The organism is Peribacillus acanthi (genome assembly GCF_003073175.1).
GTDB classification, from domain to species: domain Bacteria; phylum Bacillota; class Bacilli; order Bacillales; family DSM-1321; genus Bacillus_BN; species Bacillus_BN acanthi.
Genome location: NZ_QBBX01000001.1, coordinates 24,797 through 69,816, shown reverse-complemented (window position 1 = coordinate 69,816; position 45,020 = coordinate 24,797). Strand labels below are relative to the sequence as shown.

Below are 45,020 nucleotides of genomic sequence, written 5' to 3'. Positions count from 1 at the left end.
CAATGCTTATAGCATCATTGCCAATAACGGAAAAAAGGTAGAACCCGTTTTTATTAAACGCGTGGAAAACTACCATGGAGAAATCCTATACGAAGCTGAAGAGGCAAAACATCAGGTTTTAGACCCAGATCAAGCATTCGTCATGACCTCTATGCTTACTGGAGTCTTTGATAAACGTCTTGATGGGTATGCCACTGTTACTGGTACGACCATTATCCCGAAGCTAACAAGACAATATGCAGGAAAGTCTGGAACCACTAAGTCTGATAGCTGGATGATTGGCTATACACCTCAATTAGTAACGGGTGTATGGACAGGCTATGATCATTCACAATATATTGAAAAGCCCGCAGAGAAAATGTATGCCAAACAAATATGGGCTGACTTTATGGAAAAAAGCCTAAAAGGAACAGCTCTTAAAACGTTTAAGCCAACCAAAAATGTTGTAGGCACTTATGTAAATCCAATAAACGGAAAGCTTGCTACCTCAGATTGTCCCGTGTCACGGTTAACTTACTATGTAAAGGGCTCTGAGCCAACGGAGTTTTGTATGGAGCATAATAACCATGTGGAACCTATCAAACACGAACCTACTCCAAAAGAAAAGAAGAAAAAACCATGGTATAAGCTTTTTTGGAATTAAAGATCAAAGAAATGAAAAACCTCGAGACAGTTTCCGCTGTCTCGAGGTTTTTCGTGTCTTAGTTTCGTAGCGTGTGCACGCTGTAAATAAGTTTACTTATTTTATTGGTATTCGACAAGTACTATGTTTTTTTTTCAAAAATTGTCACAGTTTCGACAAATTTTTATTGCATTGCGAATGGGAATTAACCTTCTACATGCAACTGTTGTTTTAGCTCATCGGAAGACCGTTCCCACATGGCTGCATCATGTTTTTTTAAGAAGTCCACTAAGATGTTTTTAGATCGGTCATCGATATGATCGACCATAATTTTTCTTTTCATGGCTTTATCCATTTTATTTACATGTTCAGGAAGTGACTTATAGCCTCTTCTAATTTCGCGGTCTACTGTCATTTCACAAGCGGTTACCCCTGCATAATACGGTCCTAGTGGATTGCGTTCAATTGCCACCCAAACTAGCCAATACAGCTTGCCATTTGGAACATCTTCTTTGTTAGGCAAAAATTTGATTCCCTTTTCTACAGCGCTTCTTGCGTGCATGGCTCCGACATCCACGGTCGCGTCACCTTCATCTACATCGATGATTACAGGTGATATATTATCTAGGCTCAAAGCCCCTACTCCATAGCCCCCATGACCGGAAGTGGGATCATTTTTTATTATATTAAATTCTAGCTTTTTCTTTGATTTATCTTCCATATTGGTTGACCTTCCTTCCTTCCTTATCTTTTTATTAAACTGTTTTCGTAAACTATGTTGCACTTTTACAATGGAGTCGTTGATTTGCGTTCCAGACGCTTACCTTTTCGGTGGGCGTTCGCCGAGCCTGTAACGCTAATCCCCCAGGAGTCAAGCGCCTGTAACGAAGATCAACAAACTGCTAAAAATCAACATTGGCCTTTAAAACAGTCTATTAAAAGCATTTTTATAAAAACAATCCTGAGAAAAATTGATTTAATGTTTGGCTCAGTGTAGGAATTACAACATTAAAAATAGGTTGGATCGTGTACTGATCTAACGGTGTAAGGACTAAAATCAAGAAAATAAGTGCTCCGTATTGCTCAAATTGCGTCATTTTAGCTCGCAAATGGTTCGGAGCCAAGTCCTCAAGGATACGATAACCATCCAGAGGAGGAAACGGTAATAGATTAAAAACAAACAACAATAGATTTAAGCTAATCATCATATTTAAGAGATTTTGTAGGAATTCGGATTCCCCGCCGATACCCAACGCCTGCAAGCCATACCAGATGATGAAGGAAAGCATTACAATGAATAAATTACTTAATGGACCAGCTACAGATACCAACACTCCTGCAAGTCGTGGATTTTTAAAGTAAGAACGATTGACTGGTACAGGGCGTGCCCATCCAAATCCAAAGATTAAGATTAAAATCGTTCCTAATGGATCAAGATGCTCTTTAGGATTTAGGGTCAGACGTCCTTGATCTTTAGCGGTCGGATCCCCAAATTTATAAGCTACATAGGCGTGGGCAAATTCATGTATCGTAAAAGCCACCAGTAGAGCAATGATTACATAAGGTAATTCTTCTAATGAATATACAAAAAAACCATTTATCATACTTTCTATTGTATCCAAAGTCATTCCTCCAAATGTTAACTATCCCCATTATACCGTAATTTCTATCCTTATTTTATCAACAAAACAGTCATTATGTCATTTCCCCTGTCCGACATTCTTGATTTCTCTCTTCAATTATGAAACACTTTAAGCATTATTGATAGAGGAGGAAAAATATTTGCCTTATGTAACGGTAAAAATGCTAGAAGGTCGTACAGAAGAACAAAAGAAAGCACTCGTTCAAAAAGTAACGGAGGCTGTTTCTGAAACTTCTGGAGCTCCAATGGATAAAATCGTAGTATTTATTGAAGAAATGTCGAAAAACCACTATGCTGTTGGCGGTCAACGACTAAGCGATCAAGAATAGAGATATAAAGCTCCATTTTGCCTCAGAACAACTTGTGTTCATTACCACGAAGGCTAGACTACGTTAGTGTAGTCTAGCCTTCTCTTTCAAACTCTCAATGTATCGATATGCTTCTTCTATTTCATCGTGTGTATACTTCTGTTTACTTTTCAATGTAAAGATTTTCTCTTCAACCTCTTCACGTTCTAATTCATCAAAATATAAAACGGTAGAAACTAATTCAAGGAATCTAGCATTTTGTTCATTCATATCTAGTAAACATTCTTGTATATTAGTGTTGTCTAATGAATGTAGATTTAAAAATTCTTGCCCAGAATCGGTAATGGAATAGCAGTATTGATGATAGCCATTCTTCTTTTCATGGGATTCATTTAGATAGCCCATATTACATAGCTCTTCTATTCTTAATGTCAATTCTTCTGAATAGGGACCAAAAAAGTGAAATTGGAACTTTTCTTGAAAAGGGAAAGCAATTTTTTTAGAAATATAGATCATCTTTTGCAGCTTCTTACGTCCTGAAATTTCACCAACAGACGCTATGGCATGAATTATTTTGGCATGGTCCTTAAACAAAGCATCTTCACTCCTACAAACAAAGATATATTAATAAATATTACAAAGACAGCTATGACGACTTGCATTAGATCCCGAGCAATTCTCGAATTTGCCTCTTCACGTTCTTCTTCGATGATTCATCTAGTAGTAAATCCAATGGATAATATAGCTTATGGTCCGTCCTTCTCTTACCTGAAATGGCGTCCACAATTTCAGACTCTCGTGATAACTCTCTGATTTCTCCGTTAGCCTTCAGTAAATGAATAGGCAACCTTTCTTCTTCTTCTCCAGGACGATAAAAATCGTACGGAAGATCGGAAGAAGAATCCACCACTAAATAATAATCAGGATCAATCCCTGCTTTCTTAAATAATTTGGTCAACTCAATTAGCTTCGTCATCCCTTCATTGGAAGGTTGATACTCCGCATACTTAAATAAGTTCCGATTCACAAAACGACTGCATAAATCGCTTAATATAGGGTCGCTTTCCTCTTCCCATTGTTGGAAATAATACTGCATGATTCCTTCGTCCAGTTTTAAATAATCCTTGAGATTAACCTCCCCTTTAAACAAGGAAAAGAAATGGCTAGGTTCGCGCTTAAAGGAATACCCCGTATTATAGAGATGCTTTGCACGGTGCAGGATTTTTTTCAAGATGACTTCCGCACTTCTGGATACTGGGTGGAAATAAACTTGCCAATACATTTGATAACGACTCATAATATAATCCTCTATCGCATGCATCCCACTACTCTTAATCACCACTAGGTCTTCTCTAGGTCTCATTACGCGTAAAATACGTTCCATATCGAATTGTCCATAGCTTACCCCAGTAAAATACGCATCACGTTGTAAATAATCCATTCGATCGGCATCGATCTGACTCGAAATTAAACTTACAACTAATTTATCTTGATACGTTTTTGCTATTACTTCAGCTACTTTTTTAGGAAAATTAGGTTCTACTTTTCTAAGGATCTGATTAACCTCTGTATCTCCTAAAATGATTTCTCTTGTAAAATCCTCATGATCCAGATCGAAAACTTTCTCGAACGAATGAGAAAAAGGGCCATGCCCTAAATCATGTAATAATGCAGCACAAAGCACGAGAAGTCGTTGCTCTCCGTTCCAATCTTCCCGTCCAGCGAACACATCATCAATGATTCTTCTAACAATTTCATAGACACCAAGAGAATGGTTCAACCTACTATGCTCGGCACCATGGAAGGTTAAATATGTTGTCCCCAGCTGGCGAATCCTTCTTAATCGCTGGAATTCTTTAGTACCTATTAAATCCCAAATTACTTTGTCCCTAACATGGACATATCGGTGCACAGGATCTTTAAATACTTTTTCTTCGTCCAATTTTTCATTTGAATACCCCATAGGCCACCTACTTATCCGTAATCTTTGTCTTTTTATTATAGCTGTTTGTTCTTCAAAAATTAAGGTGAAGGATGGTTAAAATTTGAAAATTGCAAAATTTAAAAAGAAAAATCATCTTCACGTACTGTGCAAGATGATTTTTCTTTTGTATATATAGTGAATTACTTAATTTTATTACGGACTTTTTCCATTAGCTCGTCCTCATTTGGTGCTGATACGGGACGATTATTGACAAATGCGAATGACTTTTTTCTACCTGGACCACAGTAGGATTGGCAGCCAATATCAATAGTGGCATCAGGATCCAGTTTTTTCAGACGTGGTACAAGCGTTTTGATGTTAGTCGCTTGGCAATCATCGCAAATACGAAACTCATTTGCCATTATGTGACCACTCATCCTTTCTAGTGAGTTAAAAAAGTATAACTTTTTGATGTTAGAACAGTGTCTAGCTCCAGCGCCCAGCGACTAGTGTGCTTCCTCCCCCTACTTACGATAAGTCAACATCGAATCACTACCGTTCTTCGTGTTTCCTTTATCTCATGCGGGGGGCGTCCAGCCCATACGTCGCTAAGCAGGGCGCTTACGCTTTCAAAATATACTTTACGAACTTTTTGGCGCTAAAGGGTATTGTACATTTTCTGTAAATGAATTTCAAGGAGCAAACTTTTAACAGTTTCTTTATCTTGCTATGAATCTTTGTATAAAATTCTAGGTTTTTGTTCAGAATGATGACTAGAGAAGGAGAAACGCATTTTTCCATATCGAAAAAATGATTTCTCCCATAATTATAGATTCAGTGAGGCAGGAGAAGAAAGGATGAATGACATGAAGATTCGTCAAGATGCATGGAATGAAGAAGATGATTTATTATTGGCAGAAACCGTTTTAAGACACGTAAGGGAAGGAAGCACACAGTTAAATGCTTTTGAAGAGGTAGGCGACAAACTCAATCGCACATCTGCTGCTTGTGGTTTCAGATGGAATGCAGTTGTACGTCATAACTATGAAAAAGCGCTCCAATTAGCTAAAAAGCAAAGAAAGCAACGTCAAAGAATGCTAGGTAAGGAGCAAGGTGGAAAGAAAAAACTATTATATAATCCTTCCACTCCAACGACAGCTATGGAAGTTGGCTTAATGACAGAGCCTACAGAACTAATAAACCTTAATTTCATCGAAGAAGATACGACTGAAGTGGATAGCAGACAAGAATTCTCAGTTCCCACTTCTTATACTCTTAAAAAACCAACTCATACGTATTCTAGCAATTCATTGAACCTCGATACTGTCATTACTTATTTACAAAGCCTTCAATCCAATCAATTAGTGACAGAAGTACTAAAATCAGAGAACGAGAGATTAAAGCTAGAAATAAAAGATTTGAAGCAACGCAATCAAGAAATGGAAAACAAACTTGCGAGCCTTGAACAAAATTCAGAGACCATCCAAGAAGATTACGAAACACTAATGAAGATCATGAATCGCGCTAGAAAACTTGTTCTTCTTGAAGAGGACGAGCGTCCTGCGACAAAGTTTAAAATGGATCGTAACGGCAATTTAGAGAAACTTGCAGAGTAACAAAAAAATTAAGATTAAATAGAAATAAAGATTTTTTGGAGAAAAGGTTGGCAGCAACTCGATTCAAATAAACAAAGAGGGTAACTCAGTTGAGAGTCACCCTCTTTGCATTTTTTCATTTCTCTCTTCTATTCTTTGTAGATATCCTTCGTAAAGGTCAGCCTCAAATTCAAATAACTGTGTAGATTTCAGTTCCTGGCTATGCTGTTGCAATAGAGTTAACAAAGAAAACATACACGATTGTACAGTAAGCTCCTTGTCTACTAATTCTTGCAAAGATGCCATTACTTCAGGAAGTATAATAGGATACTGAAATTTCGTTTCCACAGCTTGTTTTGCTTTTTGATAGAACGTCTCGATATAACTCGCCCTTTGTGAACCGCTGCCTGTTATACAAAGATAGATTTGAACTGCAACGCCATTTCGTATGCGACGTTGGGAGATGCCTGCGAATTTCTTACCATCTATACTTAAATCGTAGCTTCCTGGACAATACGACCCTACGATTTCCCTTGCCTCCACATTCACATCATAAGCTTCAAGCATTTTTTGGACTAGATGCCACATCGTATCATAGCCTCTATTGATATCTATCTTATTTTCCTTCTCTGGAAAAATAAGAGAAAGATTTAATACGCCTTCATCTAAGACTACTGCCAATCCACCTGAGTTGCGGACAATCGTTCTGAAACCTTGTTCTTGTAGGTATTGTATTCCCTCTTGCAAATAAGGGAGTTTTGTATCCTGAATCCCAAGTACGATAGTATTATGATGAACCCACGCTCTTGCAACTGCTGGAGACTGTCCAGTTCCCACAGAATGACAAAGGGTATCATCCATCGCAAAAGATTGAAGGGCTGAGAAATAAGGACCCATCGAAGACTGATCTATAACACGCCAGGTAGGCTGCACCAATAATGACATGCTTTCATGCATAATATATATCTCCTTAATACAGTAAACATCTAAGTATGATTTCCACTTTCAATCAATTAATAGTATATCAAAAAAATCCATATAAAAAGCACTTCAATCCATATAGAAAGAAGTGCTTACCGTTTTCCCTTATTGCTGTAATGCCTGTGCAGCTGTAATTAAGGACAATTTGTATACATCTTCCTCGTTACATCCACGGGATAAATCATTCACTGGTCGATTCAAGCCTTGTAAGATTGGACCAACCGCCTCAAAGTTTCCTAATCGCTGAGCAATTTTATAGCCTATATTCCCCGCTTCCAAGCTAGGGAAAATAAATACGTTAGCATTTCCTTGTAACGGAGAATCTGGAGCTTTCTTGGCTGCTACGGATGGTACAAATGCTGCATCAAATTGAAACTCTCCATCTAGAGTCAATAGAGGTTCACGCAGCTTAGCAGTCGCTACTGCTTCCACTACTTTATCTGTTTCAGGTGATTTAGCAGATCCTTTTGTTGAAAAACTTAGCATTGCTACTCTCGGTTCAATACCGAACATCTTGGCAGTTCTTGCACTTTCAATCGCAATTTCCGCTAAGTCTTGGCTATCTGGTGATATATTGATTGCGCAATCGGCAAACACATATTTTTCATCCCCGCGAACCATGATGAAAACACCTGACGTTTTTCTCACGCCTTCTTTTGTTTTGATAATCTGAAGTGCTGGACGTACCGTATCTGCCGTAGAATGGGCAGCACCGCTCACTAGTCCATCTGCCTTGTTTGCATACACTAACATCGTCCCGAAATAATTCTCGTCCAATAGAATTTTGCGAGCATCCTCTTCAGATACTTTTCCTTTTCTACGCTCAATAAAAGCAGCCACTAATTCATCCATCATAATAAAATTAGTTGGGTCGTATATTTCAGCATTTTCTAAAGATACATTATAGTCTTTAGCTAATTGCTGAATTTTTTCAATATCCCCAATAAGAATCGGTGTTAATAATTTCTCTTGCGATAACCTTCCAGCAGCCTTCAAAATCCTTTCATCTGTTCCTTCTGGAAAAACAATTTTTAAAGAATGTCCCGATACTTTTTCCTTTAATACAGCAAATAAATCACTCACACTAATAGCCTCCCTACACTCATTCGTATTAAGTCTACTCTTTGTTTGAAAAAAATTCTATTTAGGAAGAAAGTGATATCGCTTTCATCGTAAATGTTCTTTTTTTCTGAAAAATTCATGACTATCCTTTTCAATTTTCTCCTATTAACGTTGGAATAAACCTTCGATTCAAATTAGCACCTTGGAAATGAAAGAATAATTCCCGGAAATTTGTCCATTCTGTAAATAATAGTGCCTTTTTACTTAAAAACTGTTTGAATAAAGGTGTTTCTCTTCCTTCATTTAAGACCAACTGTGTTATAGTAAAAATTGTACATAGTAGAAATATAGGAGTGATAGCAATGAGTGAAGCAGCACAAACTCTTGATGGCTGGTATTGCCTTCATGACTTCCGTACAATCGATTGGACAACTTGGAAAATGCTTTCTAGCGATGATCGCCAAGGAATCATTTCCGAATTTCTTGGTCTAGTCGAGAAATGGAACAAAACACAATCTAATAAAGAAGGCAGTCATGCTCTTTATACAATTGTCGGACAAAAAGCTGATTTTATGATGATGTTTGTACGTCCAACAATGGAAGAGTTGAATGAGATTGAAACCGAGTTCAACAAATCCAAGTTAGCTGAATATACAGTTCCTGCACATTCATACGTTTCTGTAGTAGAGCTGAGCAACTATTTACCAGCTGGTGAAAATCCTTACGAAAACCCAGAGATTCGTGCACGTTTATATCCGATTCTACCTAAGGCAAAGCATGTTTGCTTCTATCCAATGGACAAGCGTCGTCAAGGAAACGATAACTGGTATATGCTTCCGATGGATGAGCGCCGTAAAATGATGCGTTCCCACGGGATGATTGGGCGTCAATATGCTGGCAAAGTTAAGCAAATCATTACAGGTTCTGTAGGGTTTGACGATTACGAATGGGGTGTAACTCTATTCTCAGACGATGTTCTCCAATTCAAAAAGCTTGTATATGAAATGCGTTTTGATGAAGTGAGTGCTCGTTACGGAGAATTCGGTACATTCTTCGTAGGAAACCTATTAAATGAAGATAAATTATTCTCATTTTTACATGTTCAATAATATTAAAAAATCCTTTTAAAGCCTCCTAATTTCTGGAGGCTTTTTCATTTGGCTCCTGGAATAAAATGAAAAGACCATCATACATATTAAATAGTGAAATTTTTGTTCAAGCTTCACATTACTCCTTATCCAAGACATTCATGGTACATACTACAGAATCGATTGGATGGATCGAGCAAAAGTGGAAAAGAGGAAATCTCGTTAAAAAATGTGAATATGGAGGTTTGAAAATGAGCCAAAACAATAATAATCCATACATTAATTATGGATACAATCCCGGGCAACCTATATACGGAGCCATGCAGGATACTCGTCAACAGAACCCGATGTATTACCAACAACAGCCTACGCAACCCCAATACACGCCTCCTCAGGGTGGTATGCCTCCAGTACCTCAGCCACAAAGTGCACCTACAACAGGTCCACAAGTACCGGGAATGCTGCCTGTAGAGGAATCATACATTGAAAACATTCTCCGCTTGAATAAAGGCAAGCTAGCTACTATTTATATGACATTCGAGAACAATAAGGAATGGAATGCTAAAATTTTCAAGGGAATTATTGAAGCTGCAGGACGTGACCACATCATCATTAGTGATCCACAAACAGGAATGCGTTTCTTGCTGCCAATGGTGTACCTGGATTACATTACATTTGATGAAGAAATTGAGTATGATTACCCTTACAATGGCATGCAGCCATTAGCCAGTTACTCTCCAAGGTAATGGAAGAAGCGAACCTAAATCCCTTTAATAAAGTAAAAAAATCCTTGCCGACAACAAACCGGCAAGGATTTTTTAGAGATATTTATAAACTGCTATCATCATTACAACCCATGCAGCCAAGAAAGATAAGCCGCCTAGAGGTGTAATAGCACCAAGCACTTTAATTTGTGTCACACTCAAAACATACAGACTTCCTGAGAATAGGATAATTCCTATAAACATTAGCCATCCAGCCCAGTTCACTAAGGAGACGTCAGGTAACTTTCCTGATAGCAATCCTACGACTAATAAACCTGTCGCATGGAACATTTGATAGGTCACAGCCTTTTCCCAAATCTTCATATATTTTTCTGTTAGCTTACCTTCTAATCCATGTGCTCCAAAAGCCCCTAGCGCAACCGCTAAAAACGCATTGATCGCTCCGATTATTAGAAATACTTTCACGCTCATTCTCCACCTTTTTAAAATTTATCTATTTATTAGAAATCGAATAAAGAATCTCCATTCGCATCTTCCATCTTAACTGCCTTTTCTTGTAAACCTACCGATTTGGTTGAGAAGGATGGGTTTATGACGGTTGGTGCAGTAAAATTCACTGTCGTTTTTGCTGTAGGTACTTCAGATGTTTGATTCGTTAACAACTCACACATCGATTGAATGGCCACTACATACCCTTTACTTTCATCGACAGATTGGGCAGACTTTGCTCTCCCTAATAGTTCCTCTATTTTATGTAAGACTTGTTTATACGAAACGTCCATACTCTCTTCACTCCTCAATCACCCTTTGAGGGTATTACCCCATAATAGACCGTATTGTAACACAATCCGGTTAATCAATACTAATGGCTACGTTCTCGAACACCTTCATTTGCTCAGCAGAACCGAATACAAGCAAGACATCATGTTCTTGTAATCTTTCCTTCGGATCTGGGTTATTGATTAACTCTTCTTTACGAATAATCGCTACTATAGTAACCTCGTATTTTTTACGGATTTGGTTTTCTTCAATCGTCCGATTTATCAACGGCCCGCCTTTACCTAATACGATTTCTTCAATACCAAACTCTTTTTCGCCCGTATTTAACATCATATCTACATATTCAACACTTTGAGGTTTTAATAATGAAAAAACCATCTGCTTTCCTCCAATTGAGGAAGGATTAATGACCTTAGTTGCACCTGCTTTTTTCATTTTTTCCTCCGAAGCTGCTTTTTCAGCTCTAGCAACGATTTTAATGGATGGGTTCAACCCTTTAGCAGATAATGTTACAAAAACATTGTGTGCATCATCAGGCAAAGAGGCTACCAAGCTACCTGCTCTTTCAATACCAGCTTCTCGTAAAACCTCATCATCCGTGGCATCTCCAGTGATCCAATAAATATTTCCTCCTAGCACATTAGGTCTTCTATTAATATCTTGGTCTATGATAACCGTTGTAATGTTTTTATTTTTAAGTTGATCACAAACTTGTTCCCCTACTCGTCCGTACCCACATAAAATTACGTGTCCACTTAACTTGGATATCAATCTCTTCAATCTCCTTTGACCCACGGTTCTTGATAGTTCTCCTTCAAGCATTAGGGTGGTCATCGCTCCAATTGCATATGTCACAATCCCTATTCCTATCGGGATAATAATCAAAGCAAACATTTTGCCAGCTGCTGTCTGGGGAACAGCATCCCCATACCCAACGGTTAAAACCGTAATCATCGTTAGCCATAGGGCATCAAAAAAGGCTAATCCTTCAAAAAGAATGAACCCAATTGTTCCTATACAAATTACGAATAACATTGCATAAATAGCATTTATTAAGTGCTTATATTTCCCAAATCCAAATACGCCCATAGTCCAACAAGCCCTTCCCTTTTTACTTCGCGTCAAACTTCATGCAAGGCTGCCCTGATGACTGGTAGACCGTTAAGGAAGGAAGGATGGCTGTCTTGAATTGAAATGCCTTGCACCCTTTGGGAAATTTCGAGTCCCACGTGACATAATAGTGTTTGCATTTTAAACAGTTGATTCTCTTTTGTTCCACCTATTTCCCCTCCTCCTTCTATATTTTACATGAATTACATAGGAAGAATGGAGTAGAAGTTGACTAATCGATGTCGAATCGTAATGTTTCATGTGAAACATTGTCGAAATATTATAGATTCGGAATGTACCAATCAATTTCTTCTTCACCCATTTCTCGTAGAATCCGGTTGGTTTCTGAAAATGGTTTACTGCCAAAAAAACCTCTATAAGCGGATAAAGGACTAGGATGTGGAGAGGAAACAATAAAGTGTTTGTTTCGGTCAATGAGCTTAGATTTCGAATAGGCAGGGCTGCCCCATAGTATGAATACCATCGGCTTATCTCGGTCATTCAAGACTGAAATGATTCGGTCGGTAAAAATTTCCCATCCCAATCCCTTATGAGAATTAGCTTGTCCCTCTCTAACCGTTAAAACAGTATTTAATAGAAGAACTCCTTGTTCGGCCCATTTCTTTAAATAACCATGATTTGGAATAGGAAACCCCAAATCACCCTGCAACTCTTTGTATATATTTTTCAAAGATGGCGGAATCGCAACCTGTGGTTGTACCGAAAAGCTCATCCCATGTGCTTGCCCTTTCCCATGATATGGGTCTTGCCCTAGTATAACGGCTTTCACATCATGATAAGAAGTGGAATGTAGGGCATTAAAAATATCGTCTGAGGCTGGAAACACTGTAGTAGTAGAATATTCGTGTTTCAAAAACTCTCTTAATTTCACATAATAATCCTTTAAAAATTCTTCTTCTAATAGGAGATTCCAATCATTTTTAAATATTTGTTTCAATATGCACTTCCACTCCATTCATATGAATTTCCTTCCATTCTCCATGGGTAAATCTCTTACTAAGCGAGCAACCTAGGTTTATCCCTTCCGCTATATGGGATAAAGAAGCTTAAGAGCGTAATTTTAATAAAAGGATGGACAAACCATGGAAAAAGAGAAAAAGACTTGGTACAAGAAAAAAAGATATATTCTGCCATTATTTATATTTTTAATCGTTTTAAGTGTCATGCTTTATCACAACAATAAACCCCTTCCTGAAGGTATATCTACAGAAGGAGACATTCACACGCTAGAAGACGTTACATTCTTATATGATTTAACGTACCAAACCCATGATGGAGAGGTCAAACATGAGCGAAGAATCTTTGATGCCATTTATAAAGCCATTGAGGAAGCAGAACAGTTTGTAATCGTCGATATGTTTCTATTCAATGGATATTACGACAAAGAAGCCGATTTTCCTCGGATCAGTGAAGTGATGACAGAAAAAATCATTCAACAGAAAGAAAAGCATCCTGAGTTGGAAGTCATCTTCATTACGGATGAAATCAATACTACGTACGGCTCTCACCCCGCTAAGGAATTGGAAAAAATGAAGGATCATGGAGTGAAAGTCGTGATTACTAACCTTGACCGTTTAAGAGATCCCAATCCTTTATATTCAGGGGTTTGGCGTTCCTTTTTTCAATGGTTTGGGGAAGCTGGACCCGGATGGGTGAAAAATCCGTTGGCAGAGAATGCGCCTGATGTGACGGTACGGTCATACCTTAAATTGTTAAATGTTAAAGCAAATCATCGCAAGATTTTGGCAACAGAAAAGACAGCCATTGTTTCCTCAGCCAATCCACATGACGCTAGTGGAAACCATTCGAATATCGCCTTTCAGATGGAAGGAAACATTATTCAGGACATCGTTAAAGCGGAAGAAGCCGTAGGGAAATTTTCAAATGGACCCAGCCAATTCCCTAAATTAGAACAACCATTTGAAGAAGGAGGAAGTATTAAAGCTCAGTTCCTTACGGAGGGGAAAATAACAAAGCATGTCGTAAAGGAGCTCAAGGCAACGAAAGAGGGAGACGAGATTTGGATTGGAATGTTTTATCTTGCAGATAGAAAAGTCATTAATGCCATAACTGGAGCAGCAAGACGCGGAGTACATGTAAAGATGGTCTTAGATCCAAACCAAAATGCTTTTGGGAGTGAAAAAATTGGATTACCCAACCTTCCTGTAGCTGCAGAACTAAAAGAACTGGGTGAGGAAAACATGAAAATCCGCTGGTATAAAACAGATAAAGAACAGTTCCATTCCAAGCTGCTTTACATTAAAAAGCAAACCTCTAGCGTGATTATTGGTGGATCTGCGAACTATACAAGCAGAAACTTAGATGACTTCAACCTTGAAGCAGACGTTAAATTAGTTGCCCCATCTACTTCTGAAATATCCCAAGAGGTCGATCAGTACTACCATAGAATTTGGGAAAACAAGGATGGCGTTTACACAGTAGACTATGAAGAATACCAGGATAAACTCCCATTCCTAAAGTATATCGTGTACATTATTCAAAAAACCTTCAGATTTGAAACGTATTAATAGGCAAGCATGATTTAAGCGTAGGAGGATTACTTCTGCGTTTTTTTTTTTGCAGTTTCAGTAATAAATGATGCTTGTTCGGTAAAATATCGTGATTTAAAAAACATTTCTATAAAATACCAACTAAATTCAAGTTTCAGACTTGCCACAGGAGGTATATATAGAACATAGCTGAAAAGCTAGTACACACAATTACCTATTGAAGTTAGATCAACAAATTTTTAAAAGATTAAACATTCAAGGAGGAAACAATTATGAGTACAGTATATGTAGTAGAAAATGGTGTTCAAGCAAAAGAAAAAGTAGATCAATTAACAGCAACAGGTCATACAAAGGAAAATATCTATATCTTTACGCATGATAAAAGTCGTTCGGAACATTTAACAGATTTAACAAACACTGAGGGCGTAGGCATGAAAGAGCAAGGTTTCTTCGACTCAGTAGGAAACCTATTCCGTTCTCGTGGAGATGAGCTACGTTCAAAAATGACATCTCTTGGATTATCACAAGCAGAGGCGGAAAAGTACGAAGAAGAATTGGATTATGGTAAAGTAGTTGTCGTCGCAACACATGGCGATATGATGAACGGCCATTCGACTGGTATGTAAGCTAGTATAGTAGATTAAGGAAGCCCGAGGTCCACTCGGGCTTCTTTGTGCAAAAAAATTTTTTCCATTCTATTTGGAAAAATGACCATCCTCTGTTTTCTTCCCATTCGCTAGATGACAATAAAAGGGGTTGGCCTAATTTCTACATTAGCAGTTCCTAAAGCCCCACCACACTAGCTGAATTGTTCATGAAGTTTCTTCTAGTCAGCAGATTTGGTGTATCCCTATCCCGTTGTGATATATTTTACTAGTAAATATCATCCATTAAATTTTCAGGAGGGTTACATATGACGATGAAAAAGGCACTTACAATCGCAGGTTCAGATTCTAGTGGAGGTGCAGGCATCCAGGCTGACTTAAAAACCTTCCAGGAGCTTGGGGTATATGGAATGACGGCTCTTACGACCATCGTTTCCATGGATTCAAAAAATCATTGGCATCATCAAGTATTTCCACAAGCCGTAGACACGGTCGAAGCACAACTTGAAACAATCATTTCCGTTGGAGTAGACGCTTTAAAAACAGGGATGCTAGGTTCGGTAGAAATCATTGAACTAGCGGCTCGTAAAATTAAAGAAAATAACCTACAAAACGTAGTCATCGATCCTGTTATGGTTTGTAAAGGTGAGGATGAAGTCCTTTTCCCAGAACATACTGTAGCTTATCGTGAGTCCCTACTTCCCTTAGGAACCATTACTACGCCAAACCTTTTTGAAGCTTCTCAACTAGCAGGAATGGGACCGATTAAAACCATTGACCAAATGAAAGAAGCAGCAGAAAAAATCCAAGCTTTAGGTGTCAAATTTGTCATCATTAAAGGTGGAAGTAAGCTGCAAGGTACAGACAAGGCCATCGATGTCTTTTATGATGGACAGGAATTTGAGCTCATTGAAAATGAATTAATCGACACTCCTTACACTCACGGTGCAGGTTGTACTTTTGCTGCGGCCATTACAGCTGAATTAGCAAAGGGTAAAAACATCCGAGAAGCTGTGGAAAATGCTAAACAATTCATCACGGAAGCTATCCGTCACTCCTGGAGATTAAATGAATATGTGGGACCAACTATGCATGGTGCCTACAAGCTGTACGGTCCAGGTCGTCAACAATAATGAAAAAAAACTCGTCATGTTAGACGAGTTTTTTTGTTAGGATGTTTGTTACTTATTCCTTCATAAACTGCAAATACTCTAACACGTTTCCGAATGGATCTCGAAAGCTGATGTACTTTCCTGGAGGGCAATCTGCAGGCTGTTCTACAATGAAGTCCACATTATGTTCTCTTAACCTATTCACCGTTTGATAAATATCCTCTGTTTTTAAACCTAACACCACTCCTGATGGAATGGGATTCTCATTAAATGAGGACACTTCCGATTCCTCTAAAACTATGGGCAACTCTCCATGAACAAGGGTTACAATTTTCGAACCATATTGCTTATGGACTTCAAACCCTAAAACAGTCGTGTAAAATTGAATGGCTTTCTGCAAATCAGGTACATAGATTCCAATCACACAAACTTGACTCATTGGTTGGCCTCCTATTAATAAATTATCTATTTTTAGTTAACTATTCTTTACCTCACAAAAATCCCCTTCATTTTTTAAGTAAATAAAAGTTTTTAAGACCATCTTTTCGCATTCTAATTCCGTTTTTAGTAAGATAGTACATAGAGAAAATTGTGCCTTTTTCAAAAGGAGGAACGAGCTTGAAACCGATTGTTTTATTAGAAGTGCAAAATAAAATTAATGAACTCCAGCAAAAAGATGTTTATGTTCATTTAGAAACAACGAATGGCGCCTATGCATCGCATTTTGGTGGTGGAACCTACTCGGCAGGTGCCTATATCCGAAATGCCCTGGTGCAATATGAACACGGTAAAATCTTAGGAGAAAACCCTTATCGAGTGGGTCTGAAGCTTTCGATTGGTTGGGTGTATGCTGAAGGTCTGAATCATTTTGAAATTGATGAAAAAGGGAGACTGTTACTTGCTGGGCTTGATGCTGAAGGAAAGCTAGCAGTTGCCTTACAAATAAGTGAAACACCATTCGAGTAAGGGAGGAATGGATACTATGGAAAAAGAAAAGCATGTACTTGTAATTTTCCCCCATCCAGATGATGAAGCATTTGGAGTATCGGGAACGATTGCGTCTTATATAAAGGCTGGAGTCCCTGTCACGTACGCCTGTCTAACACTTGGTCAAATGGGGCGCAACCTGGGTAACCCTCCATTTGCAACGAGAGAATCACTTCCTGACATCAGAAGAGCCGAATTACTGGATGCAGCGAAGACTATGGGAATAACAGATTTAAGAATGCTTGGCTACAGAGATAAAACGGTCGAATTTGAAGATGAAGAAGAATTAGCAGAAAGTATGCTCGCATTAATACGCGAAGTTCAGCCTTCCCTTGCCATTACGTTCTATCCAGGTTATAGTGTCCACCCTGACCACGAAGCGACCGGCCGAGCTGTCGTTCGCGCAATCCGGCATATGGTAGAAGAGGATCGACCAAAATTATACGGTGTTGCTTTTGCCCATAATACACTAGAAGAATTGGGAGAACCGCATGTTCGCCACAATGTGGAAGATGTAGAAGACATCAAAGTAAACACCATTCGGTCCCATCGTTCTCAAACACAATTAATGACAGCAGCATGGACTGAAAAGCTACTGAATAGAGATCCTGATTTACTAGCTTGGCTTCATAATGAAAAATTTTGGATTATAAAATAAATTGATAATGGCCCGTATTTACGGGTCTTTCTTTGGAAATGACGATGACTACTGGTCAGGTTTTCTGATTTTTTACAGTTCATGCGCTTTATTTTACCGAAATCATTTCATTTATTACCGAACTCTGAACTTTTTTTACCGAAATCACCTCATTTATTACCGAACTCTAAACTTTTATTACCAAATCCACTTGGCGTGGTCAGGTTTTATGATTTTTTACCGTTCGTGCGCCTTATTTTACCGAAATCATTTCATTTATTACCGAACTCTGAGCTTTTTTACCGAAATCACCTCATTTATTACCGAACTCTGAGCTTTTTTACCAAACTAGTACTATATATTTTCACATGACTTAAAAACAAAAAAATCCACCCATTCAAGATGGGTGGACTAAAAGGGGGATACTATGGAAAGCTCATCATAGTATAAGTTTTACCATCCCTCCTTTTTTTATACATTTATTTTTTTATTAAATGGAGGTTGTTATGGACTTTCAAATAAAAGGCATCAATCATTTACTGTTTTCTGTTTCAGATTTAGAGGAGTCTATAGAATTTTATCAAAATGCTTTAGGAGCCAAACTTCTAGTCAAGGGAAGAACAACAGCTTATTTTGATTTGAATGGAATTTGGTTGGCTTTAAATGAAGAAAAAAATATTCCTAGAAAAGAGATTCATACTTCTTATACCCACCTAGCATTTACTATCAGCTCTGAAGATTTATCTAAAGCACGCAACCATCTAGTAAAATTAGGGGTCAATATTTTAAATGGCCGAGTTCGCGACGAGAAAGATAAAGAATCCATTTACTTTACCGATCCAGATGGTCACAAATTTGAATTTCACACCGGTACACTGCAGGATCGACTCTCCTATTACCGTAAAGAAAAAACACATATGACATTCTTTGAATAAAAAAGAGGTTTTTCCGCCACTCGTGGAAAAGCCTTTTTTGTTCATATTGTTTCAGATTGAACACATTGTCGAAATTTGTGAGTGATTACTCACTTTACAAAACGAACATAGGAGCGCATACTAAAATCAGAAAGTGAGTGATTACTCACTTCATAAAAAAGGAGTGATACAATGGGTTCGCCTTTTATAAATATGAACAATGTTTCCAAGTCCTATGGTCTACATCCAATACTCTCTGACATCACGTTAGGCGTAAAACGAGGAGAGATTTTTGGATTATTAGGTCCATCTGGAGCAGGAAAAACTACATTGGTGAAAATGCTAGTGAATTTAGAAAAAGCAACAACGGGAGAAATTTTTATTGGTACTGAAAGGTTACCTTCGCAACGTTTGATTAATCAGATTGGCTATATGGCACAATCAGATGCCCTATACCCAGAGCTAACCGCCTATGAGAATATGGATTTCTTTTCGTCATTATTCGGATTGAAAGGAAAAGAGAAAAAGAGTCGAATTAATGAAGTGCTTGAAATCGTCAACCTACAAGAACATCAAAAAAAGAGAGTTTCGGCCTTTTCCGGAGGCATGAAACGTAGATTATCATTAGCCGCTTCCCTCATTCACAAACCTACTCTTTTAATCTTAGATGAACCAACAGTAGGAATCGATCCTGTCTTACGCCAATCCATCTGGCAGCAGTTCCAAGCATTGAAGGATGCAGGAACTACCATCATAGTCACTACTCACGTCATGGATGAAGCGGAAAAATGTGACCGACTGGGATTGTTACGGGATGGAAAGCTTATTGCACTAGGTTCTCCAGATGAATTAAAACTACAAGCGAAGGCTTCTAGTATAGAAAAAGCATTCCTAAGATTCGGAGGTGCTGTTCATGCGAATTAATGCTCTAATTATTCGAATCCTAAGACAATTCAAGCATGACAAACGAACGATTGGCCTAATGATATTTGCTCCTATTCTTGTATTATCACTGCTTTCACTAGTATTTAACGGTGAGGATTATGAACCTAAAATCGGATTCGTAAACGTGCCTAAACCTGTCTTGGATAAGATTGATTTATCGGATGCAGATACCGATATACTCTCAAAAGATCGAGCAGAGAATTTATTAAAGAAACAGGAGCTCGATGCTTATATAGCTTTTGATAATCAAACATTTACGCTTCATTTAGAAGGTAGCGATCCAATCGTCAATGGCTCCGTTCAAAAGTGGGTATCAACTGCCTTTAAGGGACTACAGGCCCAGACAGCAACGTCATTAGACACCAAGTTTCTGCATGGTTCTTCCGATATTGCCCAATTTGATTATTTGGGTCCTGTATTGCTAGGCTTCTTCGTTTTCTTCTTTGTTTTCTTAATTGCAGGGGTATCTTTTTTACGGGAGAGAACGGGTGGCACTTTAGAACGATTAATGACCAGTCCACTCAAATTATGGGAAATTGTAGTAGGCTATGTTGCTGGTTTTGGAATCTTTACCATCATTCAGTCAGCCATTATCGCTTCATACACCATTTATGTTTTGGATATGCTGATGGAAGGCTCCTTCTTCTTTGTCATGTTAATTATCTTATTGCTCGCGTTTACCGCATTAACATTAGGAATCCTGCTATCGGCTTTCGCACAAACGGAACTGCAAATGATTCAGTTCATTCCGATTGTGATTGTTCCTCAAGTGTTTTTCTCGGGACTGTTTAATCTTGATACAATTTCTGATTGGGTCGGCTGGATTGGGCCTTTAACACCTCTTTATTATGGTGCAGATGCCCTTCGTGACGTAATGGTTAGAGGGTATGGTTTTGAAGAGATTGCACAGAATTTATATATCTTAGTTGCATTTTGTCTCGCCTTCATGCTCCTAAACGTGTTAGCTTTAAGGAAATATCGTAAAATATAAGAAGGATTTTAAATTGAAGATAAACAGTTAGAACTGTGTTAGCTTGCCCGTACAAGACGTTCTTCCTGACAAGACAAACAGACGAGGCGTTTTTGTCGCCTGCATATTTAGCGGGGTGCATTCGCTTTTTCGATAAAGGAGTTATGCATGACTAATCAAGAATCTTTGGAACAGTTATTATTGAATGATCAAGGTGAAAACTTAACGGATAAACAACGAAAAATCTTGGAAGCTGCAATCGAAATGTTTGCAGAAAAAGGGTATGCTTCCACTTCGACCAATGAAATTGCCAAGAAAGCTGGAGTTGCAGAAGGAACGATCTTTAGACATTACAAAACAAAAAAAGACTTATTAATCTCCATTGTAGCTCCTTCCATGGCAAAGCTCCTAGCACCGTTTATTATTCAAGATATCTACAAGGTCTTGGATGAAAAATATGAATCTCCGGAGGATTTTTTTAGGGCGATGTTAAAAAATAGAAGAGCGTTTTTACAGAAGAACATAGCAATCTTTAAAATTTTTCTTCAAGAGATTCCCTTCCATCCCGAGCTAAAAGAACCTTTCATGGAGCATGTGGCGAAAAAAATATATACAAGAGTAGAAGCCATCATCGATCATTACAAAGAGAAAGGGGAAATTGTGGATTTGCCATCCCCTAGTATCATACGATTTGTTCTATCGGTCATTGGAGGCTATCTCATTTCTCAATTTATTATTTTCCCTGAAATCCAGTCCGAGGAAGAAAGAGATGATGATGCTACTATCTACTTTTTGATGAACGGATTACGACCAAAAATGGATGAATAACCATATACCCCTTGCCATTTATGACAAGGGGTGTTTTTTGATTTACCATTTCAAACTGGTGAGATCTATCCTATATAATTTATCATCATCTTTTGCAGGAACGCCTCGGCCATCTGTATTATTTGTAATGAAGTATAGGGTGTCACCTTCTATGTACACATCGCGCACACGCCCTACTCCCTTATACAAATCCTTCATTTCCCCGCTTTTTAGATTATAGAATTTTACAGCTTCTCCACGTAAGGTGGCCACAATTAAATGTCCTTTGTAGAAAGAGATTCCCGACGGTGCCCACGTATTATTTCCAGCGTGAATCAATGGATTGACCATCCCTTTTTTCGTTTCGTCCCCAACGATTTCTGGCCAGCCGTAATTTTGACCAGGCTCAATCTTATTCAGTTCATCGTGAGCCGAAGGACCATGCTCACTCTCATACATATCGCCAGTTTCACTCCAAGAAATTCCTTGTGGGTTACGATGGCCATAACTATACACATAGGAATTTTGGAATGGATTATCTTCAGGAATGGAACCATCCAAGTTCATCCTTAAAATCTTTCCACCTAATGACTCTAAATCTTGTGCTATCTCATCCTCATGAGCATCCCCAGTCGTCACGTAAAGCTTTCCATCTGGTCCTAGCTTCAATCTTCCTCCATGATGGTATTGTCCACTTGGTATACGATCGAGCAACACATTGCTTTCAGTCCATTCTCGATCTAAATGAATCAATTCCACCACTTGATTCCAAGCTCTACCATCCTCATTATATGTATAATAAGCATAGGCTTTTCCGGTTTTTTGGAAGTCTGGAGACAATATGAAACCTAAAAGGCCGGCTTCAGGATTCGAAGATAGCCTCTTTTGGAAAATCACCTGTTCTTTTTGAACGGTTCCCTTTTGTATAACGGCTATTGTGCCTGTTCTCTCGCTGATATAAAATGTTTCTCCAGCCTTTTGAATGCTCCAGGGAATTTGTAAACTTTTTGCCAGTACTTCAGCATGAACAGATTGCTGAAAGGTGGTTTCTGTACTTGGATTGTCCTTGTCTTTAGGTAAAATAGAACACCCCGAAAGTAAAATACTGCCTAAAAGCAAGCTTGCTCCTATCAAACGGATTGTTTTTTTCATCGTCTCATTCTCCTTTTATGGAGTAGATTCTCCGATGACTTTTAATATTGCGTTAGCTACTCCATTGTTCTCATTTGTATCCGTCACTTCATGGCAAATCTTCTGAATTTCAGAAGGCGCATTTCCCATCGCTACCGCTAATCCTACTCTTTCAAACATGGAGACATCATTGAAGTTGTCTCCAAGTGCCATCGTTTCACTCAAGGCAATTCCTTTTTCCCGAACAAATTTTTCAAGGGCGATGCCTTTTTGCGCATCCATACTGTTGATTTCAAGGTTTTCTCGCCCAGAGGAAGTGATGGCTAGTCCATCTATCCGCTTCAACCTACCTCCCGCTTCACCTAAGCGTTCTAAATCAGCAGAGAAAACAAGTAGCTTATAGAATTCTAAACTATCATCCTCCATTAATCGGGAATAACTCTCCACTTCTTTCACATGTCCTATCTCAAATCGATTTCTTGCCAGTTCCGTCACTTCCATTGGATCCAGCTGCGGATTTGCAGTACAGAAAACATCGACAATAGTTGCAATAGAGCGATCCTTATCGTTTGAGTAAATCCCATCACTCGTATAAATTTCATAATAGATTCCATGATTTTCTAGTACATGAATCGCTAATTTGACACCATCGGGATTAATAGGATTAGAAACGACTTTTTGGCCTTCTTTGTCCATCACTACTGCTCCATTAATTGAAATAATCGGGGAGATAATTTGTGCTTCTTCTATCACGTGAATGGCTTCGATGTAGGAACGACCCGTCGCAACCACCACTTCAATTCCTTGCTCCTGGGCTTTTAGGATTGCTTCTTTATTTTCTGCACTTATCTTTTGTTTGCTATTCAATAATGTTCCATCCATATCAATAGCAATGCACTTTATCATGTTGTCATCCTCACCTTTCCAAGCTGCTTATTACTTAAATATATTTACTTCCTTCCCTCACACTTAGCTTCGCCAATTCATGTGTCTCAATAAACTGTCTAACGGATTCAGGATTGGTTTTGGAATATTGTCTTAAAGCCCACCCAATTGCCTTTTGGATGAAAAATTCCTTACTATCCGCATTACGTTTGATGTAGGTATATAACGCTTGTTCATCAGTCTTTGCCTTGTAGCCTAGCTGATAAATAATCGAGGTACGACGTAGCCATAAATGTTCATCCGTTGACCAAGCTTCGATAAATTCGTTTTGTAAGTCCTCGTATTTTAAACAAAGTGGCCCAACGAGATTGGAGGCAATTGCATCCACAGTATCCCACCATGATTTTTGAGTAATCATATCACGAAGCAAATAGATATCATCTCGTTCCATTTGCTTTACATTTTTAACACAATAATCAATCGCCACAATTTGAAGCTCTCTTTCTGGGAGATTCCATAACTCTTTGACAAAGCTTCGGTCAAATGGCTGCTTCAACATCCCATTTTCTTTAAGAAACTCATTGGCTAGTGCCCTTCTTTCAGGGCTTTTGATTCCAAAAAAAGAAAAATGGTTTTTCATATATTTACTCATAGCTACCGCATTTTCAGCATGAGCATGCTCTCTAAGCTTTGCTCGTAATTCTATTGCTTCACTCATCATTTATACCCCTTTGTCTGCTTTCCTATTACTTCCATTTTCAACCTTTTGCAACTTTCCCCTTAACAATCTCCTATCATACAAAGATGAAATCTACTACACTAGTATACGTTCAAACCCCTTTGACTTTCGGACCATTAGTTAAGACTTTATTATTCTATGGCCAATAAAGAAAAACCTTTTAAAAAACCAGACTTATTGCGCTAAGTCTGGTTTTTTGCATATATCTCTTAATCCACATTCCTGCCTCTAGAAGCAACCCAAATTTCATACCATTGTTCACGATTCATTTGTAGTTGCAGCGAATCCACCGCACTTTGAACACGTTCAATTTTACCTGATCCTACAATTGGCATAATCTTAGTTGGATGCTTCAAAAGCCACGCATACATCACTTGGTCGATGTCTTTGGCTCCAATTTCACTTCCTACCTTTTCTAACGCTTGACGAACACGTACAGCTTTCGGATCATCGCTAGAAAAAATGGAACCACCAGCTAAAGGCGACCAAGCCATCGGAGGCATTCCATATTCCATCGCTTGATCGAGACTTCCATTCTCAAACTGAGTTCGATTCATAACCGATAATTCAATTTGATTTGTAACTAGAGGTTGTTGGACAAATTTCTGTAGCATGCTCAACTGAGATGGAAGGAAATTAGATACTCCAAAATGACGAACCTTTCCTTCTTGTTTCAATTGAGTGAATGCATTTGCCATTTCAGCCGGTTCCATAATGAAATCAGGACGATGAATAAGAAGAACATCGATATAATCTGTTTTCATGTTTTCCAAACTTTGATTAACACTCTTTAGAATGTGCTCTTTACTGGAATCATAATGATTCAGTTTGTAAGATGGATTCGAAGTCAGCTTGATTCCACACTTGGTGACGATCTCGATCTTATCGCGGAATTCTGGCTTCAATCGTAAAGCTTCTCCTAACAAACCTTCACACGTGTAGTCACCATATATATCAGCAGTATCAAATGTGGTAATCCCCATCTCCACGCATTTCTCCATAAAAGACAAGGTCTCCTGCGGGGTGAAGCCCCAATCAGATAATCTCCATTGACCATGAATAATGCGGGAGAATTGTAAATCTTCCTGTAAAGTAACTCTTTCCATGATGAATCCTCCAAAATGATGATTTTATTCCACATCCTACTCTTAATATCGTTCGGTGGAAAGTTAAGATGGATGTCATATAAACTATATCCGTAAAATTTTTAGTATAACCATAATAAATGAATACTATCCATGAGGAATAATCTTGAGCACTTACCTACAGCTTCTCAAGCTCGCTTTTTAGCAGTCTGGCAATCTCAAGCATCCCGTATTGCCCGTACTTTTCCTCGGCATCTCCGTTATAATTGGTATTCGTGTTTACGTCATATGTATAGATAGTACCTTCTGCATCACGAATAAATTCAATACCCGCAACGTCAATTTTGTTTTCTTTTAAAAAGCTTTCGAATTTCGTAATAATCGGATCATTGAAGCCTTCAATAATTTCAAATTTAGGACGGACTTGTGCCTCTTCTCCAACAGGACAGAATAAATCCCCTATTTGACATGCATCTGCAGGGCAAAGCTGGAATCCTTCTGATGTATCCACCCTAACCGCATACACAAATTTGCCGTCTACAAATTCACATCGAGTGATGTAAGGTTCTGGAGCTTGGATATATTCCTGGATTAATGTTATTCCATCGATGGATTCCTCAAAGTTTGGTCCCTCTAAAAATTCCAGCAGGGCTTCCATTGAATAAAATAGCTGAACGCCTAAACCCTTCCCCGCTCGGTTATGCTTGGTAATAAAAGGTTTACCTTCAAACGCTTTGGCAGCTTCAATAATAGATTCCCTTCCTACTGCTGCCACTGTTTTAGGAGTCATAATCCCACTAGACTCTAAAGCCATGTATTGAGCAACCTTGCTCACCTCTAGAGAAATCGCACGGGTTCCATTTAATACTCTTCGTCCATGTCTTTCAAGCCAAGCTAACACAGACGCAGTCAATTCAGGAGCAAAACGGTGTCCCCTCGTATGGGACGATGCACTCATTCGATTATAAAAAACCCCTAATGGAGGCACTTGGTCTAAACGGACTGTTCCTTGATCAAGGTGCCACTCTTCATAGGGCACCTCCAACTCTTCTAGTCTTTTTATCAAATGTCTTGTCCAATCTATATTTTCATGAAGGATATACGCTTTTTTCATCACTAATTCTCCTTTCATTCCACTCGTATTACTCTGATTTTACATGATGAACAAATTGGATGCACGAATTATAGTTACAAAGATTGGTTTGTTTGCATTTTTGAAAAATCAGAGTGCAAACGGTTGCATAAAATCACATTCATACGTTATCATGTTAGGCAGATATTATTTCAAAATATTTTTTTCCTGTTAGATAAATAGATTGAAAGAGAGAAAGGAGAACAAATAATGAGTAAAGTTAAACAAATGATTTCATTTGATTTCTGGCAAAAGCTTGGGAAAGCCTTAATGGTCGTTGTTGCCGTGATGCCTGCCGCCGGGATCATGATTTCTTTAGGAAAACTAGTAGCCATGATGGGTGGAGACATTACCCTAGTAGCTACGATTGCAAGAATCATGGAGGATATTGGTTGGGCCATTATTACCAACCTTCACATCCTTTTTGCCGTAGCAATAGGAGGTTCATGGGCTAAAGAACGTGCTGGCGGTGCATTCGCAGCGTTGATTGCCTTTATCTTAATCAACCGCATCACAGGAGCAATCTTTGGCATTAACCCTGCCATGCTACAAGATCCTGAATCTACCGTTACTTCATTAATTGGCCAGGAACTAGTAGTTAAAGATTATTTCACTTCTGTATTAGGTGCTCCTGCACTTAATATGGGTGTTTTTGTGGGAATCATCTCTGGTTTCCTAGGAGCTTCATTGTTTAATAAATACTATAACTATAGTAAGCTTCCACAATCATTGGCATTCTTTAACGGAAAGCGATTCGTTCCGTTTGTCGTAATTGTCGGCTCTGTTGTAGCGGCATTAGTTTTATCATTAGTATGGCCGTTTATCCAAGGGTTATTAAATGACTTTGGTGGTTGGATTGCAAAATCTAGGGATACTGCTCCAATTATTGCACCATTTATCTATGGTACGTTAGAGCGTTTATTGCTTCCTTTTGGTTTACATCATATGTTAACCGTACCGATGAACTATACCGAACTAGGTGGAACGTATGCCATCCAAACGGGAGAAAAAATTGGTCAAGTAGTTGCCGGTCAAGACCCTCTATGGCTAGCATGGGTGAATGACCTAGTAAATCTTCGACAAGCTGGTGACACAGCTGGATATAATGGTTTGATGGAATCTGTTGTTCCTGCCCGCTTTAAAGTGGGACAGGTGATACTTTCAACCGCTTCATTAATCGGTATCGCACTTGCTATGTATCGTAATGTTGATAAAGATAAACGTTCAAAATATAAATCAATGTTTCTATCAGCAGCATTGGCTGTATTTTTGACAGGTGTTACAGAACCGATTGAGTTCATGTTTATGTTTGTAGCTCCCGTATTATATGTTGTGTATGCAATTACTACAGGTATTGCCTTTGCTCTTGCAGACATTATCCATTTACGTGTTCATGCGTTCGGTCTAGTCGAGCTCTTGACTCGTATTCCGATGATGGTTAACGCAGGATTAACAAAGGATTTAATTAACTTCATCATTACGTGTATCGTATTCTTTGCACTCAATTTCTTCGTATTCAGTTTCTTAATCAAGAAATTCAATTTGCCTACACCAGGCCGTAATGGAAACTATATTGAAAATGAAGAAGGCAATACAGAAAAATCGGTAACGACTACAACTACAGCCTCATTTGCAAGCTCTCAAGCTAGTGAAATTATTACCCTTCTAGGAGGGAGCGATAATATTGTGGATGTAGATGCATGTATGACTCGTTTACGTGTGACTGTAAAAGATTCTAGTGCTGTTGCCGATGAAAAAGCTTGGAAAGAAAATGGAGCCCTGGGTTTGATTCTAAAAGATCAAGGTGTTCAAGCGATATATGGGCCGAAAGCTGACGTATTAAAATCTGATATTCAAGATCTTCTAGGATAATTCTATGAAACTGTTGACGTTGAATTGTCACTCTTGGCAGGAAGAGAATCAACTGGATAAAATTCGAACGATTGCTTCTGGCATTACAGAAAAACGTTACGATGTCATCGCCTTGCAAGAAGTAAGTCAGCTGCAATCTGAACCTCTTGTACAAGGACAGGTTAGAAGAAATAATTTTGTCTTAGCCCTCCTTCAAGAATTAGAAAAGCTTGGGGAAACCTCATATTCTTACACGTGGGATTATGCCCACCTCGGATTTGAAGTGTACGAGGAAGGACTAGCCATATTGACAAGGCATCCTATTAAGGATAAAAAAAGCTTCTTTGTTTCAAAGGGACAGGATACGAATTACTGGAAAACACGTAAAATCGTAGGGTCAACTATTGAAATCAAAGGGAAGCCCATCCATTTCTATTCTTGCCACCTTGGCTGGTGGATGGATGAGGAAGAGCCCTTTCAATACCAGGCTGATCGACTATTCGAACTGGTAAACAATGATGGCCTCTACTTCCTTTTGGGCGATTTTAATAACAATGCCAATCTTCGTGGAGAAGGTTATGATTATTTAGTAAAGCAAGGGTTGTTTGACACTTATCAATTGGCAAGAAGCAAGGATGATGGAGTAACCGTCAAAGGTAAAATTGCGGGTTGGGATCACAACAAACAAGATTTACGACTTGATTTAATCTTAGCCAATCAAGCTGTCAAAGTATCAGAGTCTAAGGTCATTTTTAATGGTACGAACTATCCCGTAGTATCCGATCATTATGGCGTTGAAGTTGTCATTGATCTCTAATAGTTACAGGCAATCCTATCCATTAACTAAAGAGTTATGTCTTGATGGACTTACCTTAATATTCTTGTCAAAACATCCGTAGTTTTGACATCTATGTTGGTATATAACAGAGAAAACTCGCTACAAATATGGCGAGTTTTCTTTGTTTGTGCAAAATTTAAACCCTTAAGGACCCACGGAATCCTCTTGCGGCATAGTAAGATTCCGCACCGTTGTGATATATGAAGACATGCCCGAATCGGCGATCACAAAAGAGTGCACCACCAAGTTTTCTAATATCAGAGGGTGTTTGTACCCAGCTTGACGTTTTCATATCGAAATTCCCAAGTTTCTGCAGCGCTCGATATTGTTCTTCCGTTAATAGTTCAATTCCCATGGTAGCTGCCATATCAATAGCGTTATTTTCTGGTTTATGATTTTTTCTTGACTCCAGTGCTTCACGATCGTAACAAAGACTTCTGCGACCTTTAGGACTTTCCGTTGAGCAATCATAAAAAATGTATTCGTCCTTCGTTTTATCATACTCAACTACATCAGGCTCACCCTCAGTTTTTTCCATTTCATTGAGCGACCATAGTTTTTCCGTATTCGCTTCGAGCTTTGCTTGGACATTAGCCCATTCAAGACCTATATGGCGGTTCATATTTTTCTCAAAACGGGCTTTCAATACTTGGAGTAAGTCTTCCATTTGTTCCATTGACAATTCCTTATGATTGCTAGTTTTATTACTCGTGGTCACATGCATTTCCCCTTTATTGTTTTTACTCATAATGGTTTAAGAGTTTTTTCATTATTAATTACCTATTATCACCCATAATTAACACATATGTACATGTTTCTAATCATTTAAGTCATAAAATCCTAGAAACCACGGTATTAAAAAATGACGTACTCATTTATACGTCATTTTTAGTGTTGTTTATTAAGAAATCAACTGAAAATGGAACATTTAATCATGAACAGGAAAGTCTTCATATCATCTTAACTGTTCAATTTCTTGTAATAACTCATTGTAGATTTCATCGACTACTGTAAAATCAATAGCGGAGAGATAGATTTTCTCTATTTCATCATGGATAGATTTTGCTTGGCGGAGATGTGCAGTTGCTTCTAGCATTTTATTTTTATAGGCTGTGGAAATGCTATTCAATTCAACCTCATATTTCTCATCGGTTCCCTGTTCAATTGCTCGTTCATAAACATCGACAATTGTATCACCTTCACGACTTGGGAAGTATTCATGAGGAGCCGTACTGTCGAAAATAGCAAATCCCAGTTCCCGGACAATAATCATATCCAAACTATTGTGATCAAATCCGCAATGATACACCTCTACATCAAGGCCTCTGTTTTCTGCTTCTGCAGCAAACTTTTTCAGCATCGTAGATTTTCCAGATCCCGGACGTCCTTTAATGAAATAGCGATTCGTAATGTCCTCTGTTAGATTCGGCACATGGTCAACGGCACCATATGGAGTAGCTGCTCCTAAGAACCTGTGACGTACTGTACTCTTTTTATCCACTTGATGCGAACCAAAAAGCTCTACTTTTAGTTCTTCAGTCAAATCGTTCATTTTTTTGAAATCAAGATGGGAGATAAAGATTCTTTCCCAATCATCATGGATGGCAAGTGCTTCTTTGAAAGCAGCATAGCCTTTTTGATAAAGAATAGTTATTTGAGAGTTCATTGCCATAATTTCAGATTTGCGCTCTTTTAAAATAGAGCTGTTCCACGCTTTGCCTAGGTTTACATATTGTTCAATGGCACCAGGAGCTTTAGGTTCAAGAACATGAGGTGCGGTACCATCTACAATTCCCAATCCTAAGCTTCTAATGAGTACTCCATCCAGTGAATTTGGATCAGCGGAACAATGTAAATATTCTACAGCTTGACCTTGCTCCTCATACAGACTTCCAATTTTCTTCATCATGGTGGATTTCCCAGTGCCTGGTCCACCTTTTAGTATATAAATATGTTCAAGTCCTGCTAGATTGGAATCAAACAAGCTTTGGAATCCATTGGCTGTATTACCACTAGCAAAATAATGCAATACCTTTCCCATTAGCCTTACACACTCCCTATGCTTAGGATGTAAATGCCTTCACGACTTACCATATGCAGGGTAAGAAAAATGGGTGAATGTCTATTGCTTGTAGAATTTATTACCCTAAAAAAAGTGATCTTCTATTGATTCGTACTAAGTATAGCTTGTTGTACTGTCCCATACGTATTTAAAGAAGTAAAGTCAATGCCAGCTTTTATTATATTAATAGCTAATTCAGGTCGAATTCCTGTTAACATCGAATTAACCCCGATTAAATCCAGAACTTCTTTAATCTTAAAAATCTCCCTAGCGACCTCAGTATCAATTGTAGCTATTCCAGAGAAGTCAATAATAAGAGTTTCGATATTCAAATCATTAATCTTTGGTATGACACTCGTTAGAATATGTTCACTTCTATCTAAATCAAATTCTCCGATTAACGGAAGAATGGCTACTCCATTTTGAATGGGGACAACTGGTGATGATAACTCCCTAATCACATTTTGGCTTTTCTTATTAGCTTCATTCGCTAATCGTTCTCGTTCAATAATACTCTCAGTAATACTTAAATCTAGTAAAAAACTGATACGGTTATTGACATAAACAACTTCCTCTGTAGAAAGTCCTTCTTTTATAGATACTTTGGTAAGCATCTCTATTAAACGAAGGCGAGTCTCAGCATACGGACGGACAATTTTGGAGATATCTTCGAAACTAAATTGTGTTTCAGTTTGTGCTGCATGTTGTTTATGCCATTCAATGAATCTTCCTGCTACTTCTTCATTTGTTAAGTTCAGAGAATTCCCTAAGAACTCTAAAAATTCACGATTGGTGTTTATGGATTTCTCTATAATTTCAACTGGTAATTCTATTTCTAGTTTTCCAAGATTATAATCAACAATTTCTTTGCTTATAGATTCTGAATTTTGTAAAAGATATTTAGAAAATCTTTCAATTGGATACACCCGTTCATCTCCTAACAATCTGTTTACAATCCATTACGATGAATTACCTTCCAGTATTTTCACTATTATATCATGAATTAGGAGATACAAGCTGTATTAGAACATGACGCAAACTATTAGAAGATGATTTCTAGTGATATTTATTGTAGTGTAAATATAAATGCCATTCTGACTGGAAAGGATGCACTAAAAAAATTAAGAAAGTGAAAAATGGTGTAGTTAATTAGGAAATTAGTTAGTTTATTTTCTGAAGAGTTTGGATGGTGTGTAGTATTCCTTCTTGAAATGGAGTTCTCGGTAGTGGTCCAATTTCTTTCTCAAACTTAGTACTATCTAGGATAAATGGTTCTTCTGTTAAATACAGCATCTCTTCGACTTCTTTCATACCTTTATTGAAGATTCCTAGGAAACCTATCATTTTTTTCCCTGTTATCACAAATTTCTTCTTATAACCTAGCTGATCTTGGACTATCTGATGAATTTCCTTTCCACTTATAGTACCTGTTCCAGCTATGTTCCATGATTGATTGTACGCATTGGGACGGAGAGAGAGTTCAACTAATGCTTTTGCTCCATCTGGGGTATAAATATATTCCCTTTGGATAGACGGATCACCAACAAATATGCTTTTTCGATTTTCCGCTACAGACTTTAAAGTCATATGAAGAATCGTATTAGGTGCAAGAGGTCCATAGAAATCTGGAAAATGTGCATGGATGTATGAAATCCCTGCATCCTTGAGACCCTTTTCCACTTTTAAACGAAGCTTCCCTTTTTTCGTATTCGGCTGCTTGACTGCCGCTTCTGTATGTTGAACTTCTGTTTTTCTTCCATAAGCATAAATATTATCTACTACCACAAGCTTTGCTCCACAATCTTGTGTGGCCTTCCAAATATTTTGATTTAGTAGTAAAAGCTTTTCTTCCCAATGCTCATATGGAATATTGATAGCATGAAAGATTAAGTCCATCCCTTTAGTAGCTGTTCTTAAAGCTTCTGAATCGAAAACATCTCCCGTTACTACTTTAACTTTGTTTCCAAACAACTCTACAGCTTTAGCCTTATTTCTTACGAAAACCGACACATCCATGCCTCTATCCAACAATTCTTTTGTGATTGCAAAGCCCATCCCGCCTGTAGCACCTAACACCATCGTTTTTATCATTGTCATTGTCATTCCTCCTATTATTTAACCACTGGTCAATAATGCCGAAAATTTTTAATCAAGTAAGCCTTTTACCAAAAAGTTCGCATGAATCTTAGCTAATTCTTTCACATCTACAAACGACTGTCCGCTTCTACAATAATGCGTTATAAAGCCATGCAGTGATAAGAATACTGTCCAGATTTGTCTAATCGTTGCTTTTCCTTCACATAGTGTAAAAATGGCGTGTGCAAATCGTTCATAGCTAGTATTGGGAGCTTCATTTACATAACTTTTTACTTCTTCATCCTTAATTAGAAACATGATTTCATATTGATTTTGATGATTTAATCCAAATTCGATAAATCCTAAAAAAATACTTACTAACTTTTCTCTGGAAGGTAATTTGCGTTCTAGAATCTCAATCAGAATAGCATCTAATTGACGAAAATCATGTTCCACCATTTTGTAAAAAATTTCAGCCTTATTCTTAAAATGATAATAAATGGCTCCATGGCTACAATTCAGTTCTTTTGCGATTTGTCTCATTGAAACATGTTGAAACCCTTGATGTACAAAAAGATTTCGTGCAGCATCCATGATCATCTCTCTTGTTAGTTCACTTTCTGCTTTTCTTGGTGCCATGTTTACGATTCTCCTTTATTGACCACTGTTCAATAAAATTATATGTTATCACAATCATTTTAGCAACTATTTCCAGAAATTTTTTTAATAAACAAATAGGTGTTCACACTACTAATAAATATTGGGCTCTTTTCCTAAAGACTCTTAAAACAACAATAAGCGATCCTGGCTCCCATGTGGAATTCCAAGATCGCTTAGACTATTTCATCTTCCATTTTAATTCATAAACCCTTTCTATTTTTCCATCTATACTATGGAATTCATTAGATTTTATTTACCCAGTGCAGCAGATTTCTACACCTTCGCCTTACTTATGTCATTGGTACCACCTTTTCTTTTTTAGAATGGGAATGCTTTTTTGGTTTGTACCCGGCGTTCTTTTTCTACGCCTTCGCCTTACTTATGTCATTGGAATCACCTCTTAGGAGGAATGTGTATGATTCTTCTTTTCTTAAAGGGTAACTCCTTTCTAGTGTATTGTTGAGTTGTTTCTTGGTTTAATATTAGTATGTTTTTTGTATATTGTAAATATTCATAAAATTCTGATATATAGAGTTTTTCCTCTATATGCTCTATCATTCTTAATTATTCTTCGTTTTTCTTACTTTTTAAAACTTTTTTCAGATACATTTACTCTATTAAACAGGAGCTATTCCTGTAAAGGATAGCTCCTGTTTAATAGAATCTATTTCAATTTTAATTTCGCTAATGCATCTGCAAGTGCAGTATTGATAGGCTCATCATTGTTTTGCTTTTTCATATATTGAGCCACTTCGCGTTTATTACCTACAGATTGGCTTGTTTTTTTCTTGCGTTCTTGGAAGGAGCTAAGCTTTTCACGATGCCCACATGAACAGGCAAAGATTTGGCCTTCTCCTTCTCCACGCAATTCCAGCTTTTTGTGACAAACAGGGCAACGTGCGTTTGTCGCTCTTGAAATGGATTTACGGAAGCCGCATTCGCGATCCTGACAAACGTTCATTTTACCTTTTTTCCCATTGACTTCTAGGAGAAGTTTGCCACAGTCTGGACATTTCTTTCCAGTGACATTGTCATGTCTAAATCGTTGAGTGTTGTTCTTGATTTCATGTACAGCGCTATGGGCATAATTCTTCATTTCCACAATGAAAGTCTGCTTGGATAGCTTACCTTGAGCAATTTGCTGTAGTTTTTGCTCCCACTCTGCTGTTAATGCCGGGGATTTCAAATCATCTGGAACCAGCTCAAGCAGTTGTTTTCCTTTAGAAGTGACAAAGATGCCTTTTCCTTTTTTCTCGATTAAAAAGGAATTGAAGAGCTTTTCAATAATATCGGCTCTCGTAGCGACTGTACCAAGTCCTCCTGTTTCCCCAAGAGTCTTAATCAAATCCTTGCTTTCTCCACTCATAAAGCGAACTGGGTTTTCCATCGCAGAAAGAAGAGTTCCTTCATTGAAAGGTTCAGGTGGTTTTGTTTCACCCTTTGTCATTGAAATGGATGAAAGTTTTAGTTTATCCCCTTTTTGTAAGACAGGTAGTGACTGGTCATCCTCTACATCCTCTTCATCATATTGATATACATCTTTCCAACCTTGCCCGATAATCCGTTTTCCCTTGGCAATAAAGGATTCTTTACCTATTTCCACTTTTAAAGTTGTTTGTTCAAACTCGAAAGGAGGTAAAAGGACCGCTAAAAATCTTTTAACAATCAAATCATAAATTTTGTACTCTTTATCAGACAGTTTTTGCAGGAAAGGTGTCTGTTCAGTCGGAATAATAGCATGGTGATCAGATACCTTTTTATCATCCACAAAGGATCCGTTTACTCGGATAGGACTTCTTAAGAGTTTGGACGCCCATTGGCTATAAGGCTTGATACTTACTGCTTCTAATCTTTCTTTAAGTGTATCTACCAAGTCACTAGAAAGGAACTTTGAATCCGTTCTAGGGTAAGTAACTACCTTATATTGCTCATATAAGCGTTGGGTGATTGATAGTGTTTCCTTAGCAGAATAACCGAAAATTCGGTTGGCATCCCTTTGTAGCTCGGTTAAATCATATAAGCCAGGAGCATAGGTTTTCTTCATACTCTTTTGGATTTCCATTATCTCTGCCGGTTCATTTTGAATTTGCTTAAGCAAAGATTTTGCTTTTTCTTCTTCAAAAATCCTCGTCTCTTTCGTTTTTTCTGCTTGCCATGTCAGCGATATACCATGCTCCGTAACAGCTCGTAAGCCAAAATAGGATTTTGGGACAAAAGAGCGAATTTCTTCTTCACGTTTTGCAATCATCGCCAATGTTGGAGTCTGTACCCGTCCACAAGAAAGCTGAGCATTGTACTTAGTCGTCAATGCCCTTGTTGCATTAATTCCTACTAGCCAATCCGCTTCTGCCCTTGCTTGTGCAGAAGCATATAAGTTTAAATATTCTTTTCCATCTTTCAGTTTTTGGAATCCTTGTTTGATGGCTTTATCCGTTACTGAGGAAATCCAAAGACGTTTGATAGGTTTGTTAGCATGCGCCTTTTCTAAAATCCAACGAGCAACTAGTTCCCCTTCACGACCAGCGTCGGTCGCAATGATGATTTCTTTGACATCAGAGCGATTCAATTGAGTTTTCACCGCTTGGAATTGCTTGCCCGTCTTTTTAATAACAACTAGTTTTAATGAGGATGGAAGCATAGGTAAGTCTTCCAATTTCCAAGCTTTATATTTATCATCGTAAGCTTCAGGATCGGCTAGTGTCACTAAATGACCGAGCGCCCAGGTTACGATATATTCATTTCCTTCAAAAAAACCATTTCCTTTTTTATGACAGCCAAGCACCTTCGCAATATCTCTTCCTACTGAAGGCTTTTCAGCCAATACAACCGTTTTTTTCATACATACATCCTTCCGTTTATTCTGACTGCCTATAAGTATCTCAAAAAAATAACCAGAACGAAAGAGAGGCGATAAAACCAATCATTATTCCTCATTGATTCGGTTTCGTAAAAATGAACTCATAAAATCCTGGGTAAATGCTTCATAATTCATATTGAATGCTACCTTTTGAACAACCAAATCCTTTTGTGGATTATATCGGAAATCAGCAAAGCTTTGACCAAATGCATTGCCTCGGTCCACAATGACCTTTACTGGAAGATCGCGAGTTTCAAAGGCATCTGGGTTCACTAAGTAGAATAAAGTAACTGCATCATGGATGGGGGCTCCTTGGATTCCCGGATAATTTTTACTATAAAAATTTTGATAGAATTCTAAGAGTGGCTTCACCATTAGGCCAAGAGGATCTTTTGTTTGTTGGTGGAACACATTGATTTGGTCAGCCATTGCAGGGGTGATTAAAGCGTTTTGGGTTACGTTTAAGGGAATAACTGTTACGTTTGTGGCATATCGGAGAACAAGGTTCGCAGCATAGGGATCTCCATAGAAGTTCGCTTCTGACAGTGCAGTGACATTCCCAGGATAGAAGAACGCACCACCCATCATAATTATTCGCTTCACCTGCCGCATAATGTCCAAAGCCAGGATGAAGGTTGTCGCCAAGGAAGAAAGCCTTCCGAAGGTGACAATGGTTAAGTCTCGATAGTGCATTTTTATTATCGGAATGAGGTCCTCTATCGGGAATGTATTAAATTCCCCTGTCTCTGGTAACTGTGGATTGAATGGCCCTAACCCCTCTTGACCGTGTACATCTGGAAAGAACTCGGGATCTATCGCTGTTAGAGGCACATATGATCCTTGAAAGATTGGAATATCATACCTACCTGAAATATATTGGATAAAATTCAAATTTCGTAGCACTTTATTCCTCGGTACGTTTCCATAGTCAGCAACGACTCCAAGTATCTCGAAATCCTCACGGAACATGGCTTTGAAGAGCGCAATCGTATCGTCTATGCCAAAATCTCCAAAAATAATAATCTTCTTTGGATTTGCCATCTTATCACCTCTTTCTCAATATATGTAGCCATGTATCCGTTATAGAATGGAGTTGAAATATTCATCACACCAACCATCTAAGAGAATGGTAGCTTGATCCAACCTACTTTTGAATTCAAAGAAGCATATGGAAGCAGTCGTTGGGTTTTTGAAGGAATAAATGTGGCACGAACAAGACTTCTATGAAGGCTGGATTACCAAGGTATGGAATGTAGAGGAATGGTCCAATCAAAATCAACAAGCTGTTATTAAAGTACGGGACTGACCTTATTAGGTTGAGCCCCGTTTTGCATTCAAGATTCCATTACCAATCACTTATCATTCCTATAAATCGGAGCAATTAAATCATTTTCTCGCCACTAACGTATAGGTTTTCGGTAAACCAATATCATGAAGCTTATGGTTCGGCTCTTCTTCTAGGATTTCCAAAATCAATCCCGCCTTCGCTACTGAAGTGACCACTTCACCAAGTGTCCATTTTCTTTGGATCGTTCTAGACAATTGGCCTTGTTCTTCATCTGGCAAATGCTTGGAGAAAGCAACCATACTCTCTTGCAGTGTAGGGTCAAAGTAATTTCCTGTTACCTTGTGTTTTTTCCCATTCGACGCTATAAGCTTGGTCGAAATTGGGTGGAATTCATGTAAGATAAAGACTCCTCCAGTGGCAAGAAGTGATTTCACTTTTTCCATTAGAGGGTTTAGAGAAATGAAATAATGGAGCACACCCAATTCCATGAGGACGTAATCATAGTTATCCAACTCTTCATTCAAAGATAGGGCATCTGACACGATATAGGTAATATCCACTCCAGCTGCTTCTGCCACTTCTTTAGCAAACATCTCATTTTCTTTAGAAAAATCCGCTACTGTTACGTCAGCACCAAGCAAAGCCATAGCTGTCGCTTTTACCCCATTTGATCCAAGCAAATGCATGACTTTCTTGTTTTTTAAATCCTGCATGTACTTATAAAAAGGGTGCAATCGCCATTTTGGATTCTGTTTGATTTTGCCTGCAATCTTTCCTGGCTCACCATATCTTTGAATCAAGGCTGTGTAGTTATTTTGATTCCAAGCTTGCTCATTTTGTTCCGTCAATGATTTCTGAGTGTTAAGCAGGAATTCATTAACCAGAGAGTGGTGTAGGAAATTCTGGTCATATAATCCACTATAGAAGGAACGAGCAAAAACTTCTTTTCCATCAATCGTAATTCCAATTCGGTATGGGTCTGTTTTGACGGTCGTATTGAAATAACAAAGAATCGTTATTTGGACGTCCTGATAGGTAAGCCAGAATTCGGCCTTTTCTGCGTCTCTTGTTATGGGAGATGGGGAAAATTTAGTAAGATTCGAATAAGCCGAGTCCAAAACATCCCACTGAATCAATACTTGGATGTCTAATGCTGAAATAGGAACACCTTGTAACGATAAGGACGCTTCCCCAATAAATGTGTAAGGTATATGTGCTTCTTCTATAATTGAAGCAAAATCTTTGATTATTTGTTGATAAGTATTTGTATTCACGGTATCCTCCATGGAAGTTTCACTTAATCAGCATTATACCGCACTTTCAGTTAAGTTTGAAAAGCACCCCTGCATCATTTTGCTAAGGAGTGCTTGAATGCATAGATGACCGCTTGGGTACGGTCCTGTACCTCTAGCTTGCTTAAGATGCTACTTACATGAACCTTTGCCGTTTTCAAGGCAATAAAGAGTTCATCGGCGATTTCTTGATTACTCTTTCCTTGTGCCATTAGCAGAAGGATTTCCATTTCCCGATTGGTTAGCTGATCATGGAGTTGAACGTTCTGAGGCTGTCGCATTTTTTTCATCATTTTGCCTGTTACTTCAGGTTCCAATACTGACTGCCCATGATAGGTTGACCTCACAGCATTTGCTATTTCACTTGCCTTTGATGTTTTAAGCATATAGCTTGTGGCCCCTGCTTCTAGGGCAGGATACACTTTTTCATCATCCAAGAAGCTTGTGACGATGATAATTTTAGCTTCTGGCCATTGGGCGATAATCTGCCTTGTTGCTTCAATTCCATCCATTTCCTTCATGACCAAATCCATTAAAATAATGTCAGGTTTCAACTGCAGGGCAAGTTCCACACCCTTTTTTCCATCATCCGCTTCTCCTACTACCTCTATATCCGGTTGTGCAGAAAGATAAGAAGAAACGCCAATCCTAACCATTTCATGATCATCTACAAACACTACTCTAATCATCGCAACCATCCTTTTTTAGTACAGGAACCTTTACCTCCAAGCGTGTTCCTTTTTGGACCACACTTACAATCTTCAAAGTTCCACCTATTTCTACTGCACGTTCACGCATATTCTGAAGACCATACGAACCAGTCCGTGATTGTTCGACATCAAAGCCTTTCCCGTCATCTGTTACCCGCAGGATGATCATCTGCTCTCGACATATCAACAGGACCTCTAATGAAGTGGCCTTTGAATGACGAAGAGTATTTGAAACGGATTCCTGCAAGATTCGGAATAGATGATCTTCTACACCTTTGTCCAATGCTGTATCTTCAATTTTCCATGTAATATCGATAGGAACCTTTTGCTTAAGTTCCATGAGTAACTCTTTAATGCCTTCTTGCAAGGTCTTCCCTTTAAGCGGAACCGGGCGGAGATGTAACAATAGGGCTCTCATTTCAAGCTGTGATTGGTGAATCATTTGTTCAACCATCTGAAGCTGGCGATTTTCTGTTTCATTTTCTAACGATCTTGTTTCATTGATGGCTGACATAAGCATTGAAGCTCCAAACAATTGCTGGCTAACCGAGTCGTGAAGCTCCCTTGCCAATCGATTTCGCTCCTGAGAAACGATTTCCTGGACACGCTTCTCCTGATCTTCAGCACGTTCATTTGCAAGTTTTTGAGAAAGAACTACCTGCTCGGCTACGTGTTGCTGTAACTTATTCATTTTTTGAAGAACCGATTCTACTTCAGACACTTGTTTTTTAGACGTATATTGAACGGGCTTTCCTTGTTCCACATCAATGAAAGAATCAGCAATATGCTTGATTTGTTTATGCCAAGAATAGCCGGATAAAGCTCCTGCGACTATTCCAATCAATACACAAACCGCTATTACGAATATAATAAACGGGAGATCGAATATCTCTTGCTCCCAAATGATTTCAAAGTTTATAGGGGGATAAAATAAAATAAAAAAAGTGCTCAACATCAAAGCAAGGCTAAGCGAATAGAACATCCCCCATAAAATTTGCCGGGTAATAATGCTCATATCCGCTTCACCTCCAAGTTGCCTACCATTAGGCTTGTGACAATCTTGATTTTCTTCTCAGCGTCATCATAGCCACTTGTTTGATATTGTAGATTTTGATTGAATAGTTGCGGATCATGCTGATTGAAAATCTTTGAAGAACCTACAATTGTGGAATGAACGATTTTCACTTCTGTTTCATAGGGTACAAAGATTTGTACGTTCCCTAATATATTTCGTACAAAAATGACATTTTCACCCTTAGGCAGTACTGTGTTGCTTATATCAATCATCGTGTCACCCACGCCACCCTGAATGTTGACATCATTCCATTCAAAAACGGTTTCAGGCGTTTTTTGACGGCCAAACAGCATATTTTGAAAAAACAAAGGCTTTTTTAATACCTGCTCAGGGTTTAAGGCTGCCACATCTGTCCCAAATTCCGGATTGAAGAAATGGGGATTTTTCTTTCGTTGGACAAATTGGAAAATGACTAAAAGAAGAATTGCCATCAGGAAAAATTTGAAGGCCATCATGCTAAAAATTGCTCCTGCTGCACTGACAATACCTATCCAAAAAAGGATTTTACCTAATGTCCTTGACCACTTTTTCCTACCAAAATAAATCATACATGCGGAAAATACGAGGGAAACAATCAAACCACTATCAAAGAAGGAGATTTCCAAGAGCAATAAAATGACGCCGATAATTAATATCGATGCCACATAATCTGTTCTTGACTTAAACATCGCAATTCCCCTCCCTTTTCTCTGTTAATCTTGTAAAAAAGGCGCAGCTTTTCATCCACGCCTTTTCGAATGTCGTTATCTATTTTCTATCTATCATTTCATACTTAGCATACCATGTTTTAATTAAGAATTTGACACCATTTCCTTATTTTTCATTTCTTTTTCTAACTGTGCGATTCTTGCATCGATTGTCTGACGGTAATAAGAAGAATTCACTTGTTGTTCCAAACGATCTAAGTAAGACTCCATCTCATCGAATCTAGCATAAGACTGGTTTTTATCAGATTTTTGCTCTAAGACGTTACTAATTTTATTTTGGGCACGTGCAATGTTTTCTCTTCCCATTAACTCTAGTCTCTTAATGTGCATATCCTTAAGCTTATGTTTCATTTCCTCATATTTGTGCTCTAGCTCTACCAATTGGTTCGTCACGTCTTGTAAGGATTCCTTTAAACGGGAAGCACGTTCCTCGTAGCTTGTTTTTTCATTGTTAGCAAAGGTATGAAGCTCTGATTCACCAGCTTGCATTGCTACATCCGCTTGGCGTGCTCTTTTTTCAGCCATTTGAAGGGCATTGTGATATTCTCTCGTAAACTCTTCTTTCAAACGATATTGTCTTTCTACAAGTTTACGTACTTTTTCTGTTTCATGCTCGCACTCACGTAGGTATTGATTCAACATCGCAATCGGATTTTTTTGTTCTTTGTTATCTAAAAGCTCATGTAAGTCAGCAGAGATGGTATTAATCATTCGATTAAATAAGTTTTTCATAATAGAGGTCTCCTTTAGGAATATTATTTGTTTAGATTTTTCCATTCATTTTCAAAATTTGTGAATGGATCATTTTTCTCAATGATTTCCACTTTATTTTCATTCCATTTTTTATACACTACATACAGAACATAGGCTGCCACTAAACCAATGATGGAAGGGACGTTTGAAATGGCTGCACATAACATGATGATTCCAAGAGCTGCCCACAAAAATTTCTTGAACGTAGTTTCTGCTTTTAGGAATCCCTTTAGTGCGAAGTAAGCAATCGCAAGTGAAACCACCAACCCAACCATTGGACCTAAATTTGAGAACAATACGATGGCAGCGATTCCTCCTGCAACTAGTAAACCGAATTTTTTCATCTTTCGTTCCTCCTTTCTCGTCTTTATGTTTCTATCTTATCTAGATTTCTTATTTGCCATAATCGCCCTCCGCTATATTTTGTAGTAAGTCTGGAGGCGTATTTATTAGTACGACCCTCCTATTGAACGCCGGTTTTTAAATAAGGACATCAAAAAAGCTTGAAGTCCTATGAAGAGACCCAAGCCCTTTTATGTTTTTATGGTTGCTCCAGTAATGAGTAATAAATGGATTCCCTTGCCGCTTTTACTACTGAAGGATCTTCAATATCCAAACCATATAAAAGTAAGGAAACTCCAGTGTAGACTGCCTTAAAGCGGGCAAGTTTTATGCTTTCCACGTCAAGTTCCCCGTAAATTCTATAGAAAGATTCTCTTCCTTCTAAAGGTAAATAAGCGAAGACAATCGATAAATCCACTGCAGGATGTCCAATATGCATATCTCCCCAATCAATAATTCCTGACAGGACTCCATCATTATCTACAAGGATGTTTCTTATATGAAGGTCTCCATGGTTGAAGGTTTCCTTTTTACCTTCTACAAATGGCGTCACCGTTTCAAGATAAGCTTTCACTTTTTCAAAAATGACTTTCTGCCCTAATTGAGAGAGTTTTTTCGTCATTTCCTCGAGCTTCGGTTTACGGAATGAGGTGTCGGTTCTTCTAATGAAATCATTCGGTACTCCCAACTCTCTTGCTGTTTCTACTGAAAAAGCATGAATGGTTTTCAAAAAGTATGCTAGCGGTTCAGCGGCTTGGATTCTTTGATGATCGTCCAAATCTTGTGGAAGCTCACCATACACTTTCTTGTATCCGAGAAATGGGTAAGGATAGCTTCCTTCTGCTTTACCGAAAAACAAGGGTTCTGGATATGGTAATTGGATTCTGCCACGAAATTGAGGAAGTACTTTCGCCTCCGTTTCTAATAATTTCACAGCGATATCTCTTCTTGGAAACCGAAAGACGTACCTATTATCAACATCAAAAACTGTATTATCATACCCCTTCCCTAATAATCGCATGTTACACCCAACTAAATCTTGGAACTGGGATTCTATCAACTTTCGTGCTTCAACAAGACTTAATTCATATTCGGGGTCCCAAGGATTCCTCAAAACAATCACCTTTTTCTGATTTAGTACTTTATTAAGATTTTACACATGAAAAATAAGGTTTTGGAAATTTTATGAATGGCAATAGTGCTACTAGGAGGCGATTAAATTTGAATACTAACAAAAAGAAACTGCCACATCAACCCGAACCATATTGGCGTTCTTCTACGGATATAGAAGACTTTCCAGCCCTTAAAGAGTCCATTTCAACACAAGCCTTAGTCGTTGGAGGTGGGATTACTGGAATTACTACCGCTTATTTACTCGCTAAATCTGGGGTCCGCACCGTTTTAATCGATGCAGGAAAAGTATTGAATGGAACGACTGGTCATACGACAGCCAAAATCACCGCCCAACATGACCTAATTTACGATGAATTGATTCAGCATTTTGGTAAAGAAAAAGCCAAATTATATTATGAAGCAAACATTCAAGCCGGAAATATGATGAAGGATATCATCCATGAGCATAGAGTTAGCTGTGATTACTCTGTACAAGATGCTTATTTATATGCAACGACTACTAAAGGTAAAGAGCAGTTAGAAAAAGAAGCGAAGGCGTATAAAGAGCTCGGAATCGATGGAGAGTTACAATACGACTCGAAGCTACCGTTTCACATTACAGCAGCCTTAAAGATGAGAAACCAAGCTCAATTCCATCCCCTTCAATACTTGAAGCATTTACTGAATGATTTTATTAAAATGGGGGGAGTGGTATATGAACATACAACGGCCAAATCAGTAAATGAAGCTGATCATCCCATTATTACCACTCATTTAGGCTATACGATTACGTGTGATCATTTAGTGATTGCTTCTCATTTTCCATTTCATGATGGGATGGGCTTTTACTTTACTCGGTTGCATGCAGAGCGTTCCTATGTTCTTGCCATTAAAGCAAACTCCGAATTTCCTGGAGGAATGTATTTAAGTGTGGATGAGCCAACCCGGTCGTTGCGTTCAGTCCAAATTGATGGAAGCGAACATATATTAGTTGGTGGAGAAAGTCATAAAACCGGACAAGGCATTCCAACTATCCAACATTACGAAACACTTCAACAATTTGCCGAAGAAACTTTTGA

The 45,020-nt window shown here is 38.3% G+C and carries 48 protein-coding genes; 17 read left to right on the top strand and 31 right to left on the bottom strand.

The window, feature by feature from the left end:
- Positions 1 to 643 (top strand): penicillin-binding transpeptidase domain-containing protein (locus tag DBX25_RS20975; RefSeq protein ID WP_276309557.1); only part of this gene is annotated, 643 nt, incomplete at its 5' end.
- Positions 644 to 827: 184 nt separating this feature from the next.
- On the opposite strand, the gene DBX25_RS00450 is transcribed toward DBX25_RS20975, so the two are convergent.
- Both DBX25_RS00450 and DBX25_RS00445 read right to left on the bottom strand, forming a co-directional pair.
- On the bottom strand, positions 828 to 1,343 hold the full coding sequence (locus DBX25_RS00450; protein ID WP_108668814.1) for a YwhD family protein: 516 nt from the start codon (positions 1,341 to 1,343) through the stop codon (positions 828 to 830).
- Between the two features lie 226 nt (positions 1,344 to 1,569).
- On the bottom strand, positions 1,570 to 2,226 hold the full coding sequence (locus DBX25_RS00445; protein WP_108669045.1) for a site-2 protease family protein: 657 nt from the start codon (positions 2,224 to 2,226) through the stop codon (positions 1,570 to 1,572).
- 160 nt (positions 2,227 to 2,386) lie between these two features.
- On the opposite strand from DBX25_RS00445, the gene DBX25_RS00440 reads away from it, so the two are divergent.
- Positions 2,387 to 2,593 (top strand): 2-hydroxymuconate tautomerase, encoded by a 207-nt coding sequence (locus DBX25_RS00440; RefSeq protein ID WP_276309563.1) that lies wholly within the window; start codon positions 2,387 to 2,389, stop codon positions 2,591 to 2,593.
- Positions 2,594 to 2,656: 63 nt separating this feature from the next.
- On the opposite strand, the gene DBX25_RS00435 is transcribed toward DBX25_RS00440, so the two are convergent.
- The 3 genes from DBX25_RS00435 to DBX25_RS00425 all read right to left on the bottom strand — a co-directional run bounded on the left by DBX25_RS00435 (position 2,657) and on the right by DBX25_RS00425 (position 4,918).
- Entirely contained in the window at positions 2,657 to 3,166 is a 510-nt protein-coding gene (locus DBX25_RS00435; protein WP_108668812.1) for a YwgA family protein, read from the bottom strand.
- 67 nt (positions 3,167 to 3,233) lie between these two features.
- On the bottom strand, positions 3,234 to 4,535 hold the full coding sequence (locus DBX25_RS00430) for an HD domain-containing protein (protein ID WP_108668811.1): 1,302 nt from the start codon (positions 4,533 to 4,535) through the stop codon (positions 3,234 to 3,236).
- A gap of 161 nt (positions 4,536 to 4,696) precedes the next feature.
- A complete protein-coding gene (locus tag DBX25_RS00425) occupies positions 4,697 to 4,918 on the bottom strand; it encodes a YuzB family protein (protein WP_108668810.1) in 222 nt (73 codons plus the stop codon).
- A gap of 444 nt (positions 4,919 to 5,362) precedes the next feature.
- Between DBX25_RS00425 and DBX25_RS00420 the strand changes: the two genes are divergently transcribed.
- Entirely contained in the window at positions 5,363 to 6,112 is a 750-nt protein-coding gene (locus tag DBX25_RS00420) for an RsfA family transcriptional regulator (RefSeq protein WP_108669044.1), read from the top strand.
- A 96-nt stretch (positions 6,113 to 6,208) separates the two neighbouring features.
- Here the strand turns inward: DBX25_RS00420 and lipL are convergent, their stop codons facing one another.
- The gene (lipL, locus tag DBX25_RS00415) at positions 6,209 to 7,048 is read right to left on the bottom strand and encodes an octanoyl-[GcvH]:protein N-octanoyltransferase (RefSeq protein ID WP_108668809.1); all 840 of its coding nucleotides are present in this window, start codon (positions 7,046 to 7,048) and stop codon (positions 6,209 to 6,211) included.
- 129 nt (positions 7,049 to 7,177) lie between these two features.
- Positions 7,178 to 8,155, bottom strand: coding sequence for a phosphate acetyltransferase (gene pta / locus DBX25_RS00410; RefSeq protein WP_108668808.1), 978 nt, complete (start codon positions 8,153 to 8,155; stop codon positions 7,178 to 7,180).
- A gap of 341 nt (positions 8,156 to 8,496) precedes the next feature.
- On the opposite strand from pta, the gene hemQ reads away from it, so the two are divergent.
- The gene (gene hemQ / locus DBX25_RS00405) at positions 8,497 to 9,243 is read left to right on the top strand and encodes a hydrogen peroxide-dependent heme synthase (RefSeq protein ID WP_108668807.1); all 747 of its coding nucleotides are present in this window, start codon (positions 8,497 to 8,499) and stop codon (positions 9,241 to 9,243) included.
- Between the two features lie 230 nt (positions 9,244 to 9,473).
- Positions 9,474 to 9,968: a spore coat protein GerQ gene (gerQ, locus tag DBX25_RS00400; RefSeq protein ID WP_108669043.1), complete on the top strand. Its 495-nt coding sequence runs from the start codon at positions 9,474 to 9,476 to the stop codon at positions 9,966 to 9,968.
- A gap of 72 nt (positions 9,969 to 10,040) precedes the next feature.
- On the opposite strand, the gene DBX25_RS00395 is transcribed toward gerQ, so the two are convergent.
- The 4 genes from DBX25_RS00395 to DBX25_RS00375 form a co-directional block, all read right to left on the bottom strand.
- Positions 10,041 to 10,412, bottom strand: coding sequence for a DUF423 domain-containing protein (locus DBX25_RS00395; protein WP_108668806.1), 372 nt, complete (start codon positions 10,410 to 10,412; stop codon positions 10,041 to 10,043).
- A 35-nt stretch (positions 10,413 to 10,447) separates the two neighbouring features.
- On the bottom strand, positions 10,448 to 10,729 hold the full coding sequence (locus DBX25_RS00390; protein WP_108668805.1) for a YwdI family protein: 282 nt from the start codon (positions 10,727 to 10,729) through the stop codon (positions 10,448 to 10,450).
- A 70-nt stretch (positions 10,730 to 10,799) separates the two neighbouring features.
- The gene (locus DBX25_RS00385) at positions 10,800 to 11,816 is read right to left on the bottom strand and encodes a potassium channel family protein (RefSeq protein WP_108668804.1); all 1,017 of its coding nucleotides are present in this window, start codon (positions 11,814 to 11,816) and stop codon (positions 10,800 to 10,802) included.
- A gap of 301 nt (positions 11,817 to 12,117) precedes the next feature.
- Positions 12,118 to 12,795 (bottom strand): uracil-DNA glycosylase, encoded by a 678-nt coding sequence (locus tag DBX25_RS00375; protein ID WP_108669042.1) that lies wholly within the window; start codon positions 12,793 to 12,795, stop codon positions 12,118 to 12,120.
- A gap of 145 nt (positions 12,796 to 12,940) precedes the next feature.
- Here DBX25_RS00375 and DBX25_RS00370 point away from each other — a divergent pair, with 145 nt between their 5' ends.
- The 3 genes from DBX25_RS00370 (at position 12,941) to pdxK (ending at position 16,106) form a co-directional block, all read left to right on the top strand.
- The gene (locus DBX25_RS00370; protein WP_108668802.1) at positions 12,941 to 14,386 is read left to right on the top strand and encodes a phospholipase D family protein; all 1,446 of its coding nucleotides are present in this window, start codon (positions 12,941 to 12,943) and stop codon (positions 14,384 to 14,386) included.
- 254 nt (positions 14,387 to 14,640) lie between these two features.
- Positions 14,641 to 14,994: a YflT domain-containing protein gene (locus DBX25_RS00365; RefSeq protein WP_108668801.1), complete on the top strand. Its 354-nt coding sequence runs from the start codon at positions 14,641 to 14,643 to the stop codon at positions 14,992 to 14,994.
- A gap of 287 nt (positions 14,995 to 15,281) precedes the next feature.
- The gene (gene pdxK, locus DBX25_RS00360; RefSeq protein ID WP_108668800.1) at positions 15,282 to 16,106 is read left to right on the top strand and encodes a pyridoxine/pyridoxal/pyridoxamine kinase; all 825 of its coding nucleotides are present in this window, start codon (positions 15,282 to 15,284) and stop codon (positions 16,104 to 16,106) included.
- A 52-nt stretch (positions 16,107 to 16,158) separates the two neighbouring features.
- Here the strand turns inward: pdxK and DBX25_RS00355 are convergent, their stop codons facing one another.
- A complete protein-coding gene (locus DBX25_RS00355; protein ID WP_108668799.1) occupies positions 16,159 to 16,524 on the bottom strand; it encodes a VOC family protein in 366 nt (121 codons plus the stop codon).
- 179 nt (positions 16,525 to 16,703) lie between these two features.
- Here DBX25_RS00355 and DBX25_RS00350 point away from each other — a divergent pair, with 179 nt between their 5' ends.
- The 6 genes from DBX25_RS00350 (at position 16,704) to DBX25_RS00325 (ending at position 21,366) form a co-directional block, all read left to right on the top strand.
- The gene (locus DBX25_RS00350) at positions 16,704 to 17,051 is read left to right on the top strand and encodes a YojF family protein (protein ID WP_108668798.1); all 348 of its coding nucleotides are present in this window, start codon (positions 16,704 to 16,706) and stop codon (positions 17,049 to 17,051) included.
- 16 nt (positions 17,052 to 17,067) lie between these two features.
- On the top strand, positions 17,068 to 17,730 hold the full coding sequence (gene bshB2, locus DBX25_RS00345; RefSeq protein WP_108668797.1) for a bacillithiol biosynthesis deacetylase BshB2: 663 nt from the start codon (positions 17,068 to 17,070) through the stop codon (positions 17,728 to 17,730).
- Between the two features lie 485 nt (positions 17,731 to 18,215).
- Complete coding sequence (gene fosB / locus DBX25_RS00340) at positions 18,216 to 18,644, top strand: metallothiol transferase FosB (protein ID WP_108668796.1); 429 nt, start codon at positions 18,216 to 18,218, stop codon at positions 18,642 to 18,644.
- Positions 18,645 to 18,815: 171 nt separating this feature from the next.
- Positions 18,816 to 19,547, top strand: a complete 732-nt coding sequence (locus tag DBX25_RS00335; protein ID WP_108668795.1) for an ABC transporter ATP-binding protein — start codon at positions 18,816 to 18,818, stop codon at positions 19,545 to 19,547.
- Entirely contained in the window at positions 19,537 to 20,559 is a 1,023-nt protein-coding gene (locus DBX25_RS00330) for an ABC transporter permease (RefSeq protein WP_108668794.1), read from the top strand. Before DBX25_RS00335 ends, DBX25_RS00330 begins: the two co-directional genes overlap by 11 nt.
- A gap of 147 nt (positions 20,560 to 20,706) precedes the next feature.
- Positions 20,707 to 21,366: a TetR/AcrR family transcriptional regulator gene (locus DBX25_RS00325; RefSeq protein WP_108668793.1), complete on the top strand. Its 660-nt coding sequence runs from the start codon at positions 20,707 to 20,709 to the stop codon at positions 21,364 to 21,366.
- Between the two features lie 42 nt (positions 21,367 to 21,408).
- Here the strand turns inward: DBX25_RS00325 and DBX25_RS00320 are convergent, their stop codons facing one another.
- From DBX25_RS00320 to DBX25_RS00300, 5 genes are all read right to left on the bottom strand, one after another.
- Positions 21,409 to 22,497: a PQQ-dependent sugar dehydrogenase gene (locus DBX25_RS00320; RefSeq protein WP_108668792.1), complete on the bottom strand. Its 1,089-nt coding sequence runs from the start codon at positions 22,495 to 22,497 to the stop codon at positions 21,409 to 21,411.
- 15 nt (positions 22,498 to 22,512) lie between these two features.
- On the bottom strand, positions 22,513 to 23,382 hold the full coding sequence (locus DBX25_RS00315) for a Cof-type HAD-IIB family hydrolase (protein ID WP_108668791.1): 870 nt from the start codon (positions 23,380 to 23,382) through the stop codon (positions 22,513 to 22,515).
- Positions 23,383 to 23,416: 34 nt separating this feature from the next.
- Positions 23,417 to 24,082, bottom strand: a complete 666-nt coding sequence (locus tag DBX25_RS00310; RefSeq protein ID WP_108668790.1) for a DNA alkylation repair protein — start codon at positions 24,080 to 24,082, stop codon at positions 23,417 to 23,419.
- A gap of 227 nt (positions 24,083 to 24,309) precedes the next feature.
- Entirely contained in the window at positions 24,310 to 25,206 is an 897-nt protein-coding gene (locus DBX25_RS00305) for an aldo/keto reductase (protein WP_108668789.1), read from the bottom strand.
- Between the two features lie 157 nt (positions 25,207 to 25,363).
- Positions 25,364 to 26,299 carry an ATP-grasp domain-containing protein gene (locus tag DBX25_RS00300; protein ID WP_108668788.1) on the bottom strand — a complete coding sequence of 312 codons (936 nt, stop codon included), beginning with the start codon at positions 26,297 to 26,299 and terminating at the stop codon, positions 25,364 to 25,366.
- Between the two features lie 228 nt (positions 26,300 to 26,527).
- Here DBX25_RS00300 and DBX25_RS00295 point away from each other — a divergent pair, with 228 nt between their 5' ends.
- Positions 26,528 to 28,189: a PTS transporter subunit IIBC gene (locus DBX25_RS00295; RefSeq protein WP_108668787.1), complete on the top strand. Its 1,662-nt coding sequence runs from the start codon at positions 26,528 to 26,530 to the stop codon at positions 28,187 to 28,189.
- Between the two features lie 4 nt (positions 28,190 to 28,193).
- Positions 28,194 to 28,985 (top strand): endonuclease/exonuclease/phosphatase family protein, encoded by a 792-nt coding sequence (locus tag DBX25_RS00290; RefSeq protein ID WP_108668786.1) that lies wholly within the window; start codon positions 28,194 to 28,196, stop codon positions 28,983 to 28,985.
- A 157-nt stretch (positions 28,986 to 29,142) separates the two neighbouring features.
- On the opposite strand, the gene DBX25_RS00285 is transcribed toward DBX25_RS00290, so the two are convergent.
- From DBX25_RS00285 to DBX25_RS00220, 14 genes are all read right to left on the bottom strand, one after another.
- Positions 29,143 to 29,730 carry a DUF4256 domain-containing protein gene (locus DBX25_RS00285; RefSeq protein WP_108668785.1) on the bottom strand — a complete coding sequence of 196 codons (588 nt, stop codon included), beginning with the start codon at positions 29,728 to 29,730 and terminating at the stop codon, positions 29,143 to 29,145.
- 231 nt (positions 29,731 to 29,961) lie between these two features.
- Complete coding sequence (locus tag DBX25_RS00280) at positions 29,962 to 31,047, bottom strand: PRK06851 family protein (RefSeq protein ID WP_108668784.1); 1,086 nt, start codon at positions 31,045 to 31,047, stop codon at positions 29,962 to 29,964.
- Between the two features lie 122 nt (positions 31,048 to 31,169).
- Complete coding sequence (locus DBX25_RS00275) at positions 31,170 to 31,994, bottom strand: STAS domain-containing protein (RefSeq protein WP_108668783.1); 825 nt, start codon at positions 31,992 to 31,994, stop codon at positions 31,170 to 31,172.
- A 235-nt stretch (positions 31,995 to 32,229) separates the two neighbouring features.
- A complete protein-coding gene (locus DBX25_RS00270; RefSeq protein WP_338066662.1) occupies positions 32,230 to 33,165 on the bottom strand; it encodes an NAD(P)H-binding protein in 936 nt (311 codons plus the stop codon).
- 48 nt (positions 33,166 to 33,213) lie between these two features.
- The gene (locus DBX25_RS00265) at positions 33,214 to 33,783 is read right to left on the bottom strand and encodes a TetR/AcrR family transcriptional regulator (RefSeq protein ID WP_108668782.1); all 570 of its coding nucleotides are present in this window, start codon (positions 33,781 to 33,783) and stop codon (positions 33,214 to 33,216) included.
- A 685-nt stretch (positions 33,784 to 34,468) separates the two neighbouring features.
- Complete coding sequence (locus DBX25_RS00260; RefSeq protein WP_108668781.1) at positions 34,469 to 36,643, bottom strand: DNA topoisomerase III; 2,175 nt, start codon at positions 36,641 to 36,643, stop codon at positions 34,469 to 34,471.
- Between the two features lie 84 nt (positions 36,644 to 36,727).
- On the bottom strand, positions 36,728 to 37,702 hold the full coding sequence (locus DBX25_RS00255; RefSeq protein ID WP_108668780.1) for a nucleoside hydrolase: 975 nt from the start codon (positions 37,700 to 37,702) through the stop codon (positions 36,728 to 36,730).
- A gap of 345 nt (positions 37,703 to 38,047) precedes the next feature.
- Positions 38,048 to 39,223: a class I SAM-dependent methyltransferase gene (locus DBX25_RS00250; RefSeq protein WP_240620092.1), complete on the bottom strand. Its 1,176-nt coding sequence runs from the start codon at positions 39,221 to 39,223 to the stop codon at positions 38,048 to 38,050.
- A gap of 74 nt (positions 39,224 to 39,297) precedes the next feature.
- Positions 39,298 to 39,930, bottom strand: coding sequence for a response regulator (locus tag DBX25_RS00245; RefSeq protein WP_108668778.1), 633 nt, complete (start codon positions 39,928 to 39,930; stop codon positions 39,298 to 39,300).
- On the bottom strand, positions 39,923 to 40,966 hold the full coding sequence (locus DBX25_RS00240; RefSeq protein ID WP_108668777.1) for a sensor histidine kinase: 1,044 nt from the start codon (positions 40,964 to 40,966) through the stop codon (positions 39,923 to 39,925). Before DBX25_RS00240 ends, DBX25_RS00245 begins: the two co-directional genes overlap by 8 nt.
- Complete coding sequence (gene liaF / locus DBX25_RS00235; protein ID WP_108668776.1) at positions 40,963 to 41,694, bottom strand: cell wall-active antibiotics response protein LiaF; 732 nt, start codon at positions 41,692 to 41,694, stop codon at positions 40,963 to 40,965. Before liaF ends, DBX25_RS00240 begins: the two co-directional genes overlap by 4 nt.
- Before the next feature lie 123 nt (positions 41,695 to 41,817).
- Positions 41,818 to 42,465, bottom strand: a complete 648-nt coding sequence (locus DBX25_RS00230) for a PspA/IM30 family protein (protein WP_108668775.1) — start codon at positions 42,463 to 42,465, stop codon at positions 41,818 to 41,820.
- A 23-nt stretch (positions 42,466 to 42,488) separates the two neighbouring features.
- Positions 42,489 to 42,830, bottom strand: coding sequence for a lmo0954 family membrane protein (locus DBX25_RS00225; RefSeq protein WP_108668774.1), 342 nt, complete (start codon positions 42,828 to 42,830; stop codon positions 42,489 to 42,491).
- Positions 42,831 to 43,027: 197 nt separating this feature from the next.
- Positions 43,028 to 43,942, bottom strand: coding sequence for a phosphotransferase (locus DBX25_RS00220; protein WP_108668773.1), 915 nt, complete (start codon positions 43,940 to 43,942; stop codon positions 43,028 to 43,030).
- Between the two features lie 107 nt (positions 43,943 to 44,049).
- On the opposite strand from DBX25_RS00220, the gene DBX25_RS20965 reads away from it, so the two are divergent.
- A partial coding sequence (locus tag DBX25_RS20965) for an NAD(P)/FAD-dependent oxidoreductase (protein WP_240620091.1) occupies positions 44,050 to 45,020 on the top strand: 971 nt, incomplete at its 3' end.

Coding starts and splice junctions, on each gene's coding strand:
- DBX25_RS00450 (WP_108668814.1), bottom strand. CDS start 1,343: ATGGAAGATAAATCAAAGAAAAAGCTAGAATTTAATATAATAAAAAAT.
- DBX25_RS00295 (WP_108668787.1), top strand. CDS start 26,528: ATGAGTAAAGTTAAACAAATGATTTCATTTGATTTCTGGCAAAAGCTT.
- DBX25_RS00225 (WP_108668774.1), bottom strand. CDS start 42,830: ATGAAAAAATTCGGTTTACTAGTTGCAGGAGGAATCGCTGCCATCGTA.
- DBX25_RS00325 (WP_108668793.1), top strand. CDS start 20,707: ATGACTAATCAAGAATCTTTGGAACAGTTATTATTGAATGATCAAGGT.
- DBX25_RS00270 (WP_338066662.1), bottom strand. CDS start 33,165: ATGACAATGATAAAAACGATGGTGTTAGGTGCTACAGGCGGGATGGGC.
- lipL (WP_108668809.1), bottom strand. CDS start 7,048: ATGCATGAAAGCATGTCATTATTGGTGCAGCCTACCTGGCGTGTTATA.
- DBX25_RS00255 (WP_108668780.1), bottom strand. CDS start 37,702: ATGGCAAATCCAAAGAAGATTATTATTTTTGGAGATTTTGGCATAGAC.
- DBX25_RS00240 (WP_108668777.1), bottom strand. CDS start 40,966: ATGAGCATTATTACCCGGCAAATTTTATGGGGGATGTTCTATTCGCTT.
- DBX25_RS00315 (WP_108668791.1), bottom strand. CDS start 23,382: ATGATAAAGTGCATTGCTATTGATATGGATGGAACATTATTGAATAGC.
- DBX25_RS00335 (WP_108668795.1), top strand. CDS start 18,816: ATGGGTTCGCCTTTTATAAATATGAACAATGTTTCCAAGTCCTATGGT.
- DBX25_RS00230 (WP_108668775.1), bottom strand. CDS start 42,465: ATGAAAAACTTATTTAATCGAATGATTAATACCATCTCTGCTGACTTA.
- DBX25_RS00425 (WP_108668810.1), bottom strand. CDS start 4,918: ATGGCAAATGAGTTTCGTATTTGCGATGATTGCCAAGCGACTAACATC.
- DBX25_RS00290 (WP_108668786.1), top strand. CDS start 28,194: ATGAAACTGTTGACGTTGAATTGTCACTCTTGGCAGGAAGAGAATCAA.
- DBX25_RS00370 (WP_108668802.1), top strand. CDS start 12,941: ATGGAAAAAGAGAAAAAGACTTGGTACAAGAAAAAAAGATATATTCTG.
- pdxK (WP_108668800.1), top strand. CDS start 15,282: ATGACGATGAAAAAGGCACTTACAATCGCAGGTTCAGATTCTAGTGGA.
- DBX25_RS00445 (WP_108669045.1), bottom strand. CDS start 2,226: ATGATAAATGGTTTTTTTGTATATTCATTAGAAGAATTACCTTATGTA.
- DBX25_RS00420 (WP_108669044.1), top strand. CDS start 5,363: ATGAAGATTCGTCAAGATGCATGGAATGAAGAAGATGATTTATTATTG.
- DBX25_RS00320 (WP_108668792.1), bottom strand. CDS start 22,497: ATGAAAAAAACAATCCGTTTGATAGGAGCAAGCTTGCTTTTAGGCAGT.
- DBX25_RS00305 (WP_108668789.1), bottom strand. CDS start 25,206: ATGGAAAGAGTTACTTTACAGGAAGATTTACAATTCTCCCGCATTATT.
- DBX25_RS00300 (WP_108668788.1), bottom strand. CDS start 26,299: ATGAAAAAAGCGTATATCCTTCATGAAAATATAGATTGGACAAGACAT.
- DBX25_RS00310 (WP_108668790.1), bottom strand. CDS start 24,082: ATGATGAGTGAAGCAATAGAATTACGAGCAAAGCTTAGAGAGCATGCT.
- DBX25_RS00355 (WP_108668799.1), bottom strand. CDS start 16,524: ATGAGTCAAGTTTGTGTGATTGGAATCTATGTACCTGATTTGCAGAAA.
- fosB (WP_108668796.1), top strand. CDS start 18,216: ATGGACTTTCAAATAAAAGGCATCAATCATTTACTGTTTTCTGTTTCA.
- hemQ (WP_108668807.1), top strand. CDS start 8,497: ATGAGTGAAGCAGCACAAACTCTTGATGGCTGGTATTGCCTTCATGAC.
- DBX25_RS00260 (WP_108668781.1), bottom strand. CDS start 36,643: ATGAAAAAAACGGTTGTATTGGCTGAAAAGCCTTCAGTAGGAAGAGAT.
- DBX25_RS00330 (WP_108668794.1), top strand. CDS start 19,537: ATGCGAATTAATGCTCTAATTATTCGAATCCTAAGACAATTCAAGCAT.
- DBX25_RS00285 (WP_108668785.1), bottom strand. CDS start 29,730: ATGCATGTGACCACGAGTAATAAAACTAGCAATCATAAGGAATTGTCA.
- DBX25_RS00365 (WP_108668801.1), top strand. CDS start 14,641: ATGAGTACAGTATATGTAGTAGAAAATGGTGTTCAAGCAAAAGAAAAA.
- liaF (WP_108668776.1), bottom strand. CDS start 41,694: ATGTTTAAGTCAAGAACAGATTATGTGGCATCGATATTAATTATCGGC.
- DBX25_RS00265 (WP_108668782.1), bottom strand. CDS start 33,783: ATGGCACCAAGAAAAGCAGAAAGTGAACTAACAAGAGAGATGATCATG.
- DBX25_RS00385 (WP_108668804.1), bottom strand. CDS start 11,816: ATGGGCGTATTTGGATTTGGGAAATATAAGCACTTAATAAATGCTATT.
- DBX25_RS00390 (WP_108668805.1), bottom strand. CDS start 10,729: ATGGACGTTTCGTATAAACAAGTCTTACATAAAATAGAGGAACTATTA.
- bshB2 (WP_108668797.1), top strand. CDS start 17,068: ATGGAAAAAGAAAAGCATGTACTTGTAATTTTCCCCCATCCAGATGAT.
- DBX25_RS00430 (WP_108668811.1), bottom strand. CDS start 4,535: ATGGGGTATTCAAATGAAAAATTGGACGAAGAAAAAGTATTTAAAGAT.
- gerQ (WP_108669043.1), top strand. CDS start 9,474: ATGAGCCAAAACAATAATAATCCATACATTAATTATGGATACAATCCC.
- DBX25_RS00280 (WP_108668784.1), bottom strand. CDS start 31,047: ATGGGAAAGGTATTGCATTATTTTGCTAGTGGTAATACAGCCAATGGA.
- DBX25_RS00245 (WP_108668778.1), bottom strand. CDS start 39,930: ATGATTAGAGTAGTGTTTGTAGATGATCATGAAATGGTTAGGATTGGC.